Below are 57,671 nucleotides of genomic sequence, written 5' to 3'. Positions count from 1 at the left end.
CCTTCGCCTGTGGATTCCATAATGGGCTTCTTTCTCCAGATAAATAAGGTAAAAATAACACACCTTCAGCCCCTGGTTTAATCAGCGCTGCATTCATGGTAAACTCTTGGAATGATTGTTGTGTACCAAACTCCTGTTTAAACCATCGTAAAGCACCGCCTCCACCAACTGTTCCTCCCTGTAAAAGCCACCTATCGGGAATAACATGAGGAGAGAAAATTAAATCAGGATGTGCCTTTACCTCATCTAAGCAAATGCTTACCCCACCTGCCTGTCCTCCTTGAAGCTGTGTTTCAAATGCTTGCAGAACGCCTGCCCCTAAAGTGCCACACGCTGCATCTAATCCACCTGCCACAACAGGCGTGCCAATAGCTAAGCCTGTTTGTTCGTAGGCCTTATCATGTACATAACCAATAACTTCATGGGAAGCATAGATGGGTGGTAATTTCTCTAAAGGAATGCCTAATTTAACGGCTAATTGCGCATTATATTCATAGTTCACAGGATCATAAATATGCAAGCCATAATTTTGGCATCTATCGGATGAAAATACACCCGTCAATTTCAATGCAATATAGCTATTGCTTTGCAGAAATTGATAGGTTTCTTCAAAAAGCTTAGGCTCATGCTTCTTGAACCATATTAACTTTGGTGTTGTATAAGATGGAGACCATGTGTTTTTGGAAATACTAAAAATTTCTTCCTTTGAGACGTTTCCTTCAACATCTTTCCACACATTTCTTGCTCTTGTATCAAGCCAAATGGGGGTTTTACGTAAACAATTTCCCTCTTTATCCACTGGTATAGCTGCCCATCCTTGTCCTGCAATCCCTATACCAGCAATTTCATCCGCTATAATCGTTTCAGTAGTTAAAATTTTGCGAATACAAAATGCAATTTTATTCCACCATTCATCTGGATCTTGTTCTACCCAACCATCGTGAGGATAGTAAAGGGGATATGTTTCACTCTCTTGTGCGACAACCTGCCCATTAAAGTGAAATAAAGTGATTTTACAGGAAGAGGTTCCAATATCAATCCCTAGTAAATATTTTTTCATTGTTATCACGCCTTCAGCTATACTAAATATTTATTGTTCTTAGGCAATTACAGACAAATAATTCCTATCTATTTCATCTTTCAAAAGATAGGCTTTAGCTATTTATTCACAGCACTACCTACACTATCTTCTCTTACAATTTCTGCTTATGATGAGTGAATGATTCATAAGTGTGAACTAGTAGACAGATTTATGTTTTTCATATACCTTCTGTAGCGCAAAATAGAAGTCATCAAATTGTCTTTTAGCCAATTGATACGTTTCAATCAACTGTGGATTAGGCTGCTGAGAATCTTGAATATGCAAGAAATTTTCAATAACATCAAAGCTATCATACATACCTGCACCAACACCTCCTATAATTGCCGCTCCCATAGATCCAGCTTCATCCAAATAATCAGGGATACGGACAGGTAACTGAAAAACATCTGCAATAATTTGACGCCAAACCTTACTTTTTGCGCCACCACCAATTAAAATCAATTCATCTATATCGATATGTTCCTTTAAAATGTCATAAATGATCCCTAGATTATAGGTAACACCTTCTACAACACTTCTTAGCATCTCTTCATGGGTAGTATCTGATTTAATTCCTAAATAGCTGCCCTTCGAAACAGCGTCCCAGCGCGGAGCTCGCTCTCCTAAAAAGTAAGGTAAAAATAGAACACCCCCTGAACCAGCAGCCGCCTTTTCAATCTTGTGATTGATTAGATCGTATGGAGAACTGCCTGTTTGCTCAGCAGCTTGTAGTTCAGCCTGACATAGTGTTTCCTTCATCCAGTTGAACGAGCCACCTGCATATTGCATGGTACCGTTAGGCGCATAGTATCCCGGAATAGCATGTGCCCATGTTACAATACGCATTTCTGGATCAAAAATAGGCTTTTTAGAAGTCGTGGTCACCCATGCAGAGGTACCAAGAGAGCAATATGTCTTTCCTTCTCTCACCGACCCTGCACCGATATTTGCTGTCACACCATCTCCAGCACCAATCACAACTTTTGTTCCTTCCGCAAGACCAGTCGCTTTTGCGGCATCTGGTAAAATGACCCCTGCTTGATAAGTAGATGGCTGTAAGTCGGGTAGTTTCGAGCTATCAATCCCACTCGCCTCAATAATACGATTAGACCATGTAAATGTATGTAAATCAAAACAGCCCATACTATTTCCATCTGAATAATCAGTAACAAAGGCACCTGTTAATTTGAAGACAATATAATCTTTAGCATTTAGTGTCTTATAGGCTTTGTTATAAATTTCAGGCTCATTATCACGTATCCACATTAATTTTTGTATCCCATAAGATGGTGTGTTACGATGTCCAACAATGTGATAAAACTCTGTTTGAGAAATAGCTTTCTCTAATTCACTTGACTGCTTAACTGCACGTTGGTCAGCCCAAATAATTGATGGCCGCAATGGCTCGCCATCTTGATCTACTACTAAGCACCCCATCATTTGACCACTAAAGCTCACTACCTCAATTTGCTGTGGGTCAATATTTGAGTTTTTAAGGATATTCAAAGTAGAGAAACAAACCGCGTTCCACCAATCATTTGGGTTTTGTTCTACCCAATTTTCATTAAAATAGTGCGTAGGATACGAAGAAATATAACTATCTATTAATCTTCCTGATTCATGAAATAATGTTGCCTTATTTCCAGAAGTACCAAGATCATGCGCTAAAATATATCTTTCCACTTTTCTGCTCCCTCCTATTTAAGTAGCTGTAATAATAATTTCAAAACTATTCTTATCTCCCCTATAACGTGCAATAGAATATTCGATTGGTTCATCTCGATAATTAAACCCAATTGAAATAAATCTTTGAACTGCCTTACCTTTTTCCATATTCAAATAGTCAAAATCGTATTTTTCCGATTCAACTGCTTCAATATAGCGTCTAATTTTACGTATTTGTGTTTCTAAAGATTCACCTAAAACAGGATATAAAGATTCCTTAACAAAATCTCTTTCAATAACAAATTTACATTTATTATAGGGAAGATACGTTTTAACCATCACAATTGGCTCATTATCTGCAAACCTTCGTCGATGTAAATAAATAACTTTTGAGCCTAATGGAATATTTAATTTATCCGAGACAAATCCAGGAACATCTATTACTTCTAATTCCAATACTTCTGTACGTGGTGTCATCCCAAGATCTCTTATTTGGTCATTAAATGAACCAAGTGCTTGAATAAAGCTTTGTTCAATTTTTGGCGCTTTTACAAATGTTCCTTTACTTTTTACTCTATATAGCCAACCTTCTTGAACAAGCTCAGCTACTGCTTGACGTACAGTTGTGCGACTAATGCCATAAATAGCGCTTAATTCTTTTTCGACTGGTATCGCATCACCTACTTGCAATGTTCCATCTTTAATGTCGTTTAGAATCAATTCCTTTAATTGATAATATAAGGGAATGGGTACTGATTTATCTAATTGATGAGCCATATTTATACCTCCAAAATACAGTTGTTTAATAATGAATAAGTCCGTTTTTTAGTTAGTAAAATTCCATCTATAAAAGGAGCTTTCCATAAGATTATTTTATATAAAGGTTCTAGTTAAAAGCAAAGTATTCTGGAATATTTATGTATGTACTTTTTCATAAATTTGATAATATTAGCAGTACATATTCTACAATGCTTATTTATTATTGTATAAATTAGATTTTATTCATAAAATTCAAATATAAATGCTAAATTTTTATTATCTATAAAAAATGGCTCATGATTTACTAATTCCATTAACATTTTGCAAACTTTTTATTCGCTTCCAACAAACTAGTTTTTTATAAGAAAGATAGGTATGGATCGCTCACCTCTACATCCAACCAATAATGAGCATGGGCTCAATAAAATAGGGAAACTATTACTACTCACTATTAGTTTATATTTTGGAATATTCAGACTTGACTAACTAGTAAACGCTTACTTATAGTTTATTATATCACTAAGTTGAAATATATCAATGTTATTATGTAGTAACATAATGATTTTAGAGGAGGATGTAAGTGATGAAATACGGTGTTTATTATGCTTATTGGGAAAATGAATGGGCTACATCTTTTGAAAAGTATATTCAAAAGGTAAAAAAACTGGGATTTGATGTTTTGGAAGTAGCAGCACTTGGATTAGTGAACCTCTCTAACGAACAACTAGAACATCTTAACTATTTAGCAAAGGAACAGCAAATTTCATTAACAGCTGGGATTGGTATTCCCCAAGAATATGACATAAGTTCACCTCACAAGGAAACACGCGAAAAAGGGCTTCAATTTATGAAAAATATATTGAATAAATTAGAAATAGCCGGAATAGATCGTATAGGTGGTACGATTTATTCTTACTGGCCTGTAGACTACTCCCAGCCTTTTGATAAAGAAGAAGTACGTAAATATTCCATTGCTAGTGTGAAAGAACTTGCTGATTATGCTAAACAAAAGGGCATTACTTTATTAATAGAAACATTGAATCGTTTTGAGCAATTTCTAATTAACGATGTGGAAGAAGCACTCGCCTTTGTTCGTGAAGTGAACAAAGAAAATGTGCAAATTATGTTAGATACATTCCATATGAATATTGAAGAAGACTCCATTCCAGATGCCATTCGAAAAGCAGGTGAGCATTTGGGGCATCTACATATAGGAGAGGGAAATCGAAAGGTTCCAGGTCAAGGAAACTTAAATTGGCAAGAGATAGGTGATGCTTTAAAAGATATTCACTACGATGGCTTTATCGTCATGGAACCATTTGTCAAGATGGGTGGACAGGTTGGAAAAGATATTAAAGTTTGGCGAGACTTAAGTAAAAATGCCTCCGAAGCACAATTAGACCAAGAAATTAAACAATCCTTAACGTTTGTCAAATCTATGTTCACGCGTTAGCATTCATTTCTTTATTTCCTTATAAAATAGCAAGGGGCTCTTCATTAAAAGATATATTGAATGAAGAGCCCTGTTTAAATTATTTTACATTATATATACCCGTAAAAAAGTTATACAGTTAGCGCTCACATCATACATCTCCTATTAGAAATACCATCCTGCACGGTTGATATTGGCATTGCATTCCTTCCTTTTAAGAAAAAGAACTGCTTTAATAAATCGAAGCAAGTAGGAAATTGCTATGTCATTAGCAGATACATGGCGTCAAGAAGGCTTGAAAAAAGAACTTTTAAAAGGGCTGGCTCAAGGCAGAGAAGAAGGCAAAGCAGAAGGACTAGCCGAAACATCCATTCTTTTATTAACATAAAAATTTGGAACAGTTCCTCCAGATATGAAAGAGCGTATCACAAAATTGGATACAGATAGCTTAAAAACATTATTTATCAACATCTTTCATTTCACAGCCATGGATACAGCAAGATACTATCTTAAATAACCCTTTTGGAAAAAAAAAAGAAATCAGACTACATCCTAAAACGTAGCCTGATTTTATATGATCTTATTTATTCACTAAAAATTGTATCAATCATTTGGATTTCTTCAGCCGTTAATGATACATCCAATGTTTTTAAATTATTTAAAAGCTGCTCTGCTTGTTTTGCTCCTGGAATAATAAGATCGATGACTTCCTGCGTTAAATACCATGCTAATACAAGATGGGCGATTTCCACGTTCTTGGCAGCCGCAATTGGACGAAGCTGCTCTACCTTTGCCAAATTTGAGGCAAAGATTTCTTTTTGGAAGTACGGTAGCCCTTGGCGCAAGTCCTCAAATGTTGCTTGTTCATTAAATTTACCTGTTAGCAAGCCTGATGCTAGAGGGAAATAGGGCACAAATGAAATGTGTCGTTCCTTTAAATATGGGAATAGCTCATATTCTGCATCACGCAACAGTAAATTATATTCACCCCGCACAACATCTACATAGCCATCTTTATTTGCCTCTTGCAATTGCTGTAATGAAAAGTTAGATACACCAATTGCGCGAATTTTCCCGGCAGCCTTTATCTCTTTTAATGCGCCAACCGCCTCATCCACAGCCGTTTTTAAAAAGTAGGATGATTATTAAATTTTTTATTTTCCTGATTTAATACATGGGCAGCCTTTGTCGCAATAATCGTTTCCGCTCGATGCCCCTGCTCCTTTACTACTTCACCAATTAGCTGCTCGGAACGCTTTGGACCATAGATAAAAGCGGTATCATTAAAATTGACCCCTTATTGAAGCGCTGTGCGTACTAAATCACGACCCACTCCCACATCTAAATTTGGATATAGATTATGCCCCCCCTACTACATTTGGGCCAAAACCAATTGGATTCACATAAAGCCCTGTGTGACCAAGTTGTACAACATTCCAATTGATGTTATCTTTCCAGACAATAAAAAGCTACATATATAGCTTGAAAAATAAAAGCTGGCTTCTAAAGCCTCAAGAAGTATTGAGTAGCCCTACTACAAACATTTCGATTGCATAATTAGCCTGATAAGCCCTCAGCACCGTGACTCACTTGGCATGTGAGATTTTCTCTACAGCTATCACTTAAATAACAAGCCTAAAGCAAAGCCATTTATCATTTGTAAAAGGAAGAGTAGTATCTTCGTTTCGATACTAGCCATCATCACAAAAAATAGTTGCTGTTGAAAAGGCTAACTGCAGTCTGCACCATTTACCAATTTCAAGATAAACGACTTCCCATTCATAAATGTAACAATTTCAGGAGGTATCATAAAGACAAAAGCAACAAGGCTAATTTCCGCTGGTCATAATCCCTTCGATATGCATAGGCTATTGTAAAGTGTAAAAATGATGTGATAAGCAAGAATAAAAAGCAATGATACTTTTAATAGCATCGACTCTTTTACAACCGTGCCGAATTCACGCAACTTAATGGGCTTGTTTGCTGCTCTTTTATACCCTTCTAAAATAAAAAAAGACAGCACGAGCTCAATACTTCCTAATATTGTACCAATCCAATATGTCATACTCCATCTTAATGCCTCAACAAGTCTAAAGGATGTCCCCCTCTCCTTACATGACGGCTCTAGCATTTCTGAATATCAAATTGAATGTGGACATGCTAAAATAAACGCCAACACAGAATGGAATCAAGCAATTCAAAAAATCTAAGTTTGTATAGTCCGCCAGATATTTTAAAGCCAAATATGGATGCTATTGAAAAATTCAATTATTCGGCTCTTCCAATAAAGGCCCATCTCTTCTACTAGATAAAACAATAAAAATGGATTTTGTAAACGAATTGTTGACCAAATCCATTTTATTCTTATTTTATTGGAATCCAAATTTCAGAGTAGGCATCAGGACCATAGGCATCTTCATTTGGATAGACCTCAAGCTCAGCCGTCCCTGCTGGCTCGTATGAATTGGATGGGAGCCACTCTGAATAAATTTGCTTCCACGTATTTTGCATCGCATCTGGCATAGGGCCATGTACCTCAAAGATCACCCATTTTGAGGCAGGTACTTCCATTGTAAGAAGCCCCTCCTCCGCATCACCTACATGATCTGTAGCAATCCAGTAATCAATAAAGCCTTTTTGTCCTTGGCTTGTATTTGGTACACAGACCCCTAGCACGCCATGGATATTACCATTATTTAATTGGAAAAGCTGATAGTCGAAGCCATTTTGATTCACCTCTTGCCAAAATAGCGGAATTTCTCGTGTGTTTTCTCCATCCTGACAATTATACGTTCTTTTTATACCAACAATTTGAAACTTTTCTTTTTCTACGATTTTATACTTCATTGGCTCTGCTCCCTTCAAGCTTACCTGAATAATCAGGCGATTGTATGATTGTAATGCTCCTTGTCTTTTTCTTGCTTCACGAGGCGTTACATAATGCTGCTTACGAAATGCTTTTGTAAAAGCCTCAGGAGTTTCATAGCCATATTTGTAGGCGAGGTCGATTATTTTATGCTCTGTATTCATTAATTCCTGTGCAGCTAATGTTAATCTTCTTCGGCGTATATAATCCGCAATTGACATATCTGTTAAAATCGTAAATGTTCGTTGAAAATGAAAGACAGAGGCATTCACCTCCTGTGCAATCTGTGCAATGGTGATGTTCTCTAATAAATGCTCCTCTATAAAATTAATAGCTTTTTGAATCGACTCAATCCAACTCATTGCTCTCACTCCTTGATACTATCTTAAGTTAGTTCATGCTGCTTATCCTGTCTTTTTATGCTATCTTTGGACAGTAAAATTGAAAAGCATTTTTTGAAAATGATGATGTTATAGGGTGTATCATTAGGGTAAAAAGAAAGCAGTAAGTTGGAAAGAATGTTACATTTAGGGGGATATACAGATTTCACGCTAAGATCATGTAGGAGAAAGCTCACTCATGATAGCTATAAATAATTAGAGCCGAATGAATGATGGTTTGCTCCCCTATATAAAGAGTATTATATTTAATATCAATAATAAAAAAGTCACTTAAATCGACTAACGCACGATTAATATCATATTCAAATTGCACAATATCATTATTTTGTATCGTCACAACTTGGGTTGTTTGTGTCATTGTCCACGCTCCTTTTCTCTAATCATAGAACAGAAGGAAGCCATTGTCACATACTAAAAATCCACTTCACTTTTCAATATAATGAAGTGGATGTTATTAGTTACAAACAAACTGCTTTAATACATCGTTAAATATTCCTCGCGCTCCCAAGTATGAACGCGTGTGCGATATTTATCCCATTCTATTTCTTTAGCCGCTGTAAATTTATCTAAAATATGATTGCCTAATGCTTCACATACTACAGCATCCATCTCTAATTCAAGAAGTGCATGCTCTAGTGAAGACGGCAGGCTCTCAATGCCATTTAGCTCCCGTTCATCTCGAGACATTTTATAAATATTGCGGTTAACCGCATCAGGCGGTGTTAAATCCTTCCGTACACCATCGAGACCTGATGCTAGAATAACTGCCATTGCCAAATAGGGGTTTGCGGCTGGGTCCACTGAACGTAATTCAACACGCGTTGATAATCCACGTGCTGCAGGAATACGAATAAGGGGGGAGCGGTTTTGTGCAGACCATGCTACATAGCAAGGTGCTTCGTAGCCAGGCACTAAGCGTTTATAGGAATTCACAAGCGGATTCGTGACCGCTGTAAAGCCATGCACATGCTTCATAAGCCCTGCTATAAAGCTACGTGCTGTTTGGCTTAATTGTAGCACTGCATGCTCATCATAGAAGGCATTTTTATCACCTTCAAATAAAGAAAGGTTAAAATGCATGCCTGAGCCATTAACGCCAAACAATGGCTTTGGCATAAATGTCGCATGTAATCCATGTCGGGCAGCTATTGTTTTGACAACAAGCTTGAATGTTTGAATATTGTCACATGCTTCAATGGCACTTGCATACTTAAAGTCAATCTCATGCTGACCAGGCGCTACCTCATGATGAGAAGCTTCAATTTCAAAGCCCATTTCCTCTAGTTCCAGAACGATATCACGGCGACAATTCTCACCAAGATCAGTTGGTGCTAAATCAAAATAACCACCGCTATCATTTAATTCAAGCGTTGGATGCCCTTTATCATCCAACTTAAAAAGGAAAAATTCTGGCTCTGGCCCTAGGTTAAATGATGTAAAGCCTAATTCCTCCATTTCCTTTAAGACACGCTTTAGATTGGAACGGGGATCACCCTCAAAAGGTGTACCATCTGGTCGAGCAATATCACAAATAAAACGTGCTACCTTGCCCTTCTCTGCTGTCCAAGGAAAAATAACAAATGTATCATAGTCAGGCTTTAAATACATATCCGATTCCTCAATACGCACAAAGCCTTCAATAGAGGAGCCATCAAACATCACTTTATTGTCTAATGCTTTTTCTAATTGACTAACAGGAACCTCTACGTTTTTAATTGTCCCTAATATATCCGTAAATTGTAGGCGAATAAACTTCACATTTTTTTCCTTTACTCGGCGTATAATATCTTCTCTCGTATAATGTTTCATTCTTCACCACTCCAATGTAATTTAAATTAACATCATTTATAAATAACTGCTTTTAAATTACATTAAAAATAATATTTACGCAATATTTATGTTATATTTTATTACATTGTTTTTTTCGAAGATATTAATGTCTTTTTAAGATGAATGAGCGTTGGTTCGATTACAAATATTCTCAGACAGTCTTATCATATGTGTTTTTTTACCATTTTAAATTTATTTCTATAGGTAATGATTTTCAACTTATATTTTCCATCTCATACGATGCCCAAAAGCCAGTAATAGCAAAGAAATAAAGACTCCTAATAGACGAAAAGGAATAATCAGTGAAAATAAAGAGAATCTTCATCGATTTAGTTTCACTTTATATCACAAAAGTCTTGTATAATGCCATATTTATTGGTAAATTTATAGCAAATTAGAATTTTTATTTTATTCATGAGCGAAGTAAATATGGCGTATATACTTATAGTCAGAAATTGTTACATCAGATTCCTAGAATTCTTCTATGAAAGATACATAAGGCGGTGAAATTAGTAAGCATGTCAGTATTAATTATTGGCAACGTGAGTAATGATGTATTGCGTCTGCAAAAATATTTTCATCGTATCGACATTCAAAATATTCATTGCTTTTCAACACCTGAGGCTGCAATGAATTATTTATTCAATTCTTCTTTAAAAGAAGAGCTAGAATTAATTATACTTGATGTTAAAATGACGCTTAAAAATTGCGAGGAAATTTGCCAGCACATTCACGCATTGAAAAACTGGATTGATGTCCCTATTCTGCTATCTACAACTTACGAAAAAACCGTTACAATTGATAGAGCTTTTGAAGCTGGTATTTTCGATTTTATTTTAAAGCCATTTGATTTCACCCAATTTAAGACGCGCATTCAAGTCGCCTTAAAATATCACCAGGAGGCTAAGTTACGAAAACAGCAAGAAAGTATGATTCAAAAGGATTTATTTGTCGCAAAAAAGTTCCAAAAGAATGCATTATCTCCCCCATTAAATCTCGAATATGTTCAGATTGATGGACTTTATGTAACATCCAATACATTGGGTGGTGATATGTATTGCTGGTTTAAAATTAATGACCATTTAACGGGCGTTCTTCTGTATGATGCAATGGGGCATGGCATCGCTGCGTCACTCGTTACTATGTCTATTCGCTCTCTCTTAAAGGGCATTATTACAAAATTGATTGATCCAGTAGCAGCCATTCAGGAGCTTAACCGCCAAATTTATGAACTATTTTCGGATGAAGATATGGATCGATTTTTAATGACTGCGATCTACATCCTGATAGACACAAAAAACAGAACTTTACACTATGTGAACGCGGCTCATCCTTCTGGTTTTTTATTTGGAAAATACGGAGAAACGGTATTCCTTCCATCGAATACGCCTATCCTCGGACTATTCCCTACTATTCAAATAAATAAAAAAATGATACCTTTATCAGGTTGGCATCGTATTATTCTTTATACGGATGGCCTATTGACAGTAAATGAGCAAAATTCAATTGATATGGACTTTTTCTATACGTATGCTTCACAAGATAATAGCTATGCATTGCAAAAATTCTCTCAAGAATATAATTTATTTGATAATGATTACACTGATGATATAACAGTCGTTTCAATAACCATTACATTACAGGGTAGGTGATTGATGATGGAATTCACGCTCAATGTAAATCCTGATATACATGCTATAGCCTTTATTGATCAAGTTATGGAGAATTACACAAATATATACAATCTACCTTATAAACGAGAATTACGCTTTGTTGTTCATGAATTAGTCATAAATGCTATTGAGGCTATGGGAAAAATAGAAACATGCACGAAAAAAGAGATTCAAATACATGTAATGCAATCCCTTGAGGAAATAACAATAACCGTCACAGATGAAGCTAAGGGGATTGCTGAAAGTGAGTGGGATAGTATTCTACAATTTGATTTAAACAAACTCGATTATTCCGATCGGGGCCGTGGTTTATTTTTTGTTAAAAAGATGGTCGACCATCTTTGGTTTGAAAATATTTCTGAGACAAAATTTTTAGTTGGTATTTCAAAAAAAATTCATCTATAACGCAAATTTGGAGGTATTTTCATGAAACTTTCTATCCGAAAAAAAATAAATCTGCTTATATTTGGCTGTATTCTATTACTTACAACCCTATTAGCAGGCATAAACTTCTTTATTGCTAAAAGTAACCTTTTAGAAAGTGCCGATACAAAGCTGTTATCAGATATTCAGGTAAGTTATGAATATTTAGATGCGAAGTATCCTGGAGATTGGTCTATCCAAAATGATCAGCTCTATAAAGGCGATGTTAATATGGTAGAAAACTTTGAGGTAGCTGATAAAGTTGGCGAGCTTACAAATGGGAATGCTGTATCTATCTTTCAAAACGATACGCGCATTAGTACAAATGTAGTTGAAAATGGTCAGCGTGCATTAAATACAAAAGTATCTGATGAAGTTGCGACTGTTGTATTAGGTGAAAAAAAACGTTTTATCGGTTCGGCAACTGTTTTAGGAAACATGCATCAAGCCGCCTATGATCCGATTTTAAATCGTCAAGGGGAAGTGATTGGTGTATGGGCGACTGCTGTTCCTACTGCTCCCTATGTCAGCATTGCCACAAAATCTGCGCTTGAAAATGTAGCAGTGTCCTTAGTAATTGCCATTATCATGATCAGCGGAATTAGTTGGTTTTTACAAAAGCAAATTATTAATCCTATTAATATTCTAAGTACAAATGCCAAGGAACTAGCAGATTTGAATTTAGATGTAAAATTATTAAACCCTAAAGGTCAAGATGAGATTGCTGATTTAGCACGTGCCTTTAGTCATATGAAAAATCAGTTAACTGAGACGATATCAATCGTTGCTAGTAGTGCCAATCAAGTTGCCAACTCCTCACATTCTTTGGCCGAATCCTCACATCAAACAAGTGAGGCTTCTAACCAAATCGCACTAACGATGAATGAAATCGCAGTTGGTACAACGACTCAATCTGATCAGGCTGAACAAATCGTCTCCATGATGCAAAAAACGATTGAAGAAGTGTCCAACAGCTTACAACAGGCCGAAGTTACTTTAAATAGTGCAATTGAATCAACGCAGATCGCCCGTAAAGGGGAAGAAGCCATCAATGAAGCAATTAAGCATTTAAGCGATGTTACAAAAACTGTGTCATATGCAACTGATTCTATCCAAAAGTTGGGTAAACGTTCTGAAGAAATTGGTGGCATTATTACTGTTATCACTGGCATAGCAGAGCAAACAAACCTCCTAGCACTAAATGCAGCGATTGAGGCAGCCCGAGCAGGTGACCAAGGAAAAGGCTTTGCCGTTGTTGCATCAGAGGTACGACAGCTCGCAGAACAATCGAGTTTAGCAGCTGGACAAATTACAAATCTTATTAATGATATTCAGGCTGAAACATCTGTAACCGTAAGAACGATGGAAAGTAATCTATTGGCTGTAGAAGAGCAAGTAACCATTATTAATAAAGGAGGAAGTGCCTTAAAAGAAATTGTGGAGAAGGTTGTTGAAACAGAAGAAGGTGTTGAGCAAATGAAAACTGCATTTACGAATGTCAACAATAATTCCTTAGGTGTGCAGCAGGCTATTCAGGATATTTCTCGTATTATTGAGGATTCCGCAGCAGCAACAGAGGAAATTGCCGCAACATCTGAAGAGCAATATGCAACAGTTGCAGAAATTACGCAAAATTCAGATGAGTTATCATCAATTGCTGGTAAATTGCAACATGAAGTGAATAAATTTAAGTTTTAAATTTTTAGAAGACTTGTAGCGTTGGCATAAGACCCCTTTCGCTGACAGCTCGAAGTTTTACAAGAAAAAGAAAATGGAGGCGCTATAGTATGAATCAGAAGAAAATTGCGATGGACATTGGCACAAAGACTGATTATATTTTGATTGCGTTTACTGGTGATTTAGAATACGGGCTAATTGAAGATATAAAAAAGGAACTCCAAGCACTTAATTTAAACACAAAGCATGGGTACATTATTGATATGCAAAAGGTAACGAATATTGATAGTACCGGCTTTGGTATGATTGTGAATTTTGCCAAAAAGGTATCTGTAAAAGAAAAGAAAATCGCCATTATCGTCGTCGATGATTTCATTCGCAACTTGTTTGCTATTTCGCAGGTCGATAAAGTATTCCCGATTGCAAAAAGCGAGGAGCAGGCAAGAAAGATGATTAAAGAAGATTGGCTAGGTGAGCTATCACTTAACGATTATTAACGCTATTGTTGCCCCATATAGGGTGTATTCCTAGGAGAAGGAATACACCCTATTTTCTTTAATATTGCAAAAGCATATTGATTAGTACAAAGACAATCACAATGGGTACTACCACTAACATTAATATACGGTATGTTGAATAATAGCCTTGCCCCAACTGACTCCCCATCAATAATTCTTTTTTCACAAATTCTTTATCCACCACATGGACAAGGAAAATGGCTATTAATAGATTTCCTAATGGGAGCATTAAGTTTGATACTAAAAAATCAGTGGCATCAAAAATACTTTTCTCAAAAATTGTTACATTTGCTAACACACTAGAGGAAAGCGCCGCTGGAATCGCTGCCAGAAATACAATGATACCTAGTAAAACTGTCAACAGCAGACGAGATTTCTGACTAATTTCCATAAATGCCGCTACAATAATTTCATATAAGCTAAATGAAGACGTTAATGTGGCAAATAAAAATAACAATAAAAACATCGCTAAAAATACTTCGCCAAATGGCATTTGACCAAATGCAGTTGGTAGCACCATAAATAACAAACCAGGCCCAGCTGTAGGCTCTAAATTAAAGGCAAAGACGACAGGGAAAATTGCTAATCCTGCTAAAAATGAGACAAGCACTGTCAGTACCACCACAGACCCTGCTGAATTCGGCAGACTTACATCCTTTTTTAAATAGGAGCTATATGTTACAAGGCAAGAAAATCCAACAGCTAAACCAAAGAAGGATTGTCCTAATGCCTCTAGCAATGCTCTTCCTGTAATATTCGAGAAATCAGGCCATAAAAAGAATTTAATGCCCTCCAACGCACCATCTAATGTCACTGCGCGTACAACAAGCACAAAGAACATGATGAAAAGCAATGGCATCATCCATTTATTTGCCTTTTCAATACCATTTTGTACGCCTAATGATATAACAAGTACATTCGTTAGCGTAAATAAAACTAGTCCTACTAATGTAATCCAAGGTGTTCCAATAACCTTGCCAAATAGTTCAGTTGGATCCGTTGCAGGGTCAATCACAGCACCACTTATACCAAGTCCGCTATAAATAAAAATCCAGCCCCCTACAACACTATAGAACGTTAATAGTAAAAAACAGCCAAGCACACCCAGACGGCCAATCCAAGCCCAGCCTAGTTTGGTTGGCGCAATTTTTTTATAGGCGGTTACTGCCTCTGACTGTGTACCCCGCCCTAAAATGTATTCAGATAATAACATTGGTAAGCCGATTAATAATGTAAATAGCACAAAGATTAGGAAAAATGCACCTCCCCCACTTTGTCCTGTTACATACGGTAGCTTCCAAATCGCTCCTAGACCGATGGCAGCACCTGCTGACGCTAAAATAAACCCTAATTTGCTAGACCATTGTCCCTTTTTTTCACTCATCTCTTCAATCTCCTCAAACATGCTAAACTCATTCCTATTTTACATGAAAATAGCACACTCGCCTAGGGAGGGCTTCGCTTTTGAGCCCGTCTATCCATCAATTTTGAAGTTCTATCCTACACTTTCACAATTCTATCCGTCAGTCTACGCACTCTATCCACCCCTTCACCTCATCCACATAAAAAAACCTCAAGCATACCATATGCCTGAGGTCCATTTTCTTTATTTTGTTATATACATCGCGCGCTGGCGGTCGATCCATTTACGCATTGTTGTAAATAGTAACGCCATAATAGCCGTTAATAAAATACCTTTTACAATATTAAATGGTAAAATTCCAGCGATAATCATTTTGTAAAGTGACTCACCAACAACTGGTTCCATTCCTAAGAAATATGTGTACATTGGTAAAAATACAGCATAGTTTAAAAAGCTCATTCCTACTGCCATTACAACCGTTCCAGTCGCTAAACCGCCCATTAGACCTATCATGGATTTAAAGCGATTAAAAATAAAGCTTACTGGTAAAATGAATAAAATACCTGTGGTAAAGTTTGCGATATGCCCTACTGGAACACCAGTTGGCGTACCTGAGAAAATCCAGTCCAACACATTTTTAAATAGCTCTACTAGAATGCCAGCCACCGGGCCTATTGTGATAGCTGCTAATAATGCAGGCATATCACTAAAATCTACTTCCAAAAATGCCGGGAATGGTGGAATTGGGAAATTAAACAACATTAATAAAAATGAAATACTGCTCAGCATGCCAATCGTAATAAACGATTGAAGTTTAACATTTTTCTTCATAGAAAACTCTCTCCTCTTTGCTGATTCAATCTCGCAAGAAGAAAGGTGACGATCTGCCCACTCATTGTTCATATAAAAAAACCCCTATGCACGAAGCATAAGGGAGAAAGGCATGACTAATAAACGTCAGCTTTAACTATTTTTGAACACTTTCGATAAAGACATACTAAAAAAGCGTTCGTCTATAGTTAAATTTTCATAACAATGAATGACGATCGTACCTCCATCTTCTCCCATCCAGACTGTAACTGTCGGCCTTGGAATTACACCAAGTCAGCCATGCAAATAAATTTACACAGGTCGCGGGCTGAAGAGTTTAGCATAAACCTCTCAAGTTAATGAAAAATCATTAACGATTTATAACTCTATTACCGCCGGTCGGGATTTTCACCCTGCCCCGAAGATGAATCATATTATTTTATACTACAACTTTACTATAAATAATTATGAGGAAAAAGTAAATAGTTCTGCTTAAAAAAATCCTATTAGATTTGTATGTATTGTGAATCAATTGCATCTAAGCCTTCTTGCTATCGCTCGGAATATTTACCAAAATTTAGTAATATTTTGTGTATCCGATGCATAGTCAGCACCCAAAATGAAAATAGAGCATTCTCCTATTGTGAGAATGCCCCATTTTTACTTTACTTCTTTGACTCTTCTTCCATGTACTGCTTATTTGGTCCTACGGGCTTTGGCAAATAATTTGTTAAATCAAATCCTTCCCAGCTTTCTTGAATAACATTGTCCAAACGCAGTTGTTGATCAAAGCTAGCAGCCGTCAGCATCATTGCCTCAATTAACTGTGTAGCACGAACTGCTTCCATGGCTGTTAAATCAAGCGGTAGATCGAATGTAACAACAACCCCTGCCGTTTCCTCTTTTACGGTGTATGTGATATTTTCAGGAACAGCAGGTATATAGACATCATCATTTTTATTTTTCATTTGTGATAATGCCTCTGTCACCGTTGAGAATGTCTGGCGGAAATCCGGTGATAGATATTCGCCTCCATTTTCATCTTTGTATAAATAATAATTAAAGTGTTTAGGGCCTGTTAAGGACATTGCTAAACTTGGTGTACCTTCTTGTGAAAACTCATAGGGTGTCCCGTCTTCATTTTGAATCTCAAGTTCTGTATATTCAGAGTCGGAGAATGTATCTTCCAACGTCCCTTTATACTCATTTTCGGTAGCTGTCGCTACATCATAGTCATTTTCCTTCGGCAATACATGGACAAGCTTATCCTCTTCTTCCTTTAGCTCGCCTTTATAAGGATGATAATCTGTAAAGCCCTTTGCTTCCTCATCAATTTGAGGAGCGTATTTTTCATACATCTGTAAGGTAGAAGGCTTTTCTCCTTCAAAATCAGCTGCTACACGCTCATTGGGGATTACATAGGTCATTGGGACACTTTCTGCGTCACGTCCTGCCAAGCCAATCCGGAAAGCAACAGCATCCGTTAAATCATCCTCATAGACAGATGAACGTAAGGATAAAAAGCGTTCATGCTCTTTTACAATATTGGACTGAAACGCCTCGTTTGATGTAGAAGCATCCTTTGCAACAGCGCTTTCCTCTACAGCATCGCTCTCTGGTGTAGCTGCATACTGAGCTGTTTCAGCAGTGCTAGCCTCATCTTTTTGCTCAGCCTTGTTATTCATCAATACGGAGCCTACAAGTATCGTTAACGCAAAAACCGCTGCAACGCTCATAAAAATCTACATTTGACGAAGCTTCGATCGTGTTGTTGGTTCTTGTCCTGCAGAATGATCCTGCTGATCTTGTTCATCTTCTATTGGTTGTTGTATAGCCTCTTGTAGGTGAACATTATCTTGCAAGCGAGCATCCGCCAATAACCGATTTAATAGCTCTTCTTTAGAACGGTGGTCAGAAAGCTTAGGGGCATTGTGTAATACATGTTCAAGGTGTTCGTCATCAAATTGCTTATGCGTCATTGCCGTTTCGCCTCCTGTTCTTTAATCGGCTGTAGCTGTTGCCTTAAAAACTTAATGGCACGATGCTGCGTTGTTTTTACCTTTGCTTCTGTCCAATCTAATATTTGTGCAGTTTCTGCAATCGATAAATCCTGAAAATAGCGCATAATAATGACCATTTTTTGATCACCCGTACATTTTTCAAGAGCTGATTCTACTTGTATAAATTCATCACTGGCCTGTAGCATATCTTCCGGTGATGGTGTGGTTGAATGGAGCTGTTCCGTTTCCCAGTCAAAGAAATCAAGTGAATGCTTTTGACGCACTGCTTGTTTTCGAAAATGATCAATGGCAACATTTTTCGCAATGGCAAATAGCCATGTTTTTTCACTGCTATTGCCTGCAAATTGGTCATATGATCGCAACACGCGGACATACACTTCATGCGCCAAATCTTCAGCAAGTGTACGATTTTTTACTAAGTATATTAGAAACTGGAACACGTCTTGATGATATGCATCGTATAGTCGATGGAACACGGAGTCATTCAAAGCACTCCACCCCCGTTCTATAATATTTGTCGTTTTACGTTCACAGAAGTTACAGCCAATTAATAGTAATCACGTTATTAATCGAACGGTAAATAAAACGTAAAGGTTGTGCCTTCCTTCAGCACACTATCTACCATAATATTGCCTGAGTGTGCCTTCACAATATTTCTAGCAATGGCTAAGCCAAGCCCTGTCCCACCTTTAGAGCGCGTACGTGCCTTATCTGCCTTATAAAAACGCTCAAAAACATAAGGTAAATCTTCCTGAGGGATGCCATGTCCTGTATCCTGTACAGAAATTTTTGCAAAGGTTGGCTCCTGCTCTACTTTTACAGTGACCGCTCCCTTATCTGTATGTCGAAGTGCATTATCCACTAAATTTGTCAGCACTTGTTCAATACGATCCTCATCTATATTAATCATAGCATCATCATTAAATTCACTGTCAAAAACCAAGCGAACATGCTTTTCCTTAGCCACCTGTGCAAATTTTTGTGTAATTCGTTCGAATGTAGAATTAATAGGCAATTCATCTTTATACAGTGTCATATGTCCTGATTCCATACGTGCCAAATCTAATAGATCGGTCACAAGACGTCCCATTCGTTTCGATTCATCATAAATAATTTTTGTAATTTCATTGCGCTCTTCCTGGTCTTGAATAAAATCATCATCCATTAGTGCTTCTGAATAACCTTGAAGCATGGCAATAGGTGTACGAAGCTCATGAGAAACATTGGCAATAAAATCGGATCGCAGCTTTTCTAAGCGATGCTGCTCTGTCATATCACGAATAACAGCAACAGCTCCTCGTATCATTTCACCGCTATAAAGAGGGCTAATCGTAAATGTGTAATAGCTACCGTCCATTTCAATTTCCTCTTCCAGCTTATCCTCAAACATTAACACATGATCAAGCATATGATAGAGCTCAGGTGGAATTGGCTTTGCACTTTGTGAGCCTTTATTGACAAACCACTTTTGCATTAAGCGTTCTGCTGGTGGATTGCTTAACAGAATTGTACGGTCACGATTAAAGGTAATTACTGCATCTGTCATCGATGTTAAAATATTCGATAGCTGTTCATTTTCTTGATTAATCACCTCTAAATTATGCTTTAATTGACGCCCCATTTGATTGAAGGCAACCGCAAGCTGACCAATTTCATCGTTTTGAGCTGTTGGCATTTTCGCTTCAAAATTCCCCTTCGCAATTTCAAATGCTAGCTCTCGCATTTTTCTAAGTGGCGATGTAATACGTGAAGATAGGAAAAACGCAAAAAATGTCGTTAACACAAATGCGATAAAAGCGGCTAAAAAGACAATTTTCGTTGTTTCCTTAGAAGTTTTATGTAATGCATCTGGACTTTGATAAATAAAAACAGCACCGTGTACAGCATTCTCCACATTCAATGGAAAGCCAAGCACAACATAGGATTCCATTTTTTCTTGCTCCGCAGAGGATGGCATCATCATTTCCTTGATGATGGGTTGATCTGATTTAAAAATTTCATGAAATGAGCGATTTGCTAAGATTGTCTCTTGTATTTCTTTTTTATTGACACCCTCCTGCATCGCAAAGGATACTTCATTATCACGAATAGCGATAAGTGCGTTAGTACCTGTAGGCAAAATATCCTTTAACAACGCGGAAGTAGATTCAGTTGTTTCATTATCATCTACGATACTTGCAACTGTTGCAGCCGTTTGACGTAAAGACATTTCTGCTTGCTGCATATGATAGTTTTGAAGAAACTCAAGCATTAATACCGTGAAAACAAATAATACAAATGAAACGAGAAGCAATATGGTTACCCATAGCTTCCCGACAACGCTGTTCCATATTCTATTCATTGACAACCTCAAACTTGTAACCAACGCCCCAAACTGTCACAATCATTTTGGCAGCGTTTTCTGACACACGATTAAGCTTTTCACGTAGGCGCTTCACATGTGTGTCGACTGTACGTAAATCCCCAAAGAAATCATAGTGCCAAACCTCTTTTAGTAATTGTTCACGGTCAAATACTTTGTCTGGCGATTTTGCTAGGAAGTAGAGTAATTCATATTCCTTTGGTGTTAAATTCACCTCAATGCCCTCCGCTGTCACGCGATGTGCATCATGATCGATCATCAGATGCTGGAATACCACTAAATCCTTTGAAGAAGATGCATTTGTTGCTGGTGAGAAGGCTTGTGAACGGCGTAAAATAGCCTTCACACGTAACACAACCTCACGAGGACTAAATGGTTTTACAATATAATCATCTGCGCCAAGCTCAAAGCCTTGTACACGATTCGCTTCCTCACCTTTTGCAGTTAATAAAATAATCGGTGTTGTTGCTCGTTCTCGAATTTCTGCACACACTTCCAGCCCATCTTTTTCGGGCATCATAATATCGAGTAAAATACAGTGATACTCTTTTTCTAAAGATTTTTCGATCGCTTGTTCACCATTTTCTGCCTCGTCAACAAGGTATCCTTCTCGCTCTAGGTACATTTTTAATAAGCGGCGAATACGATCCTCATCGTCTACTACTAATACTGAAATATTTTCTGACACTTTCACGATCCCTCTCTTCTAATCTTTCTCTACCTTCTATTGTACATGGTGTGACACATATTGAAAAGAAAAGAAAGCCTTTTCGCTGTGGCGAAAAGGCTTATTGTGTCACAAGTTACGCGTAAGAGTGTAAACCTGCAAGAATTAAGTTAACAGCAATTAGGTTGAATAAAATAATCCCAAAACCAATTAATGCTAACCAAGCAGATTTTCGACCTTCCCAGCCTTTTGATAGACGTAAATGCAGGAATGCCGCATAGAATAGCCATGTAATAAGAGCCCATACCTCTTTTGGGTCCCATCCCCAGAAACGACTCCAGGCAATCTGTGCCCAAATCATTGCAAAGATTAAAGCACCTAAAGAGAATAATGGAAATCCAATAAGCACTGAACGATACCCTATCTCATCAAGTAATTGTAAATTCACACGTTTCACAAGTGGTTGGAAAATAGCACTAATACGTCTTCGCGCAATTAGGCGAATCAATACATATAAAATAGAACCTACGATGAATGACCAAACAACAGTCGTTAATTTTTTTGCATTAATAAGTGCTGGCATTTCAACGATTGGTGACATGCCATGTTCTTCAATTGCTTCATATTCATGCATCCCAAAAATTGGGGGCAAATTATAAATGATTTTATGAGGCGCTCCTTCTTTATCAATATATGTGTAGCTAGACTCATAATCCATTGCATTAAATGTAGAGGTTACTGCCACAAACCCAATCACTACAACAAGACTATACATTACTGCCTCTAACCAAAAACGTTGTTTAGAGGGCTTTGTTAAATCCACTACTTTTAATAAATAGATAAGCCCTGCTACAGCACTAATCGCTAAAATGGACTGCCCTAATGCTGCTGTAATAACATGGATCGTTAGCCAATGACTTTGTAATGAAGGTACTAATGGGCTTACTTCATTTGGGAACATTGCTGCATACGCAATGATTAAAAGTGCTATCGGTAACGCGACTAGTCCAAGAGCCGTTAAACGATAAATAAAGTAAATTAAAATAAACGCACCAACAATAAACATACCAAAGGCAGTTGTAAATTCAAACATATTACTGACAGGCGCATGTCCTGTATAGATCCAACGTGTAATAAAATAACCAAGCTGCGATAAGAACCCAATAATGGTTACGCCAATAGCAAGCTTACCCCATTTATCAATATTCTTACCAGTAGCGTTCGCTTGTTTAATAGATCCACCAAATAGCAATGTCGCCATTAAATAAGCAACGAACGCTACATATAGCAGGTTACCACTTATATCAATCAAACTCATCAGGTGTTGTCACCTTCCTTTTCTTTAATGCTACCATTTGCGGACTCTTCGCTATCCTCATCTTTTTCTAATTGATCTTTATAGGACGGTAATGCAGCAAATGCCGTAACAGCATCTAAATCTTTTTTCATGCTAAACATATTTTTATTGACATGGGCAGCCATTAACACACGACCGTCTGGTTCCACTTGAAGCCATAAACGACGATGATTCCAGTAAGACCCAATAACCACACCAAGCATAAAAATAGCACCGCCAATAAATATGATCGGAATGGTTTTATCTTTACGTACCGTAATACCTGACATATCACGCATCTCTGCCTCAGCAAACTTCATTCTATACTGATTTTCACCAAGCGGCTCTAAAGGCGGTTGCATAATTTCTACAAAGCTTACTTCACCCTCTGGCGTTTCTGGTGTTGTCATTTTAAATAAAAATGCTGGATTATTTGGCACAGACGTTTTTGTTCGTGGCTCACCATTTTCAAAGCCATCAAAATCCGGTGTATAGACAAGAATCTGCACAGAAGAGCCATTGCCTAAATCATACTCTTTTTTAGGATTTGTTAAATCAATTTCCACCTTACCAAGTGATTCTTCTGTTGTTTTATGCACTAATTCAAAGTTCATTTGCTTTAATTCATTTAAGCGATAGTCCATTTGATAAAGGGCAAAGCCATCTTCCTTCAAAGGATGATTAACACGAATCGAATAGTCTTTCACTTTTTCTAAATTTTCCGTATCTCCAGGTAGTGCATCTTCCGGCTGCTTATACAGTGTAACATCTGTTTGGAAGTTTTTTGCTACCACATTCACACCTTGTTTTACTTGCTCTCCCTGTGGCTCATTATCATGGGTCTCTAAAATAAAATCACGATTTTCAATAAAATAACCATCCATGCTAGGAATAGCACGTGTTTCACCTTCACGCACCCAGATGGATTCATCCACATAGAAGCCTGGGAGCAAACGTAGCATGACTCCACCTAAAAAGATAATAAGCCCCACATGGTTTATGTACGGACCGTAACGAGAAAAGCGTCCTTTTTCCGCTAAGAGAGCGCTACCATCTCGACGAACAGCATATTTCATCTCCGTCATTTTTTGTGCAACTTTATCAAGCGTTTCTTCAGTACCAGCCGTTACTTGCCCTTCTGCCACAATACGTTGACGCTTCATAAAGCTTTCATGTCTTTTCACACGTTGGTTCTTTAATGATTTATGCAGCGGTATTCCTCGGTCAAGACTCGCTACAATAATGGAGACAGCTAGCATACCAACTAAAATTTGGAACCACCAGGAGCTATATAAATCTGAAAGACCTAATGCGTAATAAATTTTACCAAATACACCATATACATCTTCGTAATAAGCACCCTTCTCCATATCAGAAGCTTTTACATAAAATTCTTGTGGTAGCAATGTGCCGATTGAAGCAGCAATTAATGTGATAATAATTAAGGCTATACCAACTTTAACACTCGAAAAGAAATTCCAAATCTTATCAATAATTGATTTGTTATAAGTTTTAGATCGAATCGCCATGCCATCATAGCGCATATCCACAACTTTATTTTGCTTCTCTTCTTCAGTTAAAGGACGACCACATTTTTCACAGAGCTTCGTGCCATATGGGTTACTATGACCACAAGCACAAATGATTTTTTCCATCGTCATTTACTCCTTATTTTGGTTTCACTGATTCCATGAACGAAGCAATATGTTCCTCTGTCATTTCACCTGTAATAATTTTTGTCACTTTACCATCTGGATCAATTAATACAGTAGCAGGTAATTGACCAACATTATAAGCTGTCATCACACTTTTTGTTTTATCAATGACTACTGGGAATGACAAATTATGTCGATCAACAAAGTTTTGTACTTCAAAATCTGTTTGGGCAATATTCACCGCTAAGGTTTGTACACCTTGGTCTTTAAATTCTTGATATTGGTTGTCCATTGCAGGCATTTCCTTCTCACAAGGCTTACACCAAGTTCCCCAGAAGTTTAAAAATACTCCTTGTCCTTTATAATCCGACAATTTATGCTTTTCGCCGTTTAAATCGATTAACGTGAAATCAGGTGCTTCAGAGCCAACTGCCACTAACTCTACTTTTTCTTTTGTTGCTGTTCCATAAACCGTGTACCCAATTGCTAATGCTAAAACTGCCAAAATAACAGTGCGGAGTACAAGACGTTTTTTCTTTTTTTCCAAGCTAATAACCCCCCATTGCCTATTTTTCAATAAAAGACGTCATCGAACTTTTTTATTATATCTACGTCTTTATACATGCTATAGCATTTTTAGATGAAATATGACATATGTGTCCTATTATCACCTATTATAGCAAAATGCTCTAAAAACACTTAGCGTTTATTTATGAATGATTTATGAACGTTTTCAACACAATGAAAGTGAAAACTTCACAGTAATCTCACATTTTATGGGCAGCGTTCGATCAATCGAGTTTTCCTGTTTCAGCTAACACACGCAGTTGCTTCACCTCATGCTTTGTCAACTCACGGTATTCACCTGGCGCAAGGCCGTATAAATCTAAAAAAGCAAAGCGCTCACGTTTTAGCTTCACAACAGGTGTACCAATTGCCTCAAACATGCGACGAACCTGGCGATTTCGTCCCTCATGAATCGTAATTTCACAGATGGCCTTGCCAGCCTTTTCGTCAAAGGATGTCATACTCACTTTGGCTGGTGCTGTTTTACCATCCTCTAATTTAATGCCTCGCTGAAGCTTTTTAAGCCCTTCAATCGTTGGAACTCCTTTGACACGCGCAATATAGGTTTTATCAATTTTAAACTTCGGATGTGTTAACATATAGGAAAATTCACCATCATTTGTCAATAACAATAAGCCAGATGTATCATAATCAAGACGACCAACTGGGAAAATACGTTGCGGAATATGATGAAATAAATCTGTGACAGTTTTGCGTCCTTTATCATCTGTCACAGCCGAAATAGTCCCACGTGGTTTATACAGTAAGTAGTAAACCTTATCTTCCTTCTCAAGCTTTACTCCTTCCACTTCAATTGTATCAGCGTTCGATACCTTTGTGCCTAGCTCACGCACTACTACACCGTTTACCTTTACCTTGCCCTCTACAATCAATTGCTCTGCCTTTCGCCTTGAGGCAACTCCTGCATAAGCAATCACCTTTTGTAATCTTTCCATTTTTTCACCTCTAGTTTTCTTTCACATTAATCATTATATCAATATTTGATCTCGTTCAAATGAATAGGGTTATGGTTCCCGCTAATCTGTGAAAATTATGTCATACTTTTAGGTATTATTAAAGAAAAACAAATTTCACATTTGTTTTTAGAGTATTCGCAATAATTTTTTATTCATGAATTAATGACATCCGTTGCTCATTATCGTTAGTATGCACCTTTTTCTAACAAGTGAATCGTTTTTCATATTTGCTATTGTAGACATGAAAAAAGCCACCATTTGGCAGCTTTTCTTATAGTTATTGTCAATTGGCTTCTGCTAATTTGTTAACAAGGAACCGACCATACCTGCAGAACAAAAGATTTTTTTACTTACACACTATTATTTTAATAATGTCAATATTCCTTGGCTCATTTGATTAATTTGTGCCATCATTGCTTGGGAGGATTGGAGTATTAGTTGAGCTTTTTTTAGTTTAGACATTTCCTGCGCCATATCAGTATCTCGTAATAAAGATTCTGCATGTATTAAATTTTCCTCAGCATTTTGAACATTATTGTAGGCATATTTAAGTCGATTATAAAACGCACCATATTCACTACGATAGCTGGAAATTTGCTGTATTGCTTTATCAATGATTGCTAATGCTTGTTCAGCATCTTCACGTGTCATAACAGATACTTCATCAATACCTATTGTTGTGGTACGGCAATCATATAAATTGAGTTTTATATGTTGTCCCACATTCGCACCTACTTGTAAAATAAGCGGATGCATGTCGACTTCTTCATGAGGTATATTAGCAGATGAACCAATCGCCTCACCGATATCTTTTGATAAATCTGCACCCCAGTTTGGATTGCCATTTAATTGAACTTTTTGACCACCTGTTTCCTGAATAACGTGATCCAGCCCAGGCGCACTATCCATTACACCATGCAACATAATATGTTGATCCTTTAATAGCTGGACAACATCTTGCGTTTTATAATCATCATCTCCAAATTCATCTGTAATGATAATCAGATGTTTATAATTTGTATTGCTATTGGGATACTCTCTAAAATCATAAAAGTTCACAACCTCTTCAATAGCCGTCATATTATTTTCAGTACCACCATCATTGGTTGCAGAAATTCTATTGATTTCAGCTATGACCTCATTGATATCACTCGTCCATTTATCACCTGCAAAATCACTTTTTTCATAATTCGAATCATAGTAACTTAAAATGCCTATTCGAATATCTGATACGCCTTTCCCTTGAATAGAAGAAATTAAATTTTGGATATTAGCTGCAAAATTTTGTTGTTTGGAAGACATACTCCCTGTATTATCGAAAACTAATACAATATCTACTACCCCATTAGGTGTTGCAGTAGGTAGCTCAGCAGGAGGCCGTAATACTTTTATTGTATTAAATTCCGTACCATCTACAATATTATCAATGCCTTCTTTAATTGCATCGATTTCCATTTGTATTTTGAAGCGATCATCATTTGTCAATGTGTCATTTGCTGCCTGAATGGCTAATTCACGCATCCTTAATAAATTAGGGTCTGTAATCGTCCCTAATCCACCATCAACTGTTTGTAATAATGACAAGCCATTTTGAATATTTTCTCCGGCCCTATGTAACCCTCTTATTTGCCCACGCATTTTTTCGCTAATGCCTAAACCTGCCGCATCATCCGCAGCTTGTTTTATTTTATAGCCTGAAGACAATTTATTTAATGTGTTATTCAATTGTGATTGGGTATAATTGTAGCGATTTCGAGTAAATAGACCTTGATTGTGTCGTATTATCGTTTCTTATCTCCTAATTGTGTTTAGTTAAATTATACCACTTCACGTTTAGTCGTTAATTAAATAAACAAGGAAATCCAGTACTCAAGCAATTTTAAAGCATATAAAAAATCAGCGAACCGTTTTTTAACGATCCGCTGATTCAACTTTTACTGGCACTGCATAAATGCGCTCTTCTCCCAAGAAAATAGACAACACGGCTTCTTTGCGCTTTCTTGACACATGTAATACTTGCCGTACCTGCTCTTGCTCCTCTTTATTTAATTGTAAACGAATTGGTTGCTCTAAACGAATTGCTACTTTTTTATTAACATTATATTTGCCTTTTTTCACAACTGTTTCAAGACTATAATCTTGCCATACCTTATTGGCTAGACCTCGATGAACATTCCAATCATCTGATTCGTTTAAGGTGACGACAATACATATTTGTCCGTCCTTTTGAAAGGCTGTTGCAAGCGTGCGTCCCGCAACCTTTGTAAAGCCTGTTTTGCCCGCAAAGGCCATGCCCGTAGCGGATTTTAAAGAACTAACAGGCTGCTCCGTTTCATCATCCATTTCTGCAACCGAGCCTGAGCCTTCTCTTAATAGTCGATGTTTATTTTCCCAAAGCATACCGTTGACCGTATCTGCTCGATAAAGGACGGTTGAAGCGATTTTTTCAAAGGTTTTATTTTGCAGAGCAATTCTTAGCATCTCCGCGGTATCTCTTGCTGAGGATAAATGCTCATCATGATGCAAACCAGAAGGATTCATAAAAACAGTATTCGTTAGCCCAGCAATAACCGCTCTTTCATTCATTAACTTTACAAAACCCTCCACAGAGCCTCCTACATGCTCTGCTAAAGCTGTTGCAGCATCATTACCTGATCGCAACATTAAACCATATAACAGTGTTTCCACTGTGACTGTTTCACCAGCCTGTAAATAGATAGAGCTTCCTTCAGCCATGGCAGCCTTGGGCGAGATCACAACCTCATCTTGTAGATTACTATTTTCAATGGCGACAAGTGCTGTCCAAATTTTTGTTAAGCTTGCAATGGGTAGTCGTGCCTCACTATTGGATGCTAGCAAGACACGCCCTGTATCTCCATCTAACACAGCATAGCCGCTTCCTCCTCTTGCCAAGCTTGTTTGCGGCAATATTACCATTAACATAAGGGTCATAATGATCATTAAACGAACGAACCGAAGCAACGAGCCACTCCTTATTCACTAAGATTAGATAGATGATGCCAATTATTTTGCATCGCTAAATGTTTCTTGGAATTTCGTCATAAATAAATCTGTTTCTTGCTCTGTATCAGCAAATTCCTCCTCAGGTAAAGGCGGCATTTCCTCTAAGCTATTTAAACCAAAATAATGTAAAAACTCTTTTGTTGTACCATACAGAATAGCACGTCCAGTCCCCTCTGAACGCCCAACTTCTTTAATAAGACCTCGTGACACTAATGTTTGAATGGGGCGTTCACATTTGACACCACGCAAATCCTCAACCGCTACACGGGTAATAGGCTGTTTATAGGCAACAATTGCCAATACTTCGAGAGAGGCTTGAGATAATGATTGCGTAGTTGGATTTTCTACTAAGCGTTGAATCGTATCAGCAAACTCCGTTTTTGTAATAAGCTGATACACACCTGCTATTTCTTTGACCGTAATGCCTCTTGTCAAATCTTCCTCATATGCCTTTCTTAAGGTCATCAATGTCTGCGTAATAACATCTTCTTGTTCACCTAAAAGCTGTGATAATTGTTTAATTGTTAAGCCATCATCGCCAACAACAAATAATAAAGCTTCTATTTTACTCTGTAACATCAATGCTTTCGTCATCTTCCCATTCCTCCTTCTGTAAGGTAACTGTTAAATCCTCAAAGTTACCAACTTGCTCTACGATGACGACCTGACGTTTCATTAGTTCAAGAAGTGATACAAACGTCAGAATAAGTGTTGGTTTATCTTCATAGGGAAAAAGCTCGAAAAATGATGCACGTCCACCTGTTAATCGTAAAGAATCAACAACGGAGCGCATTTGATCTTTTACAGAACGTTCCTGCCTCGCTACAGTCGTTTTAAGTGGCTTCTTTAATTTTTTTCGGCGCATTAATTTTTGAAAGGCACCAAGCATGTCATAAATATTAACGTTCAAATCAAACAAAGCCATTTGTTCATCGGAGGCTAAGCCTGTTAAATCAGCTGGTGGTCTTGTAAATACTTGTGCTCTATCTGTTTCTAGCTCCTGTAAATGATGGGCTGCTTCCTTGTATTTTTTATATTCAATTAACCGTTGGACAAGTTCTTCACGCGGGTCTGGCTCGTCAACCTCTAATTCGGCATCCTCCATTTCTCCTTCATGAATTGGCAAGAGCATACGGCTTTTAATCGCCAATAAGGTTGCGGCCATCACCAAATATTCGCTTGCTTCATTCAATTCCAATACCTGCATAGCATGTATATGGTCGATATATTGTTGTGTAATTTCAGCCATTGGAATATCATAGATATCAATTTCCAATCTGTGAATTAAATGTAATAATAAATCAAGAGGCCCTGAAAAGGCTTCTAATTTTACTTCATAAGACATGATTTTACCACCCTGAGATTTTTTGTTCTTTTAGTATAGTGGAAAGGAGTTTAAAATGCATCCACAGCATCATACTTTATTTATTGACTACTGTGCCTATTTCAATGGCAATCATGATTTTTTTGAGTGCCATGAGGTGCTTGAGGAATACTGGAAGGAAATTGCTCCAGGTGATAAAATGCACCCCCTTGTCGGCTATGTGCAACTAGCGACAGGCTTCTATCATTGGCGACGTGGCAACGATATTGGCGCAAAAAGAATTTTATCAAAAGCTCTTACTAATTTTCAGCACAATCAAGGGCATATTTTTTTCCGTGAAATTGATTATCAGCAGCTTCTGGCACAGGTATCCACTACGATTTCCGCCATTACTGTTGGGAAGCCTTTTCAAGCATTCCAGCTTCCACTTTCACCAACTTTGCGAGAATTGGTTATAGCACGTATAGAGCTCTTGCCTTCAACAACTTCAAACTATCTTCTTCATAAACATATGCTACGAGATCGCTCACATATTCTTGCAGAGCGACAAGAAAGCAAACAAAGAAAAAGCAGACGTCCTTAATCGTCTGCTTTTTCATCTATACAATTGATACACTTTTGCACAAAGGCACGTGTTTCATCAGTGGCACGTACACTTTGATACTGACCAAGTTCGGCTACTTCCTGAAGCATTTCCTTTGCAACGCCCTCGCCCCTATAGGAAGGGACAACAGATACATGTTGAATAGTAGCAGTATTATGCTCATCCGTTACAAGTCCAACGATGCCAATGTATTCCTCATTCTTTTTCCATAAATATAGAACCCAATGATCATCATTTTCATAAGAGTCGATTGTCTCTGTAAGCTTTTTTACGTCTTTTTCGTTCGGCATAAAGGAGAGTAACCCCATCGCTATTTTCTCCAACGCTTTTTTATATCGAATTAACATATTTGTCTATTCCCTCTTTTTCTAGCTGTACATAATCTTTGACTATCCTACACGATTTGTACTTTTACCGCAAGTCAATTTCTGTCTTACGAACCAGGTCCGAGAATACCTTTAGACGCCAACACCCAATAGACAACGCCCCATAATACAATAAAAACTGAAATGGACGCTAATAGTACCCATTTATTCTTTCTCAAATTCACTCACCCTTTTTTAACGTTAGCGGGAGATCGTTTTGCACAATATCTTCATAACTTTCACGGCGAACAGCTAGTTGATGTTGCCCATTCTCTACAAAGACAATAGCAGGTCGTGGGACACGATTATAGTTGCTAGCCATTGAATATCCATATGCACCTGTACAGAAAATAGCTAAAGTATCACCTGAAGCTGTCTCTTGTAGCTTCGCATCAATAATTAATTTATCGCCAGATTCACATAACTTACCAGCAATTGTATAGATTTCATCTTTCGGCGCATGTGCTTTATTGGCAATGACAGCCTCATACTTAGCATCATATAATGCTGGACGAATATTGTCACTCATCCCACCATCGACAGCAATATATTTTCGTACATCTGGCACTGTTTTTTGTGAACCAATTGTGTAAAGAGATGTTCCTGCATCACCTACAAGTGAGCGACCTGGTTCAATCCAAATTTCTGGCATTGTTAGTCCAAGCACCGTTGCTTTATTTTTTACAACGGTAATCATATCCTCTACATATACTTGTGGTTCAAGCGGTGCATCTTCTTCAGTATAACGAATACCAAAGCCCCCACCTAAGTTTAACACAGTACACGTAAAATCGTGAGTCTTGTGCCAATCAGAAATTTTATCAATTAATTTTTCGCCTGCTAAGGCAAAACCAGCAGTATCAAAAATTTGTGAGCCAATATGACAATGTAAGCCTAGAAGCTCTAGGAATTCATGGTTAAACGTTTGCTGGAAAGCCTCATCCGCTTGGCCATTGTTTAGATCAAAGCCAAATTTAGAATCAGCTTGACCTGTCGTAATAAAATCATGCGTATGTGCTTCAACACCTGGTGTCACACGTAATAAAATACGCATTTTTTGTTGACGACGCTCTGAAATTTCTTTTAAAAGCTGTATTTCATAGAAGTTATCAACAACAATACAGCCAATATTGGCATCAAAGGCTTGCTCTAATTCAGCAATGCTTTTATTATTGCCATGGAAATGAATGCGCTCAGCAGGGAAGCCAGCCTTTAGGGCCGTAAATAATTCTCCACCTGATACAACATCTAGTGATAAATTTTCCTCTGCTGCTAATTGATATACCGCTACACATGCAAATGCCTTTGAAGCATAAGCTACTTCTGCTTTTACGCCTAGCTTTTTAAACGTATCGATAAAGCTACGTGCACGCTGGCGAATCAATGCTGTATCGTATACGAATAATGGTGTACCATACTCTTTTGCAAGTTCAAGTGTATCTACCTGTCCAATTGTTAAATGACCTTCTTCAGAAATCGCTTGTGTTCCATATAAATGCATGTGCATCTCTCCCTTTTCACATCGTTCCATCTTGTTATTTTTACGGTTTGAAAGTGGAAGGGTTCTTTACTATATTAGAACCATTCCATCAAAAAACTATTTCCTTCACATATAAAAAAACAAATGTATAGTACTTGCTTTTTCTTGAATGAAAATAATTTTTGCAAAAATCACAAAATACTATATGTGAACTTTATCACATGAAAAAAACGAGTGCAACGGCTCCTATGATCTTTTTCGCTGTTTGGAAGCGACTACATAAGGTCTGAGTGCATCTGCTGTCATTGGGAAGCGAATAATGACGCGAAGCATTGCTGTTGGAAAGAATGGAACAAGCGGCCATAAATAAGGTGCCTGCATTGGTCGCAATGAACATAAATACGTAAACAATAAAAATAAACCAATAAATAACCCATTGACACCCCAGAGACCCGTCATCAGAAGTAGCAGTAACCTAAAAATTTTAATGGAGATACTAAGCTCATAGGATGGAATAATGAAAATAAGAATGGCTGCCACCGCTGTATAGAGAACCACCTCTGAAGAGAATAATCCAACATCAATCGCAATTTGACCAATGATTACCCCCGCAACCAATCCCATCGCAGTGGACAATGGTGACGGAGTATGAATGGCGGCCATCCTCAAAAATTCTATTCCAATATCCGCAATCAAAATTTGTAGTAATAAAGGTACATGCGATTTCTCCTCCGTACCTAAAAAGGAGAGGGCATCTGGAAGTAGGGATTCATTCGTTGCAAATACATACCACAATGGCAATAAAAGTAAACCCATTACAGAGCCAAAATATCGCATAAAACGTACAAACGTCCCTACTGTGGGTGCCTGACGATATTCCTCTGCATGCTGCAATAAATGAAACACTGTAACAGGTACTAAAATAACGGATGGAGAAGTATCGACTAATATAGCTATATGCCCTTCAAGTAGATGAGCTGCAGCAATATCAGGTCTCTCCGTATAACGTACAAATGGAACTGGGTGGAACTTTTGTTTAAAGAGCCATTCTTCTAATGATTTATCGGCCATCGTCAAGCCATCATGATTTATTTGTCCAAGACGCTGTCGTAAACTTTCGAGCATATCTTCATTGGCAACATCCTTCATAAACGCGATCGCCACGTCGGTTTGACCGATTTTGGATATTTTATGTAGCTCGAATCGTAAATTACTATTGCGAATTCGTCTACGTATTAAAGCCGTATTTTGAGAAATGCCTTCTGTAAAACCATCCCTCGAACCGCGTATAACCTTTTCATTATCAGGCTCCTCTGGGGAACGACCTGGATAGTTCCTTAGCTCAGCAACGTAGCAATAGCCACTTTTAGTAATAAACGTTACTTGTCCACTTAGAATAGCTAATAAATAAGCTTTGCGTTCCGTTTCCTCTGAGCGACCATGGAAATTAAAATAGGACTCAAAATACGCCTTCTCATCCTCCACATCAATTTCAAAATCCTCATCTGGCAGTATACTAGAGAGTAATTGTGTTAACGTTTCTCCATCTACGAGCCCACTAATATATGCACAAAGAACTGGCAAATCTTTGACAAATAAATGCTTAATTCCAACGTCAAATGATTCGCCGTCTCCAAACTGCTCTTTTAAAAAATCTTCTGCCTCTTCTAAGCTGTTAAATAATTTGTTTGTCATGCTGTCACCATTTTCTTAGATGTCTTTTTTGAAAGAGTCTTCCTCCACTGTAGCACTGGTAGCCATCCAGCTTTTTAGCTGCGCAAGAATTTTTTTCTCTAATCGTGAAACTTGTACCTGTGATATCCCAAGCCTATTAGCAATTTCCGTTTGTGTACAATCTGAAAAATAGCGTAAATAAATAATAGACTGCTCCCTTGGTTCAAGCCTTGTCAGCACTTCTTTTAACGGAATATAATCAAAGGGCTGCTCCGATTTTTCATCCTTCATTTGATCCATTAATGTAATGGAATCCCCTTCACTTTCATACAATTGCTCATGTAAAGAGGCTGGATCTCGCAATGCATCAGAAGCTGTCACAATTTCTTCTGTTGTCACACCAAGCACCTGCGCTAGCTCCTGGATCGTTGGTGGATGCTCATTCTTTTTAATAAATTCATCTGTAGCATGTCGGATTTTAAAATTCAGCTCACGTATGGAGCGACTGACCTTCACCATGCCATCATCCCTTAAAAAGCGTTGAATTTCACCGATAATCATGGGTACTGCATAGGTAGAAAATTTTACATCGTAGGTTAAATCGAATTTATCGACAGATTTCATGAGCCCTATGCAGCCAATCTGGAATAAATCCTCAAGCTCAACACCTCTTGTAGTAAAACGTTGAACAATGGACCACACAAGCCTCGTATTCCCTTCTACCATTCGCTTACGAGCCTCATGATCGCCCTGCTGTGCGCGTGCAATTAAATCACGCATTTCCTCCTGCGACAATAGCTTATCGGACGACTGTTCTAATGGCTTCACGATGCTACCCTCACATTACCACTGTGCGTACTGTGTGAAATTTCTTCGTAAACGTGACAGTTGTGCCTTCTTGCCATTTTGATATGACGGTCAACTGATCCGAGAAGCTATCCATAATGGTAAAGCCCATACCTGAACGCTCCATCGCACTTTTCGTTGTAAATAACGGCTCCATGGCTTGACTAACATCCTCAATACCAACGCCGTTATCCATCACGGACACTGTAACAATATCATTCTCACGTTTTGCATGAACGGTCACAACACCTTTGCCATTCTCTTCATAACCATGAATAATGGCATTGGAAACGGCCTCTGAGACAACTGTTTTAAATTCAGATAGCTCATCAATAGTTGGGTCTAATTGTGCAATAAAACCTGTCACTGCTACACGTGCTAAGGCTTCATTTTCACTAAGTGCTAAAAAAGTTAATGTCATTTCGTTATCCATTTACAATCCCCCTTACGCGATCAATCGCTTGTTCCTCTGTTCCATCCATCATCCACGGACCAAGTCCTGAAAATTGGAATACTTTTCGCATTGTTGGCGATGGATTCAATAATATAGTTCGCCCAGCAACTGCCTCTAACTCACGCATTCGACCAAGCACTAAACCAACTCCCGAACTATCCATAAAGGACAGCCCTTCTAGGTTCCAAATGATGGTCGTCACAGTGCCTTGAAAAATTGCTGCAGAAATTTTCGCTCGAATTTGCTCTACCGCATGATGATCGAGCTCCCCAAATAAACGTATAACAACTGCCTCTTTTGTAACCATTTCTAATTGAAAATGCATGAACATCGCCTCCTCCTTCGTGCAATTCCACATGCGATGTGGTGAATCCTTGCGGCTGACAGAACTAGTGCAAAGTCTTCTGAAATAGTGTCAAATCGACATACTTATAGCTTTTTAGGTTTATGTGCAGTATGGGATAAAGTAATATTTTCTAAACGCCCTTGATCCTTGAAATAGAAATTCTTATAGAATGTGTGGTGCAACGCTATCCACTGCTTGAGCAAAGCCTCTAATCTAAGCATCCTTGCGTGGACTTTATCCATCACTTTTGCCATTCTATCCGTCTATTTCAGGGTCTATCCGTCAATCTCACTCCAATATCCATCGCACCGTTCCAATAAAAAAGCGAGGGCGCTTTTAAAATGAGCATCCTCGCTAAATGTTGTTATGCAATTGTATAAGCTTTTTGCACTTTATTTACAGTCTCTTCATCAATTGGATGGTTTGAATATAAATAAGCGATTGTATCACCGCTAGCAATAGGATCGCCTTTTTTAGCGATCAGCTGAATGCCAGCATCATAATCAAGTGCTGATTCCTTTGTTACACGTCCCGCACCTAGGCTAACACTGGCTTCTCCAATTAATAACGCATTAATGGTTTCCACCGTGCCTGCTGTTGAGGCTGTTACCGCTGCTTTATAAGCTGTATCCTTTTGTACAATGTCAGCGATTACACCACCTTGTGCCACAATAAATTCTTCAAATTTTGCGACTGCAGAACCATCTGCTAAAACACGCTTAACCGCTGGAGTAGCTTCTGCCTCATCTACTCCAGCAGCTACTTGATACATGAAGGAGGCAATTACCACACATTCATCCAGCAGATCTTCATGTGTTTCTTCCATACGTCCATTTAATAAAGCATAAGCCTCCACTACTTCAAGCTTATTGCCAATCATTTTCCCTAATGGATTATCCATATCACTAATATGTGCAACAACTTTACGTCCAAGCTTTTCGCCAATCGCTGTCATTGTATCTGCTAAACGCTGTGCATCTTGCTCGGTTTTCATAAATGCCCCTGAGCCACATTTAACATCCAGAACAATGCCATCTGCACCACTAGCGATTTTTTTACTCATAATGGATGCAGCAATTAATGGAATGGAATCAACTGTGCCTGTGACATCACGCAATGCATATAATTTTTTGTCAGCTGGTACAAGATTGCCTGTTTGTCCAGCAACCGCAATTTTATGTTGATTGACATTATCGATAAATTCCTGTGATGAAAGCTCTGTTTTCAAGCCTTCAATCGACTCTAGCTTATCAATTGTTCCACCAGTAATGCCTAACCCTTTGCCACTAAATTTAGCTACTGGAATTCCTAAAGAGGCAATAATTGGCGTAACAATTAGTGTTACTTTATCACCAACACCACCTGTTGAATGCTTATCAATTTTAAAGCCTTCAATCGACGATAAATCAATGACATCACCTGATTCAATCATTGCCTTTGTTAAATAAAATGTTTCATCATCTGTCATGCCAAGCAGGCGAATGGCCATGAGCAGGGAGCTTGCTTGATAATCTGGAATCGAACCTGCTGTATAGCCTTCAACAAAATAGTCAATTTCAGCCTGTGATAGTGCTAATCCTTGTTTTTTCTTTTCAAACAGTTGTAGCATATTCATTGGGAAATCCTCCTTATTTTAAATCGCCTAAAAAGCTTTTGCCGAATGGTGGTGCCTCCACTTGGAAGTTTTCAGCAATCGTAGCTGCAATATCCGCAAACGTTTCGCGAAGTGCAAGCTCGGCTCCACCATTAAAACGTGGAGAGTAAACAATTAGCGGTACATATTCACGTGTATGATCTGTGCCATGGAAGGTTGGATCATTGCCATGGTCTGCTGTAATGATCAATAAATCATCCGCTGACATCGACTCGATAATTTCTGGCAAACGTGCATCAAACTCCTGTAATGCCTGTCCATAGCCTAGTGGATCACGACGATGACCAAAATTAGCATCAAAGTCCACTAAATTTAAGAAGCTCATACCCCGGAAATCACGACGTACAACTTCAGCAAATTTATCCATACCATCCATATTATTTTTTGTTCGTACTGCGTCTGTCACACCCTCGCCATTGAAAATATCAGAGATTTTCCCAATCGCAATCACATCAAAGCCAGCATCCTTCATAACATTCATTGTTGTACGACCAAAAGGTTTTAATGCATAATCATGTCGATTAGCAGTACGAGCAAAGTTTCCCGGTGTGCCAATAAATGGACGTGCGATGACACGACCCACTAAATACTCAGGCTGCAATGTTAATTCACGTGCAATTTCACAAATTTGATATAACTCTTCTAATGGCACGATTTCCTCATGTGCTGCAATTTGTAAAACAGGATCAGCAGATGTATAAACAATAAGTGCTCCTGTTTCCATATGCTCCTTACCAAATTCTTCAATTACTTGGGTACCACTTGCTGGTTGATTGCACAGCACTTTACGACCTGTACGCTTCTCTAGCTCATCAATTAACTCCGCTGGAAACCCATCTGGATACACTTTAAATGGTTTATCAATATTTAACCCCATGATTTCCCAATGACCTGTCATCGTATCTTTCCCAACAGATGCTTCCTGCATTTTACCGTAATAGGCTTTTGGTTCAGAAGTTGCCTGCAGTCCTTGCAGTGGTTCAATATTTGCTAAACCAAAGGACGCCATTACTGGCATTGTAAGCCCATTCATTTTTTCAGCGATGTGACCTAGTGTATGGGCACCCACATCTCCAAAGTTAGCAGCATCTGGCGCTTCCCCAATGCCGACTGAGTCCATGACAACAACATGGATTTTATTAAATGGTTTATTCATAATGATTGCCTCCTACTCTCTTGACTCTATTTTACCAAAAAAAAGCGAAAAATAAAGGTCAGACATCTGACTGAAACAGATTTTTTACGCACGTGGATGAAATTGCTTGTATACCTCTGATAATCTTTTTTTACTAATATGTGTATAAATCTGTGTTGTGGAAATATCTGCATGACCAAGCATCTCCTGTACAGCCCGTAAATCTGCACCATTTTCCACTAGATGCGTGGCAAAAGAATGCCGCAATGTATGAGGTGTTAGCTCATGTTGGATGCCTGCCTTTAAAGCATGCTCCTTCATTAATTTCCAACAACCTTGCCTTGTTAAACGTTTTCCCCGTTGATTAATAAAAAACGCATCTGTTTTTGGGTATTTTCCTTGTAATTGACCACGTGCACCATTTAAATAGACATTGATGGCTGAAAGTGCGCTTTTGCCAAGAGGAATAATTCGTTCCTTGCCGCCCTTCCCAAATACACGCACAAAGCCCATCGTGACATGGACATCCAGCAAATCTAATGCAATTAACTCACTAATGCGCATACCTGATCCATATAATAGCTCCAGCATGGCTAAGTCACGAATACCTTGTGGCTTGTGGCGATTCGGCGCTGCTAATAATGCTTCGATTTCCTCAATTGATAGAACATTGGGCAACTTTTGCTCAATTGTTGGCATTTCTAAATGGACAGTTGGATCTGTTTCTGCACGTTTTTCTCGCAGTAAAAATTGATGAAAGCTACGAATGGATGAAATATGACGCGCAATCGTACGGCTTGTTTTTCCTTGCATGCGCAACTGCTCTAAATGCCGTAAAATAGTTGTCCGTTCCACACGATTAAAATCAACCATTCCCTCCGCTTCCTGTAAAAAACGCACATAGCTTTCTAAATCTCGGCGATAGGATGCTAATGTATTAACAGATAATTGCCGTTCTACTTGAATAAAATGGATATAATCCTCTACTGCATATTGAAATTCATTCATCACAACGCCCCCCAATCAATTATGCTCTATTTTAGCACGGCTCTAAAAAATGTGCGAAAGCCTCCCCTATCAGACAGTATTCAGCTATAATCGTGCTAAATCGACGTACCATCTAAACAACAAAAAACTGCCCGATTCAATCTAATAAATAAGATTAAAACAGACAGCTTTTTGTTATTTTTCTTCATCTGATTCGTCGTTTTTATCATGACAGCGCCAGCATATGCCGTGGAAAGTTAGTCGATGATCCTTTATGATAAAGTTCCAACGCTTCTCAACAACGGCTTCCACATCTTCAAGCAAATCCTCTTGAATTTCATCCACAGCACCACATTCGATGCAAACAAGATGATGGTGGAAATGGGCAGCTCCCTCTTGGCGTAGGTCATAGCGTGATACACCATCGCCAAAATTGATTTTGTCGACAATTTTGAGCTCCGTTAATAATTCTAACGTTCTATAAACAGTAGCTAGACCAATCTCTGGTGCTTTTTCTTTGACTAAGAGATAAACATCCTCAGCACTAAGGTGGTCTTCTTCGTGCTCAAGCAAGACAGCAACTGTTGCTTCTCGCTGCGGCGTCAGCTTGTAACTAGCACTATGCAGCTGTTTTTTTATACGATCAATTCGGCTCTCCATGTGACGCCCCCCTAAACTCATTCCATTATACCAAAGGAGTAAATCTTATTACAAGATAATGAATAGATTTCTAAAGTGCTTCTACTTTTTATCTGATCTTTTATTTTTGTTCATTCAATCTCTCATTTTAACACAAAAAACACAACAATAAACTCTGCAACTATTATGATGAAAAATGCGATAAAATTCAACAAAATTGTCCGACCAGATACCTGTTTCCCGATTTTTCGCTTTGACCAAGCAGGTACAAGCAAATTGCATAGGACTAGCAACAATATACAATAGATGAGCTGAAATGGAAACCACCAAATCGTATAAAGCCAAAAAGCTTCAAGTTTTTGTAATAAAAAAACCGAGCTAAAGCCAAAAAAGGTTGCACGCATAGCAACTGTGACACGAATTAAAATCTTTAAGTAGCTATGTGTTGCCAATAGTAGTATAAGACCTATAGAAATGACAACAGGTAGCACGATACGAAAAATAGACTGCCTGTCCCCATCTGCTAAACGAGGCTCTATCAATAAAATAAACGGTTCAGCTTTCGGCCCACCAATAATATGAAAGAAGATAACGCCACAAACAAAACTTACCGCAATGATGGAAGCGTGATAAAAAATAGACACCGTACGAGACATAAACATGCTCCTTTTCTATCAAGGTTTGTACAGCTTATGCTCGTCCGTCTCTATTATGCTTAAAGATTATGTTGTAAATTTGCAGCTAACCAGAGTACTGCAAAGGCTGTTTTCGCATCATAGATACGCTGCTCTACTATCATTTGTTGTGCATCTTCCAACGAAACTTCCAATAATTCGACAAACTCATCCTCATCTAAATCTGCCTTTTGATCAATTTTATATAATCCCTTTGCGACAAATAGATAAATCACCTCATCTGCAAAGCCTGGGGACGTGGCAAAGGCTTGTAAAAACATCAAGCTTCGTGCCCCGTACCCTGTCTCTTCCTCTAGCTCCCGATAGGCTGTTACTACTGGCTCCTCACCAGGTTCAAGTTTCCCAGCTGGAATTTCAATAATAGAACGTTCAAGTGCTTTACGGTACTGCTCTACTAGCACTAGCTTTCCTTCATCCGTAACAGCAATAATGGCTACAGCACCTGGATGCTTAATAATTTCCCGTTTAGCCATTTGTCCATTCGGTAATGTAACATCATCAATTTGTAATTTTATCATTCTACCATCATAGATGGGTGTTGTTTTAATCGTTTTTTCCTCAAACTTTTTCATCAACGATAACCTCGCTTGTTCTTCAGATATGTTCATTGTACCATTACAAATAGAGAAATCGAAGGAGGGCGTTTGAATGAAAAAAAGACAGCTTGGTGCAAGTGACTTGCTTATTTCAGAGATTAGTTTAGGAGGGATGTCTTTATCAACAGATAAAAAGCAAGCTGCTAGTATTGTTGATATGGCACTCGATGCGGGCATCAACTATATTGATACTGCTGATTTATATGATTTTGGTGTTAATGAGAAAATTATTGGAGAAATTTTAGGCAATCGTCGCCAACAGGTGATTCTTGCCACAAAGGTAGGGAATCGCTGGACAGAGGGTGTTGAGGGCTGGCATTGGGATGCCTCTCCTTCCTATATTAAAGAAGCTGTACATGCTAGCTTACAACGTTTGGGTACGGATTATATAGATGTCTATCAATTACATGGTGGTACAATAGAGGATGACTGGGATGGTATTATTGACACATTTGAAGGCTTGAAAAAGGATGGACTTATTCGGGAATATGGCATTTCCTCTATTCGACCAAATGTATTAAAACGTTTTTTACCAGCAAGTCATGCCAAAAGTGTGATGATGCAGTATAGTGCCCTAGATCGTCACCCTGAAGAATGGTTTGAATTTATTGTAAGTGAGGGTGCATCTGTTGTTACACGTGGGACGGTTGCAAAGGGCTTATTAACAAATAGCTGGCAGCAACGTCTTCAGCGTAGCAATGGTTTTAACAGCTATACAGCAGAGGAGCTAACAGCAACACTAACAGAGCTCGCTTCACACTATGATGATTTACATGCGTTAGCCCTTGCCTTTAACTTAAAGGAACCTGTCATCGCTTCAACAGTGATTGGGGCAAGCTCACAGGAACAGCTAGCACAAACGCTTGCTGCCTATGAAAAAATAGATGCCATCGTAGATTTTACAGCGGTCAATAAACTAACAAAACAAGAACAATATCGAGAACATCGATGAAGAAATGGCTGGTCTTGATTGCTTGTCTAGTTGTGCTCTTGATCTCATCGAGCATGACCTATGAGCAGCAAAGCATCCTACCAGAGCTAGAAGAACTATTAGCCAATAAACCTTTTGAAAAACAGCTCGCTCTCTTAAAAATTCCTTATTGGGATACGGTTGTTTCAATTGAAGAACGTGGGTATTTTCCATTTGTCGAATTTTTGATTCGTAAATTAACGCATTTGATTGGTTTTGGCTGTATCGCACTAGGTCTCTACTTTGCATGGGGCAAGCGTCGTTTTGCGGCAGCGGTGGCAATTTTCGGAACGGCTCTCATTGCTATTTTGGATGAAGTTCGACAAAGCTTTACACCAGGGCGTATGATGAGTGGGCAGGATGTGCTTGTCGATCTAGCTGGAGCCATTCTATTTGTTGGGGTTGTTGTCGCATTTAAAAAAATACGAAAAGTATAACGAGATAGCAGGGCATGCCGCCAAGCTAAAAAGTACGAGAGATCACTTAGCAAAATCTTGATTTCTCGTACTTTTTAATTTTCTAGTCAACTACTATTCTATTGAGAGATGGATCAATTGGTTGTTAAGTTGTCTATCTATATCCTTTGTTTTTAATACTTCGACCCTTTATCGCCATATTCATGGAGTAGCTCTTCAAAGGATTTATTTTTTTCACGTTGCTTGCGCTCAAACGCTAGTTTGGCTTGACGTTCTTCCTCTGCTGCACGTTCTTTTGCTGTTAAATCCTGCTTGGCTGCCTTTAGCTTAGCAAGCACATCGCCTCCTAGCTGATCGGCTAATGTTACCGTGTCTTGTTTTGACAGGCTAGTGGTTGTGTTATGATCTGATCGTTGCTGTTGCTTGCGTTTCTTTCCCAATGCTTTCACCTTCTTCTTGACATTAAGGGCGCTTGACCACCGTTGCGACGCCTTGTCCACCACCGATACATAATGTGGCTAAGCCTGTTTTAGCATCACGCTTTGCCATCTCATGAAGCAGCGTCACTAAAATACGAGCACCACTTGCACCGATTGGATGACCAAGAGCGATTGCACCCCCATTAACATTTAGTTTATCATGATTAAAGCTCAATTCACGATCTACAGCAATCGATTGTGCTGCAAATGCTTCATTCGCTTCAATTACATCTATCTCGTCTAATGTGATAGCTGCTTTTGTTAGTGCTTTTCTCACTGCTGTGACAGGCCCTGTTCCCATAATCGCAGGGTCAACACCCGCACTTGCATTTGCTGCAATTAGTGCCATTGGTTGAATACCTAACTCCTGTGCCTTGCCCTTTGACATCACGACAACCGCTGCAGCCCCATCATTAATACCTGATGCATTCGCTGCTGTGACAGAGCCATCCTTTTTAAAGGCTGGACGTAGCTTTGCTAATGACTCCACAGTCACACCTGCACGAGGAAATTCATCCTTATCAAATAAAATGGGCTCTCCCTTACGCTGTGGAATTTCTACAGCAACAATCTCATCCTCAAATTTCCCAGCAGCAATTGCCGCCTCTGCACGTTGCTGTGAGCGTGCTGCAAAAGCATCCTGCTCCTCGCGTGAAATTTGATAGGCATCACATAAATTTTCTGCTGTAATGCCCATATGATAATCGTTAAAAGCGCACCATAAACCATCATGAATCATTGTATCCACAACCTTTTGATCGCCCATGCGGAAGCCTTCTCGCGCATTTTTTAGAACATACGGTGCTTGACTCATATTTTCAAAGCCACCTGCTACAATAATATCTGCATCTCCTGCTATAATGGCTTGTGCTGCTAAATGAACGGCCTTTAAGCCAGAGCCGCATACTTTATTAATCGTTAAAGCAGATACCTCATGCGGTAGCCCAGCTTTAATGGCTGCTTGACGCGCTGGATTTTGACCAAGTCCAGCCGATAAAACATTCCCCATAATCACCTCATCGACCTGTTCGCCTGCTACGCCTGCACGTGCTAATGCCTCTTTAATGACAATACTCCCCAAATCTGTTGCTGGCACGCCTTTTAATGTGCCCTGAAATGAGCCAATTGCTGTCCGTACAGCACTTACGATTACTACCTCATTTGTCATGTTCATCCTCCTCTTTTCCCCGTTCAAAATCAACACTGCATGCATATGCTATTAGCAGATATGTATATCTTAACAAATGTTTTGATGATTTTCGATAAGAGGAATAATCGTAGTTTTACCAAAATTATTGTAAAATGTTGTCGTGTTTTAAACAATCTCAGTTGGGAACATTACAAATAAGGAATAGCATGTGGAGGTGTTTAGTTTGAAAAAAAAGAAGATGCTTTTATTCTCTGGTATTACAACAACGCTAGCTGCGGTAGCAACGGGGCTGTTCGGCTTTGCGCTTTCCAATAAATTAATGTATATCCAGCAAAAAGACCCTGAATTTATTCGTGAACGTGAAACAACCGCCAAACGCTTTGATGAAGCTTGGTACAATAACAATTTGAAATGCGAGCTCAATATTGATTCGCCCAATGGCTATGCAATTCGAGGTATTATGTTTCAGCCTTTACAAACTAATAACACCATTATTATTTGCCATGGTGTCACGGAAAATAAGATTAATTCCGTGAAATATGCGCGTTTATTTGAACGACTCGGCTATAATTCCGTTATTTTTGACCATCGTCGCCATGGTGATTCTGGTGGCAAAACAACAAGCTACGGGCACTATGAGAAATATGATCTCGATGCTGTTGTGAAAACGGTGAAAGCAATGATTGGTGAGGATGCTATTTTAGGTATTCACGGAGAATCAATGGGTGCTGCAACAATGCTGCTTTATGCCGGAACAGTAGAGGATGGCGCTGATTTTTATATTTCTGATTGTGCCTTCTCCGATTTTTCAATGTTACTCAGGCAGATCGCCAAAACCGAATTTAAGTATGGCTCTATCATCCCTGTTCACTTTGCTGACTTTTTTGTGCGTCTACGGGATGGCTACTCCTTCAAAAGTGTGACACCTGCTGAAGCAGCAGCACATATTCAAAAACCTGTACTTTTTATCCATAGTATTCCCGACACATTTATTCCAGCAGCAATGTCACTTGATTTATACCATAAAAAAGCAGGACCTAAGAAATTGAAGTTATTTGATACAGGTGAACATGCCCAGTCCTTTAATGAAAATATGGATGAATATGAAGATTTAATTCATGATTTCTTAGAATGTTTTATTTATAAAAAAATTAATCAGGAGCCATCCTCCTCTAATGTCATACCATTCCATTTTTAACACACATAAAAAACTGCACCTCCAATTGTTAGATGGTCTCTAACAATTGGGATGCAGTTTACTCTAGCAAGTTTTTTACATTTATTATTCTGCAAAAACAATATGCCATTCATCACGTTTTGCTAAAAACGCTTGTGCCAATGCTTGCGCCCCTTCCAAACTATGACTAGCTGCCCAGCCACATTGTACTTCATTGCAGGCAGGTACTGCTGTTGCCTTCATAACATCTGTAAATGTTTTTTCTAAGATGGTTAATAAATCCTCATAATCATTGTGATTAATTAACGATACATAGAAGCCTGTTTGACAGCCCATTGGACTAAAATCCACAATATTCTCGGAATAATTACGAATAATATCCGCTGATAAATGCTCTAAGGAATGCAAGGCAGGCATTTCCATATGCTCCTTATTTGGCTGTTTAAGGCGAATATCGTATTTATATACTTCATCGCCATTTTTTCCAGTTTTTACACCTGCTAAGCGCACATATGGAGCCTTTACCTTTGTATGATCCAGATCAAAGCTTTCTACATTTGTTTTTTCTTTCGTCATAGTGGACAACCCCTTTTCACATACTCTCAATTATTATAACGAGTTTTAATTAAAAAAGCGAAAGGATGTCACATTATTGCAAAAAGTTACTCTATCTCCTCTTTTTGAACGGTCTATCCGTTGATTTTATAATTCTAACTTTCAATTCGAGCATGCTATCCACCGCTTCAATATAAAAAACTGCTCAGAAAGTGATATCTTTCTAAACAGCTCTTGCATTGTTCCAACTATTTTTGGAATTTATTCATTTGTGCCATCATTTGACGTACTTGTTTTTCAGACGGCGTACGACCCATTTGTGCCATCATCATACGAATCATTTGCTCATTAATAGGTGGGTTTTCTTTTAAATATTTCATCATAGCCTGACGAGCGAAATAGAAACCAAGTGCTGCGCCCGCTGCTAATGCGATAATTACGATAATAATCCAGCCCCATGTAGGCATACAACCAACCTCCTCCACTCCAATATACCGAGAAAAAACTCTCCACGCACCATTATACATGAAATAATAGCGTGTTACTATATATTGTAGTGAATTTTCCTAATGCATTGTATACTTCATTGGCTTTAACCACCCACATTCATTTTCCTGCTTATTAAAAGCAATAAAGCGTTCACTCATTTTGGCAAGCATCTGAAATAAATCTAAATCTAACATTCGTGACCCTTCACAGTATACACAAATTTTGCGATCAACCAAATAAATCGCCATTTTCCCTTTTATTGGATGTTCTAAAAACAAAGCATTACGTGCCTTTTCTAAATGTGCATATTTGGAATCAAGCTGCTGCTCCAGCATTCGTGCAATCTCATCGAAATACACAGATTCACATATATAGGCAAGCTCTTTTAAGGATTTCTCATTCGCGTCTTCACAGCCCTGCATCATCTCTAACAACTTACGCTCTCTGCCAAAAATAAACGTTAAATGCTCTTCTTTTATCTTATATATAGAATAGGTTCTCACCAGAAATCCTCCTTCGCTCAATTTCTTTTTCATTAGTATAGCTCATTCAATCTTGTTAATTTGTCAAATGAAGGAGGAAGCTATCTTCTATTTTTGTCGAAAAGCTTCTAGTTTCCATTCTAAAAATTACTTTATGGCAAATGATCAATATTGCTAGAAATAAAGTCATTTTTCTATCCAAAATTAGCACATTGAACACCACGTTAGAGTACAAAAAAGCCTCTTCTCTAGCAGCTTAGAAAGTACTCAGTCTCAAGACCTAGTACAAAATCAATTTCGAGTCCGTTTTAGATCGTTGTGTAAATCGGTAACATAAAGGTACAAACGAAAGGAGCTAAAACATATGAAAAAATTTCTTTTATTAACTGGAGGCATCATCGCAGCATGTGTGGCACTTGCCTTAATCGGACCACTGGCAGGTTTATTATTCTCTGGATTACTTGTAGCACTTGGGATGCACTTCTATATCGCAAGCAAGTCAACATTCGGGAAAATTTTCTGGTTTACAGTTGGTCTAATCGGTGTCTTATCAGCAGTGTCCAACATTCCAGCAATGATCGGTCTTGCAGCTATCGCTATGATTTATGTGATCTATAAAAAATGGAATGGCGAAGATGTAAAAATTCCTACAATTGAAGGCAAAAAAGAAGAAGATCCGTTTACAAACTTTGAAAAAGAATGGTCAAATTTAACAAAATAAAAGGAGCGATTTTAAATGAATTTATTTCAACGTTTTAGATATACAGTAGAGGCAGACTTACACCAATTATTTGATAAGAAGGAACAAAAAAATCCGATTGCGATGTTAAATCAATATATTCGTGAAGCAGAAAAGCAAACAGAACAAACAGGCAAATTATTAGAGCGACAAGGGCAATTAAAAGAAAAGCTAGAGCAAGAATACAAGGAGAACGCAGCATTACTTGCAAAACGTGAATCTCAATTGGCATTAGCACAAACTAGCGGCGAGCAGGACTTAATTGATTTCGCTACGGATGAAGTAACAGCTTACACAGCTCGTAACCACACATTGCAAACGAGCATTGAAGCAAGTACACGTGAATACTTCGAGCTCGAGCGTAAATTCGAAACAATGAAGCATAAAATTAAAGATATGAAAGTACGTCAATTACAGCTGATGGGCAAAGAAAACGTTACACGTGCCCATCATCAAATGGACGGCATGATTGCCAAAAACAATAAAACAAATTTTGAAGATTTAGAAGCATATATCGATAAATTAGCTTACCAAATCAACAAAGATCATGAGGTAACAACTTTTGAGGCAAGACTGGCAGAATTAGAGAAAAAAGCAACAGAAGATAGCTCACCACTGCTAATTGAAAATAAATAACATGGTATAATATAAAGAAATAAGGGATGCCTCTATTTAAGAAGCATCCCATTTCTTTGAAGAAAAGCAACCTACTTTTATAGAGGCTTTTCAATTCATCATTCTAAAACTTTAAGTGCTTCCGATTTTTCACATATCGCATCCATTATATACTTTAGTATAATATTTTTTCACTGGCAGCTTATGGGCTTTTAATGGTTACCTTGATGTGGGTATTATACTGCCAGCTACTACTGGAAAAGGGAATTTACGAAGATGAAAAATAAAAAGTGGGTTCATCATCTGATGAAAATAAGCCTTTATGCTTTAATTTTTCTTATCATACTTACACTTATTTTATTAAGTTATCGTTTCATCGTTCAACAGCAGATCAAACAACAAAGCGCTACTATTATAGAAAACGGTGGTATTAGTGAACTAAAAGAAATAACAGTAAATGGAGATAAACAATTTCTATTAGTAGAAGGGCAAGACAGAGAAAAACCGTTTTGTTTATTCCTTCATGGTGGCCCTGGCTCTCCGTTTCCTTATGGTGTAAGTGCTAGAACACTGTTTCCTGAGATCACTGAGCACTGCGTAGCTGTATTTTATGATCAACGTGGTTCTGGTAAAAGTTATAATAAAAATTTATCATTAAACACAATGAACCTCGCTCAATTCACCGAAGATGCTAATAGTATTGTGGATTTTATTAGAGTACATTACAAACAGGAAAAGATCTTTATCATTGGTCAATCTTTTGGAACAGTCATTGGCACACACTTAATTGCTCAATATCCTGAAAAGTTTCGTGCTTATTTAGGCATCTCGCAATTGACGAATCCGACAAAAGGACAGAGGCTTGGTTATAATTGGATAAAGAAAGAAGCTCAAGCTATTGACGATGAGAAAACGCTTAGCATTTTGGAGAGTTTTGCTAAAGAACCATACTTTAAAGAAGATGAAGACCAGTTTAGCGATCTTATCCATCAATATAAAGGCATGAATTATTTTGATGATACGATAGAAAAGGTTAATCTTTTTAATTTAATCAAAGGGGCTTTTACTTCTCCTGATTATTCTTTACGAGATATTTATAAAGCATTTATTTCTGGTCCCCAATTTAGTGTTATTAAAAGCAAGGAATTAAAAAAAGAAATTATCCTTACTAATTTTTTTGAAACTGTAAAAACGATAGATATTCCTGTGTATATTATTCATGGAAAATATGATAAGCAGGCAAATTATGAATTATCAAAACAATATTATGAGATGTTAGATGCGCCAAATGGCAAGGAGTTTATTACATTACAGCACTCTGCTCACTATCCAAACAAACTTGATGTCACTTTAATAAACGATACATTCAAAAAGATGCTTGAAAAATACTAGAAACTTGTAGAGAAGTTCGGCTTCTCACATCAATTTTTAGAAGGAAGGGTGACCCTCTTGCAAAATTTCACAACAAATAAGCTTACATTTTGGGTGCTATGCTTCTTTTTACTCATCTTTGTGGAGCTAACCGTTTTTAATAATGGCGGTGCCTTCTGTTTATTGATTGGGGCTGTACTGCTTTATTTAAGCTTCTCCAAAAAAATTCGCTTTTTTAAATGGACAGGAATTTTCTTCATTGTTATTGCTCTGTTCACGATGTGGAGCTTACGTTTATTTATCATTTCGATCCCTTTATATATGCTTTATCAATATTTACAACGAGAAAATGAACCAAAAGTAGTTGGGGCGGAACTTTTTGAGCCGCTTCCTACAACAAAAAGCGATTTAATTGGCACAATGCCAGCACCCACTGAAGCATACAAATGGCAGGATGTGCAAATTCAGCGTCTAGCAGGGGATATTACCATTGATACAACACAAACAATTTTACCGACTGGCACGAGCCTGATTACCATCCGTCAGGGAATTGGCAAAGTGCAAGTGTATATTCCTTATGAAATTCCTTTCCGTTTACACTATACAACGCTATTTGGGGAGCTGACTTGCTTACATGCAGGACCACAACGTATCGTCAATGAAAGTATTCACTTCTCTGATGGAAACCCTGAGGATGCGAAGCGTATCCTTGTCATTCATGTGGCAACATGGCTTGGAGATTTGGAGGTGCTACGAAAATGATTGCCTTTATCTCAAGATTATTTACCTTATTTTTCATTTTAATGAGTGCTACATTTGGTCTACTTGTTGCGATATGGGGGAATCCAGATGAAAAAACATGGGAGCCTTTATGGCAACAATATTACGATGATATTCCTTTTGGAGGCATTATCATTCTTAGCCTTTTTGTCCTTAGCTTACTGATTGCAAGCTGGATTAGCATGACAGCTCGTGCACGAGAGGCGCAGGCAACACGTCTTGTAAAGCAATTGATTGAGCCTGATTTTGAGCTTCCCAACAAGCAGGCTCTTCCTAAGTCATTAAAAAAAGCCATTGCACAAACGAGTGAATTAATTGATACACAGCGTAAAAGTTTACAGCGTCTGTCCAATGAACGGGCGGAAGCAAATGATAAAATTATTCAAGAACGTATTATTGCAGAACGTCAACGTCTAGCTAGAGAGCTGCACGACTCCGTGTCACAGCAATTGTTCGCAGCCTCCATGTTGCTTTCTGCTTTGACTGAAAATGACGAGAATGCTGCTAGCTTAAAGCAGGTGGAAAAAATAGTACAACAGGCACAGCTAGAGATGCGTGCTTTATTGCTTCATCTACGTCCTGTAGCTCTACACAATAAAACACTAGCACAAGGCTTAGAGGAACTCATTATTGAGCTTCAGCAAAAGGTCTATTTTCATATTGACTATGAGCTAGAGGAAATGGCATTAACAAAGGCAGAGGAAGATCATTTATTTCGCATTGCACAGGAGGCTCTCTCCAACACACTTCGGCATGCCAAAGCAAGTGAAGTCGAATTACTGCTTGTGGCTCGTGATGATTTAGCCATTTTACGAATTCAAGATAATGGCTTAGGCTTTGATGTAGAGGCGGATAAATCAACTTCCTATGGCTTGCAAAATATAGCGGAACGGGCAGTTGAAATTGGCTGCACCTATAAAATTGTCTCAGTGCCTGATGAGGGAACGATTGTGGAGGTTAAAATTCCACTACAGAAGGAGGAAGAGCATGACGATTCAAGTGCTAATAGTGGATGATCATGAAATGGTACGGATTGGTGTAGCAGCTTATCTTTCAGCCCAGCCAGATATTACGGTTGTCGGTGAGGCTGAAAACGGGAAGGAGGCTGTTGAACAGGCCCTTGCGCTAAGGCCTGATATTATTTTAATGGATAATGTGATGCCCATTATGACAGGAGCAGAGGCAACTGTCGAAATTTTAGCGGCATGGCCTGAGGCGAAAATTATGATGGTTACTAGTTTTTTAGACGATGATAAAGTCTACCCTGCCCTAGAGGCTGGTGCAGTAAGCTATATTTTAAAAACATCGAATGCGAAACAAATTGCTGATGCTATCCGTAAAACAATGGGTGGTGAAACGGTATTAGAGCCAGAGGTCACTTCCAAAATGATGCACCGTATGCGCCACGGCAATAATACGCCCCTTTACGAGCAACTGACGGACCGTGAAATGGAAATATTATTGCTCATGGCACAGGGCAAAGCTAATCAGGAAATCGCTGACGAGCTATATATTGCGTTAAAAACGGTGAAAACCCATGTTAGCAATATTTTAGCAAAGCTAGAAGTGCAAGATCGTACACAAGCGGTTGTCTATGCCTTTCAAAATGGGCTAGCGAAATAACCATCTATCCATTACGCTTTGGTGTCGTTGCCATAGGACGTGGCGATCTTTCAGCAAAAATAGTACAAACTAACAATCCATTTATTTTGGCATGAGCCAAAATAAATGGATGAACGCCATATGCGTAGAGAATGTCCCCGCAACAGACATCCACCGATTTATCTCATGCTATATCTCAACCCCAATATAAAGGGGACACAAGCGAATGTAAAGATTCGATTAAAGTGGTAGGTCTTTGCGCTTAAATACTTCTAAACTTGCTATATAGAGAACAAGACCAATACCGAAAAGAATGATCAGCTTCCACCAATAGTGTTCACCATCTAAAATAGCAGTTGTGTCAAATAATGCATTTATTGTGAGGTAATTAAGTACATTAAGGCTTTCGTCGACTGAACTTAGCAACTGGCATAAGAAAAAGGCAATCTGAATACCAGCTCCAAAAGCAAGGGAGTTTTTCGTTAAGTTGCAATAGCTCGAAAAAAAGAACGAAATACCACTAATAGCAAACATTAACAATAATAAACCAACATTCAGCATAACAAAATCTGCTACCACAATATCCGTGTCAGATTGGAACACTTGAATTGTTACAAGACCAGCAATTGTTTCCATAAAAAACATGATAACTAAAGCCACAATTAAGTAAAATGCTTGTGTAACAATAATTGTAGATCGTTTTGTTGGTGTTGATAATAAGTAGACCATGGAGCCGCGATCCACTTGAGAAGCAATTAAACTATTTGCAGTCATAATGATAAAAATAATTGGGAATATGACGCCATGAATTGAATAAAATGTTGAAGCAAGCATACCTAGTAATGTCGTTTTGCCAAGCATTCCTGCAAGTGCTGTCCCCTCTACTAAATGACTAACATCGGTTAACGTACTAGCATCAAATACAGCGATCATCACTACTTGCAATATCGTTAAAACAATCGTAAACATTAGCCAAAGCTTTACATTTGCGTGTAAAGTTTGTTTAAAAATTGTACCATTAATCATGAGATTGTCCCCCTGAATATAAGTGATAGAACTGTTCTTGAAGTGTATGGTTTTGTTCTGTTAAATTATCAAATTGATACGTTGATAAAATAGCTAAAAATTCATTTAATATATTATTTTCAATATTTACAGAAACCATTGTATGACTAATAGCCACTGAATCAAGCTTCTCTTGCATAAAACGAGTACTTTCCTGCTCATTACTAAACTCAATGATAAATTGTTGATGTTCATTTGACATAATCGACGAAATAGCTTCGATTGTAATAATTTTCCCTTCTTTTATCATCGCTACTTTATCACAAGTTTCCTCGATTTCTTCGAACATATGGCTAGACATAAAAATCGTTTTGCCTTTCCCTTTTTCCTCTTTGATAATTTGTATAAATTCTGCACGCATTAAAGGATCGAGTCCCGTTGTAGGCTCATCTAAAATTAGAATTGGAGGATCAGCCATCAATGCGACAACAATCGCAGTTTTTTGTTTCATGCCCTTTGACATACGTTTAATATTGGCTGAGGGGTCAAGTTGCAGTCTTTCAATTAATTGGTTGGCAAAGCTTAAATCTGTTAGCTGTAATAGCTCTGCTTGCTGATGAATAAACTCCCAGCCAGTTTTCACATCAGGAAAGGCAATTTCTCCTGGAGTATAGCCAACACACTGCTTAATTTCCGCAGCATTTTGCCACGCATCAAGATTCTTAATCTGCACTGTTCCAGTATTAGGTTTTAAAAACCCCATTAAATGGCGAATCGTCGTTGTTTTACCTGCTCCGTTAGTACCAACGAATCCAAATGCTTCACCTAATTCAATTGAAAGATTAATATTAAAAATACCTCGACTATCTCCATAATCTTTCGTCACGTTTTGTAATTCAATCATTGCCACGGTAATCCCCTCCTACACGTCTATCATAAAATTCCATAAAATGCTTTTCTAAACTAAACGGCACTTCGCTGAAACTTGAAATAGGAAAGTCGATTAATAATTGAATGAGCTTTGATAAATCACTTGGATAACAGCCAATTTGAAGATCATTTGTTTGATCATTTTTAAAGAGTACGTGAAAAGCTGCATTCGATTCAAACTTCTGTACAAGTTGCGTATAATGTTTGTCGTTTTGGACAGTTAGATTAAAGACCTTTTCTGTCATTTTTAATTGTTCTTGTTTGTTAAATGACGAAATCAAATATCCATCCTTAATAATTGAAATTTCATCACACGTGGCATCGACTTCAGTAAAAATATGACTTGAAAGTAAAATGGTTTTGCCTCGCTTTTTTTCTTCTTTCACGAAGTCGATAAAGCGTTGTTGCATGATGGGGTCTAAACCACTTGTAGGTTCATCAAGAACGAGGACATCTGGATCATGCATGAATGCCGTCACAATCGCTAATTTTCTTTTCGTACCCAGTGACATTCGTTTGACCTTTCCCGCAGCATCAAGCTCAAAGAAATCCACCAATTTTTTACAAAGAGTATCATCCTTTACTTTTCTTAAATCCATCATCATTTGGATAAATTGCTTACCTGTTAAATTTTCAGGTAATGCTACTTCTCCAGGTAGATAACCTAGTTTTTCTTGAATCGTGCTAGTATTTGTCCAACTGTCTAGCCCATTTACGGTAACGATTCCTTGCTGTGGCTTAGAGAACCCCATAATATGACGAATAGCTGTTGTTTTCCCAGCTCCATTCGGTGCATGTGCATATAGACAACAGCTTGAAACCCTTGATACACAAGGCTTTATAAAAATCTAAAGACAATTAAACACATCTATAATCACACCTAAAACGTCATTTGAACGGTATTTTACCGACAGATGGCGTTTTTAAGTTGTGACAAAATTGGAGGGATAAAAAATGAAAAACTGTAGAAATCATGTTGTGGAAAATCATTATTCTGCTACCAAGGAAATCATGATTTGCAGCTTACTTGTTCAAATGGCTGTTGATAAAAAAATCTTCCATGGTCGTCCCCCACCTTCATCTTACATCTGCAATTTACAAATAAAAGCATTCATTAAATAAAAGAAAGAGGGAATGAACAATGGAACTAAAATACGTGATTCCAAACATGGACAAAACATTTGGTCGATTAGAGTATGCAGGCGAGGGCAAAATGGAACAGCGCAGAATCAATGGGCGCATGACCACTTTATCTCGCAGCTACAATTTGTACTCGGATATTCAACGAGCAGATGATATTGAGGTCATTTTACCCGCAGAAGCAGGCGAAAAACACTTTGAACCAGAAGAAACCGTTCAATTAATCAATCCCCGAATTACCGTAGAAGGCTATAAAATCGGCAATCGTGGCTTTACAAATTACATTTTACATGCTGACGACATGGTGAAAGCATAAGGAGGAATCAAATATGAGATTAGCACAAGGGATTGTCATTGATAAGGACAAAACATTTGGTCAATTGAAATTTTCGGCATTAAGACGTGAAGTATTTTTACAAAATGAAGATGGCACAGTGTCTACAGAAGTAAAGGAACGCACCTACGATTTAAAATCTCGTGAACAAGGTCGCATGATTCAAGTGAGTATTCCTGCTACTATTCCACTAAGGGAATTTGATTACAACGCAGAGGTCGATATTATTAACCCGATTGCCAATACAGTAGCGAACGCAACCTTCCGTGGCGCAGATGTAGATTGGTATATTAAAGCAGACGACATTGTGTTAAAAGGCAAACCATCTCCTACTATGAATAATGCACCAAAAGCGCTATCGGATAAGGATAAATAAAGATGCACCTTTTTCGCCAACGTGGTAAACGGATTCGCCCTCACGATGCGTCCTTGCTTATGCAATTTTGTTTGAGCCGAATGGGTGTTGTTTGGTTGCTGTCATTCCTTGTCTTTCACTTCCCATTCTTGCTCACTCATGAATGGCAGCTCTCGACTTTTCAACAACATTTCATCAGCACGTATGGACTGGTGACGTTCTCTATTAGCCTTGTCCTAACAGGTGCATGTGCCTATTTGTATTGTCGTTATCGCTATGACAAAATTCGACAGGTACTTCACCGACAAAAGCTCGCTAAAATGATACTGGAAAATGGATGGTACGAAACCAAACAAGTACAGTCTATCAATTTTTTTGAGGATATATCCTCTGGCAAATCAAAAGACAAAATCAGCTATTTTCCGAAAATATACTATCGGCTTGAAGCAGGACTGCTCTATATTCAAGTCGGCATCACACTTGGCAAGTATCAAGAACAATTGCTTACTCTCGAAAAAAAGCTCGAAAGTGGTTTGTATTGTGAGCTTGTGTCAAAAGAACTGCATGAATCCTTTGTAGAATATGTGCTTTTATATGATACGATTGCCAACCGCATTTCAATAGAAGAAGTCATTGCACAAAACGGCAAACTAAAGTTAATGGAATCGGTATATTGGGAATATGACAAACTCCCTCATATGTTGATTGCTGGGGGTACTGGCGGAGGAAAAACGTATTTTATCTTGACTTTAATTGAAGCGTTGTTACGGACAGATGCTGTTCTCTATGTCTTAGACCCGAAAAATGCTGACTTAGCCGATTTAGCCACGGTTATGCCCGATGTCTATTATAAAAAGGAAGATATGCTTGCCTGTATTGACCAATTTTATAACAACATGGTGGCTCGTAGTGAAGAAATGAAACAAATGCCGAACTACAAAACAGGTGAAAACTATGCCTATTTAGGGTTAGCCCCTCACTTTCTTATCTTCGATGAATATGTATCATTTATCGAAATGATTGGTTCAAAAGAGAGTATTGCTGTTTTAAGCAAATTGAAACAGATTGTTATGTTAGGCAGGCAAGCTGGCTTTTTCCTTATTCTCGCTTGTCAGCGACCCGATGCAAAATATTTGGGTGATGGGATTCGTGACCAGTTCAATTTTCGTGTGGGAT

Annotated in this window: 60 protein-coding genes, 1 pseudogene and 1 riboswitch (2 of these 62 cut by a window edge); of the genes and pseudogenes, 19 read left to right on the top strand and 42 right to left on the bottom strand. The window is 38.1% G+C overall.

The genetic code is table 11. The features are described 5' to 3' along the window. From ADM90_RS06165 to ADM90_RS06155, 3 genes are all read right to left on the bottom strand, one after another. On the bottom strand, nt 1-1,060 hold the 5' portion of the coding sequence (locus tag ADM90_RS06165; protein WP_053994147.1) for a xylulokinase. The gene continues 440 nt to the left of window position 1, outside the view; the window shows 1,060 of its 1,500 coding nt (coding positions 1-1,060); the start codon lies at nt 1,058-1,060; its stop codon lies off the left edge, out of view. Between the two features lie 177 nt (nt 1,061-1,237). Then, a complete protein-coding gene (gene xylB / locus ADM90_RS06160; protein WP_053994146.1) occupies nt 1,238-2,764 on the bottom strand; it encodes a xylulokinase in 1,527 nt (508 codons plus the stop codon). Between the two features lie 18 nt (nt 2,765-2,782). After that, the gene (locus ADM90_RS06155) at nt 2,783-3,523 is read right to left on the bottom strand and encodes a GntR family transcriptional regulator (RefSeq protein ID WP_053994145.1); all 741 of its coding nucleotides are present in this window, start codon (nt 3,521-3,523) and stop codon (nt 2,783-2,785) included. A gap of 565 nt (nt 3,524-4,088) precedes the next feature. Here ADM90_RS06155 and ADM90_RS06150 point away from each other — a divergent pair. Then, nucleotides 4,089-4,958 (top strand): D-psicose 3-epimerase, encoded by an 870-nt coding sequence (locus tag ADM90_RS06150; protein ID WP_053994144.1) that lies wholly within the window; start codon nt 4,089-4,091, stop codon nt 4,956-4,958. Nucleotides 4,959-5,199: 241 nt separating this feature from the next. Continuing rightward, nucleotides 5,200-5,325, top strand: coding sequence for a hypothetical protein (locus ADM90_RS25300; RefSeq protein ID WP_268766604.1), 126 nt, complete (start codon nt 5,200-5,202; stop codon nt 5,323-5,325). Between the two features lie 196 nt (nt 5,326-5,521). Here ADM90_RS25300 and ADM90_RS06145 read toward each other — a convergent pair. The 4 genes and pseudogenes from ADM90_RS06145 to glnA all read right to left on the bottom strand — a co-directional run bounded on the left by ADM90_RS06145 (nt 5,522) and on the right by glnA (nt 10,013). Beyond that, nucleotides 5,522-6,382, bottom strand: a pseudogene (locus ADM90_RS06145) (aldo/keto reductase). Nucleotides 6,383-7,301: 919 nt separating this feature from the next. Continuing rightward, nucleotides 7,302-8,165 carry an AraC family transcriptional regulator gene (locus ADM90_RS06135; protein WP_053994142.1) on the bottom strand — a complete coding sequence of 288 codons (864 nt, stop codon included), beginning with the start codon at nt 8,163-8,165 and terminating at the stop codon, nt 7,302-7,304. Between the two features lie 211 nt (nt 8,166-8,376). Next, on the bottom strand, nt 8,377-8,562 hold the full coding sequence (locus ADM90_RS06130) for a sporulation protein Cse60 (RefSeq protein WP_053994141.1): 186 nt from the start codon (nt 8,560-8,562) through the stop codon (nt 8,377-8,379). A 116-nt stretch (nt 8,563-8,678) separates the two neighbouring features. Beyond that, complete coding sequence (gene glnA, locus ADM90_RS06125; RefSeq protein WP_053994140.1) at nt 8,679-10,013, bottom strand: type I glutamate--ammonia ligase; 1,335 nt, start codon at nt 10,011-10,013, stop codon at nt 8,679-8,681. 539 nt (nt 10,014-10,552) lie between these two features. On the opposite strand from glnA, the gene ADM90_RS06120 reads away from it, so the two are divergent. The 4 genes from ADM90_RS06120 (at nt 10,553) to ADM90_RS06105 (ending at nt 14,304) form a co-directional block, all read left to right on the top strand. Then, nucleotides 10,553-11,686 carry a fused response regulator/phosphatase gene (locus ADM90_RS06120; RefSeq protein WP_053994139.1) on the top strand — a complete coding sequence of 378 codons (1,134 nt, stop codon included), beginning with the start codon at nt 10,553-10,555 and terminating at the stop codon, nt 11,684-11,686. A 3-nt stretch (nt 11,687-11,689) separates the two neighbouring features. After that, nucleotides 11,690-12,112: an ATP-binding protein gene (locus ADM90_RS06115; RefSeq protein WP_235473342.1), complete on the top strand. Its 423-nt coding sequence runs from the start codon at nt 11,690-11,692 to the stop codon at nt 12,110-12,112. Between the two features lie 21 nt (nt 12,113-12,133). Beyond that, the gene (locus ADM90_RS06110) at nt 12,134-13,828 is read left to right on the top strand and encodes a methyl-accepting chemotaxis protein (RefSeq protein WP_053994137.1); all 1,695 of its coding nucleotides are present in this window, start codon (nt 12,134-12,136) and stop codon (nt 13,826-13,828) included. 89 nt (nt 13,829-13,917) lie between these two features. Continuing rightward, entirely contained in the window at nt 13,918-14,304 is a 387-nt protein-coding gene (locus ADM90_RS06105) for an STAS domain-containing protein (RefSeq protein ID WP_053994136.1), read from the top strand. A gap of 58 nt (nt 14,305-14,362) precedes the next feature. Here the strand turns inward: ADM90_RS06105 and ADM90_RS06100 are convergent, their stop codons facing one another. The 15 genes from ADM90_RS06100 to ADM90_RS06035 form a co-directional block, all read right to left on the bottom strand. Then, on the bottom strand, nt 14,363-15,709 hold the full coding sequence (locus ADM90_RS06100) for a sodium-dependent transporter (protein ID WP_053994905.1): 1,347 nt from the start codon (nt 15,707-15,709) through the stop codon (nt 14,363-14,365). Nucleotides 15,710-15,931: 222 nt separating this feature from the next. After that, complete coding sequence (locus ADM90_RS06095; protein ID WP_053994135.1) at nt 15,932-16,519, bottom strand: ECF transporter S component; 588 nt, start codon at nt 16,517-16,519, stop codon at nt 15,932-15,934. A 221-nt stretch (nt 16,520-16,740) separates the two neighbouring features. Beyond that, a riboswitch (FMN riboswitch) is annotated at nt 16,741-16,928 on the bottom strand. A 235-nt stretch (nt 16,929-17,163) separates the two neighbouring features. Beyond that, on the bottom strand, nt 17,164-18,234 hold the full coding sequence (locus ADM90_RS06090; protein WP_235473340.1) for an RNA polymerase subunit sigma: 1,071 nt from the start codon (nt 18,232-18,234) through the stop codon (nt 17,164-17,166). 6 nt (nt 18,235-18,240) lie between these two features. Beyond that, nucleotides 18,241-18,477: a hypothetical protein gene (locus ADM90_RS24975; protein WP_235473338.1), complete on the bottom strand. Its 237-nt coding sequence runs from the start codon at nt 18,475-18,477 to the stop codon at nt 18,241-18,243. Next, nucleotides 18,474-19,007: an RNA polymerase sigma factor SigX gene (gene sigX, locus ADM90_RS06085; RefSeq protein WP_053994134.1), complete on the bottom strand. Its 534-nt coding sequence runs from the start codon at nt 19,005-19,007 to the stop codon at nt 18,474-18,476. The genes ADM90_RS24975 and sigX overlap by 4 nt, the downstream gene beginning before the upstream one ends. A 77-nt stretch (nt 19,008-19,084) precedes the next feature. Continuing rightward, the gene (locus ADM90_RS06080) at nt 19,085-20,860 is read right to left on the bottom strand and encodes an ATP-binding protein (RefSeq protein WP_053994133.1); all 1,776 of its coding nucleotides are present in this window, start codon (nt 20,858-20,860) and stop codon (nt 19,085-19,087) included. Further along, a complete protein-coding gene (locus ADM90_RS06075; RefSeq protein WP_053994132.1) occupies nt 20,853-21,569 on the bottom strand; it encodes a response regulator transcription factor in 717 nt (238 codons plus the stop codon). Before ADM90_RS06075 ends, ADM90_RS06080 begins: the two co-directional genes overlap by 8 nt. A 115-nt stretch (nt 21,570-21,684) precedes the next feature. Further along, a complete protein-coding gene (gene ccsB / locus ADM90_RS06070) occupies nt 21,685-22,866 on the bottom strand; it encodes a c-type cytochrome biogenesis protein CcsB (RefSeq protein WP_053994131.1) in 1,182 nt (393 codons plus the stop codon). After that, nucleotides 22,866-24,539, bottom strand: a complete 1,674-nt coding sequence (resB, locus tag ADM90_RS06065) for a cytochrome c biogenesis protein ResB (RefSeq protein ID WP_053994130.1) — start codon at nt 24,537-24,539, stop codon at nt 22,866-22,868. Before resB ends, ccsB begins: the two co-directional genes overlap by 1 nt. Before the next feature lie 13 nt (nt 24,540-24,552). Beyond that, nucleotides 24,553-25,086: a thiol-disulfide oxidoreductase ResA gene (gene resA / locus ADM90_RS06060; RefSeq protein ID WP_053994129.1), complete on the bottom strand. Its 534-nt coding sequence runs from the start codon at nt 25,084-25,086 to the stop codon at nt 24,553-24,555. A gap of 244 nt (nt 25,087-25,330) precedes the next feature. Beyond that, complete coding sequence (locus tag ADM90_RS06055; protein WP_053994128.1) at nt 25,331-26,062, bottom strand: pseudouridine synthase; 732 nt, start codon at nt 26,060-26,062, stop codon at nt 25,331-25,333. A 381-nt stretch (nt 26,063-26,443) separates the two neighbouring features. Then, nucleotides 26,444-27,865, bottom strand: a complete 1,422-nt coding sequence (locus ADM90_RS06050) for a flagellin N-terminal helical domain-containing protein (protein ID WP_268766619.1) — start codon at nt 27,863-27,865, stop codon at nt 26,444-26,446. A gap of 129 nt (nt 27,866-27,994) precedes the next feature. Next, a complete protein-coding gene (locus ADM90_RS06045) occupies nt 27,995-29,065 on the bottom strand; it encodes a D-alanyl-D-alanine carboxypeptidase family protein (RefSeq protein ID WP_053994126.1) in 1,071 nt (356 codons plus the stop codon). A gap of 42 nt (nt 29,066-29,107) precedes the next feature. Further along, a complete protein-coding gene (gene scpB, locus ADM90_RS06040; protein ID WP_053994125.1) occupies nt 29,108-29,701 on the bottom strand; it encodes an SMC-Scp complex subunit ScpB in 594 nt (197 codons plus the stop codon). Then, complete coding sequence (locus ADM90_RS06035; RefSeq protein ID WP_053994124.1) at nt 29,673-30,452, bottom strand: segregation/condensation protein A; 780 nt, start codon at nt 30,450-30,452, stop codon at nt 29,673-29,675. The genes scpB and ADM90_RS06035 overlap by 29 nt, the downstream gene beginning before the upstream one ends. Before the next feature lie 55 nt (nt 30,453-30,507). Between ADM90_RS06035 and ADM90_RS06030 the strand changes: the two genes are divergently transcribed. Next, nucleotides 30,508-31,014, top strand: coding sequence for a DUF309 domain-containing protein (locus ADM90_RS06030; protein ID WP_053994123.1), 507 nt, complete (start codon nt 30,508-30,510; stop codon nt 31,012-31,014). Here ADM90_RS06030 and ADM90_RS06025 read toward each other — a convergent pair. The 12 genes from ADM90_RS06025 to ADM90_RS05970 all read right to left on the bottom strand — a co-directional run bounded on the left by ADM90_RS06025 (nt 31,011) and on the right by ADM90_RS05970 (nt 41,882). Continuing rightward, complete coding sequence (locus ADM90_RS06025) at nt 31,011-31,382, bottom strand: GNAT family N-acetyltransferase (protein ID WP_053994122.1); 372 nt, start codon at nt 31,380-31,382, stop codon at nt 31,011-31,013. The two genes, ADM90_RS06030 and ADM90_RS06025, sit on opposite strands and share 4 nt — an antisense overlap. A 199-nt stretch (nt 31,383-31,581) precedes the next feature. Next, nucleotides 31,582-32,901, bottom strand: coding sequence for a diaminopimelate decarboxylase (gene lysA, locus ADM90_RS06020; RefSeq protein ID WP_053994121.1), 1,320 nt, complete (start codon nt 32,899-32,901; stop codon nt 31,582-31,584). A gap of 225 nt (nt 32,902-33,126) precedes the next feature. Further along, on the bottom strand, nt 33,127-34,575 hold the full coding sequence (locus ADM90_RS06015) for a spore germination protein (protein ID WP_053994120.1): 1,449 nt from the start codon (nt 34,573-34,575) through the stop codon (nt 33,127-33,129). A 15-nt stretch (nt 34,576-34,590) separates the two neighbouring features. Then, complete coding sequence (gene sigF / locus ADM90_RS06010; RefSeq protein WP_412176980.1) at nt 34,591-35,334, bottom strand: RNA polymerase sporulation sigma factor SigF; 744 nt, start codon at nt 35,332-35,334, stop codon at nt 34,591-34,593. A gap of 58 nt (nt 35,335-35,392) precedes the next feature. Next, complete coding sequence (gene spoIIAB, locus ADM90_RS06005) at nt 35,393-35,833, bottom strand: anti-sigma F factor (protein ID WP_053994118.1); 441 nt, start codon at nt 35,831-35,833, stop codon at nt 35,393-35,395. Then, nucleotides 35,826-36,179, bottom strand: a complete 354-nt coding sequence (gene spoIIAA, locus ADM90_RS06000) for an anti-sigma F factor antagonist (protein ID WP_053994117.1) — start codon at nt 36,177-36,179, stop codon at nt 35,826-35,828. Before spoIIAA ends, spoIIAB begins: the two co-directional genes overlap by 8 nt. 385 nt (nt 36,180-36,564) lie before the next feature. Further along, nucleotides 36,565-37,815, bottom strand: a complete 1,251-nt coding sequence (locus ADM90_RS05995; protein ID WP_053994116.1) for a thymidine phosphorylase — start codon at nt 37,813-37,815, stop codon at nt 36,565-36,567. Between the two features lie 13 nt (nt 37,816-37,828). After that, on the bottom strand, nt 37,829-39,010 hold the full coding sequence (gene deoB, locus ADM90_RS05990) for a phosphopentomutase (protein WP_053994115.1): 1,182 nt from the start codon (nt 39,008-39,010) through the stop codon (nt 37,829-37,831). A gap of 84 nt (nt 39,011-39,094) precedes the next feature. Then, nucleotides 39,095-39,997 carry a site-specific tyrosine recombinase XerD gene (gene xerD / locus ADM90_RS05985; RefSeq protein WP_053994114.1) on the bottom strand — a complete coding sequence of 301 codons (903 nt, stop codon included), beginning with the start codon at nt 39,995-39,997 and terminating at the stop codon, nt 39,095-39,097. A 174-nt stretch (nt 39,998-40,171) separates the two neighbouring features. After that, nucleotides 40,172-40,636 carry a ferric iron uptake transcriptional regulator gene (gene fur, locus ADM90_RS05980; protein ID WP_053994113.1) on the bottom strand — a complete coding sequence of 155 codons (465 nt, stop codon included), beginning with the start codon at nt 40,634-40,636 and terminating at the stop codon, nt 40,172-40,174. A gap of 122 nt (nt 40,637-40,758) precedes the next feature. Then, the gene (locus ADM90_RS05975; protein ID WP_053994112.1) at nt 40,759-41,271 is read right to left on the bottom strand and encodes a hypothetical protein; all 513 of its coding nucleotides are present in this window, start codon (nt 41,269-41,271) and stop codon (nt 40,759-40,761) included. Between the two features lie 59 nt (nt 41,272-41,330). Further along, a complete protein-coding gene (locus ADM90_RS05970) occupies nt 41,331-41,882 on the bottom strand; it encodes an NUDIX domain-containing protein (RefSeq protein ID WP_053994111.1) in 552 nt (183 codons plus the stop codon). Nucleotides 41,883-41,958: 76 nt separating this feature from the next. On the opposite strand from ADM90_RS05970, the gene ADM90_RS05965 reads away from it, so the two are divergent. Then, nucleotides 41,959-42,858, top strand: a complete 900-nt coding sequence (locus ADM90_RS05965; RefSeq protein WP_053994110.1) for an aldo/keto reductase — start codon at nt 41,959-41,961, stop codon at nt 42,856-42,858. Beyond that, nucleotides 42,855-43,313 carry a VanZ family protein gene (locus tag ADM90_RS05960; RefSeq protein WP_053994109.1) on the top strand — a complete coding sequence of 153 codons (459 nt, stop codon included), beginning with the start codon at nt 42,855-42,857 and terminating at the stop codon, nt 43,311-43,313. The genes ADM90_RS05965 and ADM90_RS05960 overlap by 4 nt, the downstream gene beginning before the upstream one ends. 152 nt (nt 43,314-43,465) lie before the next feature. Here ADM90_RS05960 and ADM90_RS05955 read toward each other — a convergent pair whose 3' ends face one another. After that, nucleotides 43,466-43,732, bottom strand: a complete 267-nt coding sequence (locus tag ADM90_RS05955) for a YqkE family protein (RefSeq protein ID WP_053994108.1) — start codon at nt 43,730-43,732, stop codon at nt 43,466-43,468. 22 nt (nt 43,733-43,754) lie between these two features. Then, on the bottom strand, nt 43,755-44,939 hold the full coding sequence (locus ADM90_RS05950; protein WP_412176976.1) for an acetyl-CoA C-acetyltransferase: 1,185 nt from the start codon (nt 44,937-44,939) through the stop codon (nt 43,755-43,757). A gap of 205 nt (nt 44,940-45,144) precedes the next feature. Between ADM90_RS05950 and ADM90_RS05945 the strand changes: the two genes are divergently transcribed. Then, complete coding sequence (locus ADM90_RS05945) at nt 45,145-46,119, top strand: alpha/beta hydrolase (RefSeq protein ID WP_053994106.1); 975 nt, start codon at nt 45,145-45,147, stop codon at nt 46,117-46,119. An 84-nt stretch (nt 46,120-46,203) separates the two neighbouring features. On the opposite strand, the gene ADM90_RS05940 is transcribed toward ADM90_RS05945, so the two are convergent. From ADM90_RS05940 to sirA, 3 genes are all read right to left on the bottom strand, one after another. Continuing rightward, nucleotides 46,204-46,674 (bottom strand): S-ribosylhomocysteine lyase, encoded by a 471-nt coding sequence (locus ADM90_RS05940; RefSeq protein WP_053994105.1) that lies wholly within the window; start codon nt 46,672-46,674, stop codon nt 46,204-46,206. Nucleotides 46,675-46,901: 227 nt separating this feature from the next. Beyond that, nucleotides 46,902-47,120, bottom strand: a complete 219-nt coding sequence (locus ADM90_RS05935; protein ID WP_004232154.1) for a YneF family protein — start codon at nt 47,118-47,120, stop codon at nt 46,902-46,904. Between the two features lie 99 nt (nt 47,121-47,219). Further along, nucleotides 47,220-47,645, bottom strand: a complete 426-nt coding sequence (gene sirA / locus ADM90_RS05930) for a sporulation inhibitor of replication protein SirA (protein ID WP_053994104.1) — start codon at nt 47,643-47,645, stop codon at nt 47,220-47,222. 343 nt (nt 47,646-47,988) lie between these two features. Here sirA and ADM90_RS05925 point away from each other — a divergent pair, with 343 nt between their 5' ends. The 6 genes from ADM90_RS05925 (at nt 47,989) to ADM90_RS05900 (ending at nt 52,752) form a co-directional block, all read left to right on the top strand. Further along, nucleotides 47,989-48,345 (top strand): lmo0954 family membrane protein, encoded by a 357-nt coding sequence (locus tag ADM90_RS05925; protein WP_053994103.1) that lies wholly within the window; start codon nt 47,989-47,991, stop codon nt 48,343-48,345. Between the two features lie 15 nt (nt 48,346-48,360). Further along, nucleotides 48,361-48,999: a PspA/IM30 family protein gene (locus tag ADM90_RS05920; protein WP_053994102.1), complete on the top strand. Its 639-nt coding sequence runs from the start codon at nt 48,361-48,363 to the stop codon at nt 48,997-48,999. Between the two features lie 255 nt (nt 49,000-49,254). Next, the gene (locus ADM90_RS05915; RefSeq protein WP_053994101.1) at nt 49,255-50,370 is read left to right on the top strand and encodes an alpha/beta fold hydrolase; all 1,116 of its coding nucleotides are present in this window, start codon (nt 49,255-49,257) and stop codon (nt 50,368-50,370) included. Between the two features lie 57 nt (nt 50,371-50,427). After that, nucleotides 50,428-51,111 carry a cell wall-active antibiotics response protein LiaF gene (gene liaF / locus ADM90_RS05910; RefSeq protein WP_053994100.1) on the top strand — a complete coding sequence of 228 codons (684 nt, stop codon included), beginning with the start codon at nt 50,428-50,430 and terminating at the stop codon, nt 51,109-51,111. Next, on the top strand, nt 51,108-52,145 hold the full coding sequence (locus tag ADM90_RS05905; RefSeq protein ID WP_053994099.1) for a sensor histidine kinase: 1,038 nt from the start codon (nt 51,108-51,110) through the stop codon (nt 52,143-52,145). Before liaF ends, ADM90_RS05905 begins: the two co-directional genes overlap by 4 nt. Beyond that, on the top strand, nt 52,117-52,752 hold the full coding sequence (locus ADM90_RS05900) for a response regulator transcription factor (protein ID WP_053994098.1): 636 nt from the start codon (nt 52,117-52,119) through the stop codon (nt 52,750-52,752). Before ADM90_RS05905 ends, ADM90_RS05900 begins: the two co-directional genes overlap by 29 nt. A 219-nt stretch (nt 52,753-52,971) precedes the next feature. On the opposite strand, the gene ADM90_RS05895 is transcribed toward ADM90_RS05900, so the two are convergent. From ADM90_RS05895 to ADM90_RS05885, 3 genes are read right to left on the bottom strand one after another with little or no spacing between them, the layout of a single operon-like run. Then, entirely contained in the window at nt 52,972-53,757 is a 786-nt protein-coding gene (locus ADM90_RS05895) for an ABC transporter permease subunit (RefSeq protein ID WP_053994097.1), read from the bottom strand. After that, nucleotides 53,750-54,640 carry an ABC transporter ATP-binding protein gene (locus tag ADM90_RS05890; RefSeq protein ID WP_235473428.1) on the bottom strand — a complete coding sequence of 297 codons (891 nt, stop codon included), beginning with the start codon at nt 54,638-54,640 and terminating at the stop codon, nt 53,750-53,752. The genes ADM90_RS05895 and ADM90_RS05890 overlap by 8 nt, the downstream gene beginning before the upstream one ends. Beyond that, nucleotides 54,633-55,418, bottom strand: a complete 786-nt coding sequence (locus ADM90_RS05885) for an ABC transporter ATP-binding protein (protein ID WP_053994095.1) — start codon at nt 55,416-55,418, stop codon at nt 54,633-54,635. The genes ADM90_RS05890 and ADM90_RS05885 overlap by 8 nt, the downstream gene beginning before the upstream one ends. A 389-nt stretch (nt 55,419-55,807) precedes the next feature. On the opposite strand from ADM90_RS05885, the gene ADM90_RS05880 reads away from it, so the two are divergent. The 3 genes in view from ADM90_RS05880 to ADM90_RS05870 are tightly spaced (at most 13 nt apart) and all read left to right on the top strand, a layout consistent with a single transcriptional unit that may run on beyond the window. After that, nucleotides 55,808-56,122 (top strand): YdcP family protein, encoded by a 315-nt coding sequence (locus tag ADM90_RS05880; RefSeq protein ID WP_053994094.1) that lies wholly within the window; start codon nt 55,808-55,810, stop codon nt 56,120-56,122. Nucleotides 56,123-56,135: 13 nt separating this feature from the next. Further along, nucleotides 56,136-56,516: a YdcP family protein gene (locus tag ADM90_RS05875; protein WP_053994093.1), complete on the top strand. Its 381-nt coding sequence runs from the start codon at nt 56,136-56,138 to the stop codon at nt 56,514-56,516. 2 nt (nt 56,517-56,518) lie between these two features. Beyond that, nucleotides 56,519-57,671, top strand: partial view of an FtsK/SpoIIIE domain-containing protein gene (locus ADM90_RS05870; protein WP_053994092.1) — the 5' portion only. Its footprint extends 224 nt past the window's final position; the window shows 1,153 of its 1,377 coding nt (coding positions 1-1,153); it begins with the start codon at nt 56,519-56,521; its stop codon lies beyond the right edge, outside the window.

Source organism: Lysinibacillus macroides (genome assembly GCF_001281525.1).
Lineage (GTDB): Bacteria > Bacillota > Bacilli > Bacillales_A > Planococcaceae > Lysinibacillus > Lysinibacillus macroides.
Note: the sequence above shows the minus strand (reverse complement) of the source record. Positions and strands in the feature narration are given on the sequence as shown.

What these genes read in the sequence shown, in the direction of transcription:
- ADM90_RS06155 (WP_053994145.1), bottom strand. Translation starts at nt 3,523, where the DNA reads ATGGCTCATCAATTAGATAAATCAGTACCCATTCCCTTATATTATCAA.
- ADM90_RS06150 (WP_053994144.1), top strand. Translation starts at nt 4,089, where the DNA reads ATGAAATACGGTGTTTATTATGCTTATTGGGAAAATGAATGGGCTACA.
- ADM90_RS25300 (WP_268766604.1), top strand. Translation starts at nt 5,200, where the DNA reads ATGTCATTAGCAGATACATGGCGTCAAGAAGGCTTGAAAAAAGAACTT.
- ADM90_RS06135 (WP_053994142.1), bottom strand. Translation starts at nt 8,165, where the DNA reads ATGAGTTGGATTGAGTCGATTCAAAAAGCTATTAATTTTATAGAGGAG.
- ADM90_RS06130 (WP_053994141.1), bottom strand. Translation starts at nt 8,562, where the DNA reads ATGACACAAACAACCCAAGTTGTGACGATACAAAATAATGATATTGTG.
- glnA (WP_053994140.1), bottom strand. Translation starts at nt 10,013, where the DNA reads ATGAAACATTATACGAGAGAAGATATTATACGCCGAGTAAAGGAAAAA.
- ADM90_RS06120 (WP_053994139.1), top strand. Translation starts at nt 10,553, where the DNA reads ATGTCAGTATTAATTATTGGCAACGTGAGTAATGATGTATTGCGTCTG.
- ADM90_RS06115 (WP_235473342.1), top strand. Translation starts at nt 11,690, where the DNA reads ATGATGGAATTCACGCTCAATGTAAATCCTGATATACATGCTATAGCC.
- ADM90_RS06110 (WP_053994137.1), top strand. Translation starts at nt 12,134, where the DNA reads ATGAAACTTTCTATCCGAAAAAAAATAAATCTGCTTATATTTGGCTGT.
- ADM90_RS06105 (WP_053994136.1), top strand. Translation starts at nt 13,918, where the DNA reads ATGAATCAGAAGAAAATTGCGATGGACATTGGCACAAAGACTGATTAT.
- ADM90_RS06100 (WP_053994905.1), bottom strand. Translation starts at nt 15,709, where the DNA reads ATGAGTGAAAAAAAGGGACAATGGTCTAGCAAATTAGGGTTTATTTTA.
- ADM90_RS06095 (WP_053994135.1), bottom strand. Translation starts at nt 16,519, where the DNA reads ATGAAGAAAAATGTTAAACTTCAATCGTTTATTACGATTGGCATGCTG.
- ADM90_RS06090 (WP_235473340.1), bottom strand. Translation starts at nt 18,234, where the DNA reads ATGAGCGTTGCAGCGGTTTTTGCGTTAACGATACTTGTAGGCTCCGTA.
- ADM90_RS24975 (WP_235473338.1), bottom strand. Translation starts at nt 18,477, where the DNA reads ATGACGCATAAGCAATTTGATGACGAACACCTTGAACATGTATTACAC.
- ADM90_RS06080 (WP_053994133.1), bottom strand. Translation starts at nt 20,860, where the DNA reads ATGAATAGAATATGGAACAGCGTTGTCGGGAAGCTATGGGTAACCATA.
- ccsB (WP_053994131.1), bottom strand. Translation starts at nt 22,866, where the DNA reads ATGAGTTTGATTGATATAAGTGGTAACCTGCTATATGTAGCGTTCGTT.
- resB (WP_053994130.1), bottom strand. Translation starts at nt 24,539, where the DNA reads ATGGAAAAAATCATTTGTGCTTGTGGTCATAGTAACCCATATGGCACG.
- ADM90_RS06055 (WP_053994128.1), bottom strand. Translation starts at nt 26,062, where the DNA reads ATGGAAAGATTACAAAAGGTGATTGCTTATGCAGGAGTTGCCTCAAGG.
- scpB (WP_053994125.1), bottom strand. Translation starts at nt 29,701, where the DNA reads ATGACGAAAGCATTGATGTTACAGAGTAAAATAGAAGCTTTATTATTT.
- ADM90_RS06035 (WP_053994124.1), bottom strand. Translation starts at nt 30,452, where the DNA reads ATGTCTTATGAAGTAAAATTAGAAGCCTTTTCAGGGCCTCTTGATTTA.
- ADM90_RS06030 (WP_053994123.1), top strand. Translation starts at nt 30,508, where the DNA reads ATGCATCCACAGCATCATACTTTATTTATTGACTACTGTGCCTATTTC.
- ADM90_RS06025 (WP_053994122.1), bottom strand. Translation starts at nt 31,382, where the DNA reads ATGTTAATTCGATATAAAAAAGCGTTGGAGAAAATAGCGATGGGGTTA.
- lysA (WP_053994121.1), bottom strand. Translation starts at nt 32,901, where the DNA reads ATGCATTTATATGGAACACAAGCGATTTCTGAAGAAGGTCATTTAACA.
- ADM90_RS06015 (WP_053994120.1), bottom strand. Translation starts at nt 34,575, where the DNA reads ATGACAAACAAATTATTTAACAGCTTAGAAGAGGCAGAAGATTTTTTA.
- sigF (WP_412176980.1), bottom strand. Translation starts at nt 35,334, where the DNA reads ATGCGTGATTTAATTGCACGCGCACAGCAGGGCGATCATGAGGCTCGT.
- spoIIAB (WP_053994118.1), bottom strand. Translation starts at nt 35,833, where the DNA reads ATGGATAACGAAATGACATTAACTTTTTTAGCACTTAGTGAAAATGAA.
- spoIIAA (WP_053994117.1), bottom strand. Translation starts at nt 36,179, where the DNA reads ATGCATTTTCAATTAGAAATGGTTACAAAAGAGGCAGTTGTTATACGT.
- ADM90_RS05995 (WP_053994116.1), bottom strand. Translation starts at nt 37,815, where the DNA reads ATGAATATGCTACAACTGTTTGAAAAGAAAAAACAAGGATTAGCACTA.
- deoB (WP_053994115.1), bottom strand. Translation starts at nt 39,010, where the DNA reads ATGAATAAACCATTTAATAAAATCCATGTTGTTGTCATGGACTCAGTC.
- xerD (WP_053994114.1), bottom strand. Translation starts at nt 39,997, where the DNA reads ATGAATGAATTTCAATATGCAGTAGAGGATTATATCCATTTTATTCAA.
- fur (WP_053994113.1), bottom strand. Translation starts at nt 40,636, where the DNA reads ATGGAGAGCCGAATTGATCGTATAAAAAAACAGCTGCATAGTGCTAGT.
- ADM90_RS05975 (WP_053994112.1), bottom strand. Translation starts at nt 41,271, where the DNA reads ATGTCTCGTACGGTGTCTATTTTTTATCACGCTTCCATCATTGCGGTA.
- ADM90_RS05970 (WP_053994111.1), bottom strand. Translation starts at nt 41,882, where the DNA reads ATGAAAAAGTTTGAGGAAAAAACGATTAAAACAACACCCATCTATGAT.
- ADM90_RS05965 (WP_053994110.1), top strand. Translation starts at nt 41,959, where the DNA reads ATGAAAAAAAGACAGCTTGGTGCAAGTGACTTGCTTATTTCAGAGATT.
- ADM90_RS05960 (WP_053994109.1), top strand. Translation starts at nt 42,855, where the DNA reads ATGAAGAAATGGCTGGTCTTGATTGCTTGTCTAGTTGTGCTCTTGATC.
- ADM90_RS05950 (WP_412176976.1), bottom strand. Translation starts at nt 44,939, where the DNA reads ATGACAAATGAGGTAGTAATCGTAAGTGCTGTACGGACAGCAATTGGC.
- ADM90_RS05940 (WP_053994105.1), bottom strand. Translation starts at nt 46,674, where the DNA reads ATGACGAAAGAAAAAACAAATGTAGAAAGCTTTGATCTGGATCATACA.
- ADM90_RS05935 (WP_004232154.1), bottom strand. Translation starts at nt 47,120, where the DNA reads ATGCCTACATGGGGCTGGATTATTATCGTAATTATCGCATTAGCAGCG.
- ADM90_RS05925 (WP_053994103.1), top strand. Translation starts at nt 47,989, where the DNA reads ATGAAAAAATTTCTTTTATTAACTGGAGGCATCATCGCAGCATGTGTG.
- ADM90_RS05920 (WP_053994102.1), top strand. Translation starts at nt 48,361, where the DNA reads ATGAATTTATTTCAACGTTTTAGATATACAGTAGAGGCAGACTTACAC.
- ADM90_RS05915 (WP_053994101.1), top strand. Translation starts at nt 49,255, where the DNA reads ATGAAAAATAAAAAGTGGGTTCATCATCTGATGAAAATAAGCCTTTAT.
- ADM90_RS05905 (WP_053994099.1), top strand. Translation starts at nt 51,108, where the DNA reads ATGATTGCCTTTATCTCAAGATTATTTACCTTATTTTTCATTTTAATG.
- ADM90_RS05900 (WP_053994098.1), top strand. Translation starts at nt 52,117, where the DNA reads ATGACGATTCAAGTGCTAATAGTGGATGATCATGAAATGGTACGGATT.
- ADM90_RS05895 (WP_053994097.1), bottom strand. Translation starts at nt 53,757, where the DNA reads ATGATTAATGGTACAATTTTTAAACAAACTTTACACGCAAATGTAAAG.
- ADM90_RS05890 (WP_235473428.1), bottom strand. Translation starts at nt 54,640, where the DNA reads ATGATTGAATTACAAAACGTGACGAAAGATTATGGAGATAGTCGAGGT.
- ADM90_RS05885 (WP_053994095.1), bottom strand. Translation starts at nt 55,418, where the DNA reads ATGGGGTTCTCTAAGCCACAGCAAGGAATCGTTACCGTAAATGGGCTA.
- ADM90_RS05880 (WP_053994094.1), top strand. Translation starts at nt 55,808, where the DNA reads ATGGAACTAAAATACGTGATTCCAAACATGGACAAAACATTTGGTCGA.
- ADM90_RS05875 (WP_053994093.1), top strand. Translation starts at nt 56,136, where the DNA reads ATGAGATTAGCACAAGGGATTGTCATTGATAAGGACAAAACATTTGGT.